The organism is Actinoallomurus soli (assembly GCF_024055715.1).
In the GTDB taxonomy this organism is placed as follows: Bacteria; Actinomycetota; Actinomycetes; order Streptosporangiales; family Streptosporangiaceae; genus Actinoallomurus; species Actinoallomurus soli.
Map to the genome: position 1 here is coordinate 1 of NZ_JAMXMV010000006.1, position 56,478 is coordinate 56,478.

At 71.7% G+C, this 56,478-nt stretch carries 58 protein-coding genes (1 of these 58 only partly in view); 23 read left to right on the forward strand and 35 right to left on the reverse strand.

The genetic code is table 11. The annotated features are described in order from the left end of the window. Together NDW01_RS16430 and NDW01_RS16435 are read right to left on the reverse strand one after the other, a co-directional pair. A partial coding sequence (locus NDW01_RS16430) for a hypothetical protein (RefSeq protein WP_252821479.1) occupies positions 1–356 on the reverse strand: 356 nt, incomplete at its 3' end. Positions 357–398: 42 nt separating this feature from the next. Further along, the gene (locus NDW01_RS16435) at positions 399–1,433 is read right to left on the reverse strand and encodes an SDR family oxidoreductase (protein ID WP_252821481.1); all 1,035 of its coding nucleotides are present in this window, start codon (positions 1,431–1,433) and stop codon (positions 399–401) included. Positions 1,434–1,558: 125 nt separating this feature from the next. On the opposite strand from NDW01_RS16435, the gene NDW01_RS16440 reads away from it, so the two are divergent. From NDW01_RS16440 to NDW01_RS16450, 3 genes are all read left to right on the forward strand, one after another. Next, positions 1,559–2,131, forward strand: a complete 573-nt coding sequence (locus tag NDW01_RS16440) for a TetR/AcrR family transcriptional regulator (protein ID WP_252821484.1) — start codon at positions 1,559–1,561, stop codon at positions 2,129–2,131. Between the two features lie 228 nt (positions 2,132–2,359). Further along, the gene (gene abc-f, locus NDW01_RS16445) at positions 2,360–3,997 is read left to right on the forward strand and encodes a ribosomal protection-like ABC-F family protein (RefSeq protein WP_252821486.1); all 1,638 of its coding nucleotides are present in this window, start codon (positions 2,360–2,362) and stop codon (positions 3,995–3,997) included. Between the two features lie 130 nt (positions 3,998–4,127). Beyond that, positions 4,128–4,706, forward strand: a complete 579-nt coding sequence (locus NDW01_RS16450; protein WP_252781098.1) for a biotin transporter BioY — start codon at positions 4,128–4,130, stop codon at positions 4,704–4,706. 190 nt (positions 4,707–4,896) lie between these two features. On the opposite strand, the gene NDW01_RS16455 is transcribed toward NDW01_RS16450, so the two are convergent. After that, positions 4,897–5,520, reverse strand: a complete 624-nt coding sequence (locus NDW01_RS16455) for a TetR/AcrR family transcriptional regulator (protein ID WP_252821488.1) — start codon at positions 5,518–5,520, stop codon at positions 4,897–4,899. Between the two features lie 79 nt (positions 5,521–5,599). Between NDW01_RS16455 and NDW01_RS16460 the strand changes: the two genes are divergently transcribed. Continuing rightward, positions 5,600–6,892 carry a GH1 family beta-glucosidase gene (locus tag NDW01_RS16460; RefSeq protein ID WP_252821489.1) on the forward strand — a complete coding sequence of 431 codons (1,293 nt, stop codon included), beginning with the start codon at positions 5,600–5,602 and terminating at the stop codon, positions 6,890–6,892. On the opposite strand, the gene NDW01_RS16465 is transcribed toward NDW01_RS16460, so the two are convergent. Further along, positions 6,893–7,951: a CapA family protein gene (locus NDW01_RS16465; RefSeq protein WP_252821491.1), complete on the reverse strand. Its 1,059-nt coding sequence runs from the start codon at positions 7,949–7,951 to the stop codon at positions 6,893–6,895. A 64-nt stretch (positions 7,952–8,015) separates the two neighbouring features. Here NDW01_RS16465 and NDW01_RS16470 point away from each other — a divergent pair, with 64 nt between their 5' ends. From NDW01_RS16470 to NDW01_RS16500, 7 genes are all read left to right on the forward strand, one after another. Then, on the forward strand, positions 8,016–9,176 hold the full coding sequence (locus NDW01_RS16470) for an aminotransferase class V-fold PLP-dependent enzyme (protein ID WP_308211717.1): 1,161 nt from the start codon (positions 8,016–8,018) through the stop codon (positions 9,174–9,176). A gap of 103 nt (positions 9,177–9,279) precedes the next feature. Next, complete coding sequence (locus NDW01_RS16475) at positions 9,280–9,729, forward strand: Fur family transcriptional regulator (protein WP_252822245.1); 450 nt, start codon at positions 9,280–9,282, stop codon at positions 9,727–9,729. 249 nt (positions 9,730–9,978) lie between these two features. Continuing rightward, complete coding sequence (locus NDW01_RS16480) at positions 9,979–10,233, forward strand: HAD hydrolase family protein (protein ID WP_252821493.1); 255 nt, start codon at positions 9,979–9,981, stop codon at positions 10,231–10,233. Positions 10,234–10,289: 56 nt separating this feature from the next. Beyond that, entirely contained in the window at positions 10,290–10,484 is a 195-nt protein-coding gene (locus NDW01_RS16485; protein WP_252821495.1) for a hypothetical protein, read from the forward strand. A gap of 135 nt (positions 10,485–10,619) precedes the next feature. Further along, positions 10,620–11,858, forward strand: a complete 1,239-nt coding sequence (locus NDW01_RS16490) for a lipase family protein (protein WP_252821497.1) — start codon at positions 10,620–10,622, stop codon at positions 11,856–11,858. A gap of 147 nt (positions 11,859–12,005) precedes the next feature. Beyond that, positions 12,006–12,443 carry a YjdF family protein gene (locus tag NDW01_RS16495; RefSeq protein WP_252821499.1) on the forward strand — a complete coding sequence of 146 codons (438 nt, stop codon included), beginning with the start codon at positions 12,006–12,008 and terminating at the stop codon, positions 12,441–12,443. 32 nt (positions 12,444–12,475) lie between these two features. After that, positions 12,476–12,988, forward strand: a complete 513-nt coding sequence (locus NDW01_RS16500) for an O-acetyl-ADP-ribose deacetylase (RefSeq protein WP_252821501.1) — start codon at positions 12,476–12,478, stop codon at positions 12,986–12,988. 4 nt (positions 12,989–12,992) lie between these two features. Here NDW01_RS16500 and NDW01_RS16505 read toward each other — a convergent pair whose 3' ends face one another. Continuing rightward, on the reverse strand, positions 12,993–14,057 hold the full coding sequence (locus tag NDW01_RS16505; RefSeq protein WP_252821504.1) for an SPFH domain-containing protein: 1,065 nt from the start codon (positions 14,055–14,057) through the stop codon (positions 12,993–12,995). Next, complete coding sequence (locus NDW01_RS16510; RefSeq protein ID WP_252821506.1) at positions 14,039–14,491, reverse strand: NfeD family protein; 453 nt, start codon at positions 14,489–14,491, stop codon at positions 14,039–14,041. Before NDW01_RS16510 ends, NDW01_RS16505 begins: the two co-directional genes overlap by 19 nt. Positions 14,492–14,692: 201 nt before the next feature. On the opposite strand from NDW01_RS16510, the gene NDW01_RS16515 reads away from it, so the two are divergent. Further along, complete coding sequence (locus NDW01_RS16515; RefSeq protein WP_252821508.1) at positions 14,693–15,601, forward strand: Rieske 2Fe-2S domain-containing protein; 909 nt, start codon at positions 14,693–14,695, stop codon at positions 15,599–15,601. Positions 15,602–15,712: 111 nt separating this feature from the next. Here NDW01_RS16515 and NDW01_RS16520 read toward each other — a convergent pair whose 3' ends face one another. After that, a complete protein-coding gene (locus tag NDW01_RS16520; protein ID WP_252781109.1) occupies positions 15,713–15,961 on the reverse strand; it encodes a hypothetical protein in 249 nt (82 codons plus the stop codon). Between the two features lie 131 nt (positions 15,962–16,092). Here NDW01_RS16520 and NDW01_RS16525 point away from each other — a divergent pair, with 131 nt between their 5' ends. Continuing rightward, positions 16,093–16,620: a hypothetical protein gene (locus NDW01_RS16525; RefSeq protein WP_252821510.1), complete on the forward strand. Its 528-nt coding sequence runs from the start codon at positions 16,093–16,095 to the stop codon at positions 16,618–16,620. Between the two features lie 134 nt (positions 16,621–16,754). Here the strand turns inward: NDW01_RS16525 and NDW01_RS16530 are convergent, their stop codons facing one another. Both NDW01_RS16530 and NDW01_RS16535 read right to left on the reverse strand, forming a co-directional pair. After that, positions 16,755–17,690, reverse strand: coding sequence for a PrsW family intramembrane metalloprotease (locus NDW01_RS16530; protein WP_252821512.1), 936 nt, complete (start codon positions 17,688–17,690; stop codon positions 16,755–16,757). 89 nt (positions 17,691–17,779) lie between these two features. Next, complete coding sequence (locus NDW01_RS16535; protein ID WP_252821514.1) at positions 17,780–18,577, reverse strand: ABC transporter ATP-binding protein; 798 nt, start codon at positions 18,575–18,577, stop codon at positions 17,780–17,782. Between the two features lie 103 nt (positions 18,578–18,680). Here NDW01_RS16535 and NDW01_RS16540 point away from each other — a divergent pair, with 103 nt between their 5' ends. Beyond that, positions 18,681–19,454 (forward strand): hypothetical protein, encoded by a 774-nt coding sequence (locus NDW01_RS16540; protein ID WP_252821517.1) that lies wholly within the window; start codon positions 18,681–18,683, stop codon positions 19,452–19,454. A gap of 89 nt (positions 19,455–19,543) precedes the next feature. On the opposite strand, the gene NDW01_RS43835 is transcribed toward NDW01_RS16540, so the two are convergent. From NDW01_RS43835 to NDW01_RS16575, 7 genes are all read right to left on the reverse strand, one after another. Then, positions 19,544–20,329 carry an RDD family protein gene (locus tag NDW01_RS43835; protein WP_252821519.1) on the reverse strand — a complete coding sequence of 262 codons (786 nt, stop codon included), beginning with the start codon at positions 20,327–20,329 and terminating at the stop codon, positions 19,544–19,546. Between the two features lie 72 nt (positions 20,330–20,401). Next, positions 20,402–20,728 (reverse strand): DUF2752 domain-containing protein, encoded by a 327-nt coding sequence (locus NDW01_RS42955; RefSeq protein WP_256512267.1) that lies wholly within the window; start codon positions 20,726–20,728, stop codon positions 20,402–20,404. 287 nt (positions 20,729–21,015) lie between these two features. Further along, a complete protein-coding gene (locus NDW01_RS16555) occupies positions 21,016–21,765 on the reverse strand; it encodes a PP2C family protein-serine/threonine phosphatase (RefSeq protein WP_252821520.1) in 750 nt (249 codons plus the stop codon). Between the two features lie 115 nt (positions 21,766–21,880). Then, positions 21,881–22,507 (reverse strand): response regulator transcription factor, encoded by a 627-nt coding sequence (locus NDW01_RS16560; RefSeq protein ID WP_308211718.1) that lies wholly within the window; start codon positions 22,505–22,507, stop codon positions 21,881–21,883. After that, a complete protein-coding gene (locus tag NDW01_RS16565; RefSeq protein ID WP_252821522.1) occupies positions 22,504–23,610 on the reverse strand; it encodes a GAF domain-containing sensor histidine kinase in 1,107 nt (368 codons plus the stop codon). Before NDW01_RS16565 ends, NDW01_RS16560 begins: the two co-directional genes overlap by 4 nt. A gap of 116 nt (positions 23,611–23,726) precedes the next feature. Then, on the reverse strand, positions 23,727–24,044 hold the full coding sequence (locus tag NDW01_RS16570) for a DUF4190 domain-containing protein (protein WP_252781118.1): 318 nt from the start codon (positions 24,042–24,044) through the stop codon (positions 23,727–23,729). Positions 24,045–24,055: 11 nt separating this feature from the next. Next, complete coding sequence (locus NDW01_RS16575; protein WP_252821524.1) at positions 24,056–24,406, reverse strand: DUF2752 domain-containing protein; 351 nt, start codon at positions 24,404–24,406, stop codon at positions 24,056–24,058. Between the two features lie 148 nt (positions 24,407–24,554). Between NDW01_RS16575 and NDW01_RS16580 the strand changes: the two genes are divergently transcribed. Genes NDW01_RS16580 through NDW01_RS16590 form a run of 3 tightly spaced genes read left to right on the forward strand, consistent with a single transcriptional unit; the run spans position 24,555 to position 27,554 of the window. Beyond that, on the forward strand, positions 24,555–25,223 hold the full coding sequence (locus NDW01_RS16580) for an SDR family NAD(P)-dependent oxidoreductase (RefSeq protein WP_252821526.1): 669 nt from the start codon (positions 24,555–24,557) through the stop codon (positions 25,221–25,223). Then, on the forward strand, positions 25,220–26,575 hold the full coding sequence (locus NDW01_RS16585) for an MFS transporter (RefSeq protein WP_252821528.1): 1,356 nt from the start codon (positions 25,220–25,222) through the stop codon (positions 26,573–26,575). Before NDW01_RS16580 ends, NDW01_RS16585 begins: the two co-directional genes overlap by 4 nt. Next, a complete protein-coding gene (locus tag NDW01_RS16590; RefSeq protein ID WP_252821529.1) occupies positions 26,544–27,554 on the forward strand; it encodes an S-adenosylmethionine:tRNA ribosyltransferase-isomerase in 1,011 nt (336 codons plus the stop codon). Before NDW01_RS16585 ends, NDW01_RS16590 begins: the two co-directional genes overlap by 32 nt. Positions 27,555–27,752: 198 nt before the next feature. Here the strand turns inward: NDW01_RS16590 and NDW01_RS16595 are convergent, their stop codons facing one another. From NDW01_RS16595 to NDW01_RS16600, 3 genes are all read right to left on the reverse strand, one after another. Further along, positions 27,753–28,130, reverse strand: coding sequence for a hypothetical protein (locus NDW01_RS16595; protein WP_252821530.1), 378 nt, complete (start codon positions 28,128–28,130; stop codon positions 27,753–27,755). 465 nt (positions 28,131–28,595) lie between these two features. Continuing rightward, entirely contained in the window at positions 28,596–28,718 is a 123-nt protein-coding gene (locus NDW01_RS42960) for a hypothetical protein (RefSeq protein WP_256512136.1), read from the reverse strand. Continuing rightward, positions 28,715–28,948: a hypothetical protein gene (locus NDW01_RS16600; protein WP_252821531.1), complete on the reverse strand. Its 234-nt coding sequence runs from the start codon at positions 28,946–28,948 to the stop codon at positions 28,715–28,717. The genes NDW01_RS42960 and NDW01_RS16600 overlap by 4 nt, the downstream gene beginning before the upstream one ends. A 161-nt stretch (positions 28,949–29,109) precedes the next feature. On the opposite strand from NDW01_RS16600, the gene NDW01_RS16605 reads away from it, so the two are divergent. Both NDW01_RS16605 and serB read left to right on the forward strand, forming a co-directional pair. Beyond that, a complete protein-coding gene (locus NDW01_RS16605) occupies positions 29,110–29,391 on the forward strand; it encodes a winged helix-turn-helix domain-containing protein (RefSeq protein WP_252781125.1) in 282 nt (93 codons plus the stop codon). A gap of 229 nt (positions 29,392–29,620) precedes the next feature. After that, on the forward strand, positions 29,621–30,826 hold the full coding sequence (serB, locus tag NDW01_RS16610; RefSeq protein ID WP_252821533.1) for a phosphoserine phosphatase SerB: 1,206 nt from the start codon (positions 29,621–29,623) through the stop codon (positions 30,824–30,826). 16 nt (positions 30,827–30,842) lie between these two features. On the opposite strand, the gene NDW01_RS16615 is transcribed toward serB, so the two are convergent. The 5 genes from NDW01_RS16615 to NDW01_RS16635 form a co-directional block, all read right to left on the reverse strand. Next, on the reverse strand, positions 30,843–32,999 hold the full coding sequence (locus tag NDW01_RS16615; RefSeq protein WP_252821535.1) for an FUSC family protein: 2,157 nt from the start codon (positions 32,997–32,999) through the stop codon (positions 30,843–30,845). A 143-nt stretch (positions 33,000–33,142) separates the two neighbouring features. Beyond that, positions 33,143–33,613, reverse strand: coding sequence for a SixA phosphatase family protein (locus NDW01_RS16620; protein WP_252821537.1), 471 nt, complete (start codon positions 33,611–33,613; stop codon positions 33,143–33,145). Between the two features lie 374 nt (positions 33,614–33,987). After that, a complete protein-coding gene (locus NDW01_RS16625; protein WP_252821539.1) occupies positions 33,988–36,375 on the reverse strand; it encodes a sodium-translocating pyrophosphatase in 2,388 nt (795 codons plus the stop codon). Positions 36,376–36,994: 619 nt separating this feature from the next. Further along, positions 36,995–37,426, reverse strand: a complete 432-nt coding sequence (locus tag NDW01_RS16630) for an ATP-binding protein (RefSeq protein ID WP_252821541.1) — start codon at positions 37,424–37,426, stop codon at positions 36,995–36,997. Positions 37,427–37,433: 7 nt separating this feature from the next. Then, on the reverse strand, positions 37,434–37,787 hold the full coding sequence (locus NDW01_RS16635; RefSeq protein ID WP_252781131.1) for an STAS domain-containing protein: 354 nt from the start codon (positions 37,785–37,787) through the stop codon (positions 37,434–37,436). Between the two features lie 368 nt (positions 37,788–38,155). Between NDW01_RS16635 and NDW01_RS16640 the strand changes: the two genes are divergently transcribed. Then, positions 38,156–40,381, forward strand: a complete 2,226-nt coding sequence (locus NDW01_RS16640) for a DEAD/DEAH box helicase (RefSeq protein WP_406567731.1) — start codon at positions 38,156–38,158, stop codon at positions 40,379–40,381. A gap of 34 nt (positions 40,382–40,415) precedes the next feature. On the opposite strand, the gene NDW01_RS16645 is transcribed toward NDW01_RS16640, so the two are convergent. Continuing rightward, positions 40,416–41,003, reverse strand: a complete 588-nt coding sequence (locus NDW01_RS16645; RefSeq protein ID WP_252821543.1) for a TetR/AcrR family transcriptional regulator — start codon at positions 41,001–41,003, stop codon at positions 40,416–40,418. A 91-nt stretch (positions 41,004–41,094) separates the two neighbouring features. Here NDW01_RS16645 and NDW01_RS16650 point away from each other — a divergent pair, with 91 nt between their 5' ends. Further along, positions 41,095–42,288 (forward strand): FAD-dependent monooxygenase, encoded by a 1,194-nt coding sequence (locus NDW01_RS16650; RefSeq protein WP_305883788.1) that lies wholly within the window; start codon positions 41,095–41,097, stop codon positions 42,286–42,288. 131 nt (positions 42,289–42,419) lie between these two features. Here the strand turns inward: NDW01_RS16650 and NDW01_RS16655 are convergent, their stop codons facing one another. Next, the gene (locus NDW01_RS16655; protein ID WP_252821545.1) at positions 42,420–43,676 is read right to left on the reverse strand and encodes an MFS transporter; all 1,257 of its coding nucleotides are present in this window, start codon (positions 43,674–43,676) and stop codon (positions 42,420–42,422) included. 116 nt (positions 43,677–43,792) lie between these two features. Between NDW01_RS16655 and NDW01_RS43525 the strand changes: the two genes are divergently transcribed. Continuing rightward, positions 43,793–44,689 carry a LysR family transcriptional regulator gene (locus tag NDW01_RS43525; RefSeq protein WP_308211719.1) on the forward strand — a complete coding sequence of 299 codons (897 nt, stop codon included), beginning with the start codon at positions 43,793–43,795 and terminating at the stop codon, positions 44,687–44,689. Between the two features lie 24 nt (positions 44,690–44,713). Here the strand turns inward: NDW01_RS43525 and NDW01_RS16670 are convergent, their stop codons facing one another. The 9 genes from NDW01_RS16670 to NDW01_RS16710 form a co-directional block, all read right to left on the reverse strand. Beyond that, the gene (locus tag NDW01_RS16670) at positions 44,714–45,493 is read right to left on the reverse strand and encodes a hypothetical protein (RefSeq protein WP_252821547.1); all 780 of its coding nucleotides are present in this window, start codon (positions 45,491–45,493) and stop codon (positions 44,714–44,716) included. 525 nt (positions 45,494–46,018) lie between these two features. Beyond that, positions 46,019–46,492, reverse strand: a complete 474-nt coding sequence (locus tag NDW01_RS16675) for an Rv3654c family TadE-like protein (RefSeq protein WP_406567732.1) — start codon at positions 46,490–46,492, stop codon at positions 46,019–46,021. Between the two features lie 143 nt (positions 46,493–46,635). Further along, positions 46,636–46,989, reverse strand: a complete 354-nt coding sequence (locus NDW01_RS16680) for a TadE family type IV pilus minor pilin (protein WP_252821551.1) — start codon at positions 46,987–46,989, stop codon at positions 46,636–46,638. Positions 46,990–47,108: 119 nt separating this feature from the next. Next, entirely contained in the window at positions 47,109–47,303 is a 195-nt protein-coding gene (locus NDW01_RS16685) for a DUF4244 domain-containing protein (protein ID WP_252781139.1), read from the reverse strand. Between the two features lie 324 nt (positions 47,304–47,627). Continuing rightward, the gene (locus NDW01_RS16690; protein WP_252821553.1) at positions 47,628–48,512 is read right to left on the reverse strand and encodes a type II secretion system F family protein; all 885 of its coding nucleotides are present in this window, start codon (positions 48,510–48,512) and stop codon (positions 47,628–47,630) included. A gap of 505 nt (positions 48,513–49,017) precedes the next feature. Further along, positions 49,018–49,755, reverse strand: coding sequence for a type II secretion system F family protein (locus tag NDW01_RS16695; RefSeq protein WP_252821555.1), 738 nt, complete (start codon positions 49,753–49,755; stop codon positions 49,018–49,020). Beyond that, positions 49,752–50,906 carry a TadA family conjugal transfer-associated ATPase gene (locus NDW01_RS16700; RefSeq protein ID WP_252821558.1) on the reverse strand — a complete coding sequence of 385 codons (1,155 nt, stop codon included), beginning with the start codon at positions 50,904–50,906 and terminating at the stop codon, positions 49,752–49,754. The genes NDW01_RS16695 and NDW01_RS16700 overlap by 4 nt, the downstream gene beginning before the upstream one ends. Positions 50,907–51,180: 274 nt before the next feature. Continuing rightward, positions 51,181–52,251 carry a septum site-determining protein Ssd gene (ssd, locus tag NDW01_RS16705; RefSeq protein WP_252821560.1) on the reverse strand — a complete coding sequence of 357 codons (1,071 nt, stop codon included), beginning with the start codon at positions 52,249–52,251 and terminating at the stop codon, positions 51,181–51,183. 1,232 nt (positions 52,252–53,483) lie between these two features. After that, positions 53,484–54,269 carry a Fic family protein gene (locus NDW01_RS16710; protein WP_252821562.1) on the reverse strand — a complete coding sequence of 262 codons (786 nt, stop codon included), beginning with the start codon at positions 54,267–54,269 and terminating at the stop codon, positions 53,484–53,486. A 241-nt stretch (positions 54,270–54,510) separates the two neighbouring features. On the opposite strand from NDW01_RS16710, the gene acs reads away from it, so the two are divergent. Continuing rightward, positions 54,511–56,478, forward strand: the 5' portion of a protein-coding gene (gene acs / locus NDW01_RS16715; RefSeq protein WP_252821564.1) for an acetate--CoA ligase. The gene runs 3 nt beyond the window's last position; only the first 1,968 of its 1,971 coding nucleotides appear in the window; it begins with the start codon at positions 54,511–54,513; the stop codon falls past the right edge of the window.

Sequence of the window (56,478 nt, forward strand, 5' to 3'; positions counted from 1 at the left end):
GCCTTCTCCTCGTCGGTCAGCGCATCCAGCACGGCCGGATTGATGTGCATGCCGATCAGGAACTTCATCGCGTACTCCTCGTGGTCCGCGAGCCCCGGTCCGGGCCCTTCGACCGGTTGGTCGAAGCGGTGAGCAGCGGAGCTTTTACCCGGGAACAGCTCATCTCCCTCGCCGCGGCACGTGACGCCGGTTTCGACCGCAGCGTCTTCGCCGAGATGCCCGCGTCCCTCGACATCTACCCCGACACCGAACTGACCGCCTACGGCCTCACTACAGAGGACGTGGCCGGGCTCCGGGAGCGCATCGCTGACTGGCGCCGAGAGCTGGCCGGTGCGACCGACGGCGGTCAGGGGCATGAACAACGACGCGCCGATGCAGGCGACCCCGCCAAGCGAACTTCAGTGATGTTTGAGCAGTCCGCGTTTCACGAGGCTCTCGCCGGTGGCGATCAAGGCGTCCTCGGCGGAGCGTGGCCGCCATCCCAGGACGTCGCGGGCCTTGTCGTTGCTGAGCGGCTTGAACACGCCGAGGTCGTGCACCATCGGCCGCGCCGACGAGCTCACCAGGGCGAGGGCGCGGACGGCGAAGTCGGGGAGGACCCGGGTGGGAACGCGCTTGCCGGCGGCGCCAAGGCCGTCCCGGAGGATGCGGGCGATCTCGGACACCCAGAGTGAATCGCCCGCCGTGGCGAGGAAGCGTTCTCCGCCGGCCGCGGGGTCGGTCATGGCCCGTAGCTGCAGGTCCGCCACGTCGCGTACATCGACGATCCCGAAGGAGAGGCGCGGCAGAGCGGGCATTTCCTTGTTGAGCAGGCTCTGGATCAGCAGGACCGAGGTGGTCGGGGGCCCGAGCAGGGGTCCCAGGATGCCGACGGGGTTGACGACCGCGAGCTCGACACCTTTGCCTTCGCGTTCGACGAAGTCCCACGCCGCACGCTCGGCCAGGGTCTTCGATCGCTGATATGCCCCGACGCCGGGGCCGTCGGGGTCCGTCCAGTCGAGTTCGGTGAACACGTGGTCCACGCGGGCGTGACCATAGCCGATCGCCGCGAACGACGAAGTGAGGACCACCCGCTGGACCCCCGCATCGCGCGCGGCGCGCAGGACCCGAAGTGTGCCGTCCCGCGCCGGGACGATCAGCTCGTTCTCGTCGCGCGGGACCTGCGCCGGGTACGGCGATGCCACGTGCAGCACATAGGCGCAGCCCGCGACGGCAGCGGACCACCCATCGTCGGCGGTCAGGTCGGCCTGGACGAACTCCACGGCGGCGGCGTCGCCGGCACCGCCGTTGCGCAGCATCTCGCGTACGTCCGGCGAGCGCCGGAGGTCACGGACGGTGGTTCGCACCTGATAACCGGCCTGGAGCAGCCGCAGGATGCAGTACGCGCCGAGGAACCCGGTGCCTCCGGTGACGAGCACGGTGTCGTCGCTCATGTGTCTCACCCTTTCCGGTGCGGCCCCCTCGTACGGGGCGTGGGCACCTTCCGGCGAGGACCGTAGCACAGAAAATGACCGCGCGGTCATTTTTTTATGACCGCACGGTCAGGTAGGCTGATCACATGCCAGCGACACGCCCCGACGACGTTCCGGTCACTCCGAAGGGACGAGAGACCAGGGACAGACTGCTCGACGCCGGCGAGGTGGTGGCGGCGCGTCACGGGCTCGCCGGTCTGAGCGTCGCCGCGGTGACGTCCCAGGCCGGAGTGGCCAAGGGCACCTTCTACGTCCACTTCACCGACCGCGCGGCGTTCATCGCGGCGATCGAGCGCCGCTTCTACGACCGCGTCGGAGAGCAGGTGCTCGCCGCCGTCGCATCGCTGGACCCGGGGCACGACTTCCTCGTGGCCGCCGTCGAGGCGTACCTCGACGCCTGTCTGGCCAACCACGCGGTCAAGGCGCTGATCCTCGAATCACGCGCGCACGCGGAACGCGGCGCGTTCTTCGCCGAGCTCCTCGACCGGTTCGAAGCGCTCGTGGCCCCCAGCATGGAGGCGATCGGCATGACGCCGGTGGGCGTCCACGTCCGCCTTCTCATCGCGCTCGCGTCGGAGACGGTGCTCATCGAGCTCGACAGCGGGAGCCGGGTCGACGAGGCACGCGACACCGTCCGGGCGATGCTGCGAAGCGCCTGAACGAGCGCCCAGCGCCAGACCGCGGCCCTGAGGCCGCTGGTAGGGTGAGGGCCGAGTAGCCCCCGAATCAGGGAGACAGACGTGATTGGTGACGACGACATCTCCGGCTGATACCCGGATGTGACGGCCACCGGCGTGCGCGCAGAGCGCCGCTGACGTGGCCATTCGGTCGTTCTCACCAATCCCTGCGGGTGTCGTGTCCCCGCGCCTGAACTTGAGGGCTCTGTCATGTCCGACGCTTTCATCGTCTGCTCGAACCTGTCCTTCTCCTGGCCCGACGACACCCCCGTCTTCCAGGACCTGTCCTTCACCGTCGGCGGCGGCCGTACGGGCCTCGTCGCGCCGAACGGCGCCGGGAAGAGCACCCTGCTCAAGCTGATCGCCGGTGAGCTCCGGCCAGGTGGCGGCACGGTGTCCGTCGAAGGCGTGCCGGGATACCTCCCCCAGACGCTGCCGCTGACCGGGGACCTGACCGTGGCGGAGGTCCTGGAGGTCGCGCCGGTGATCCGTGCGATCGACGCCATCGAGGCCGGGGACGCGAGCGAGGAGAACTTCGCGGTCGTCGGCGACGACTGGGACATCGAGGAACGCACCCAGGCCCAGCTCGACCGGCTCGGCCTCGGGGACGTCGGTCTCGACCGGTGCCTGCGCACGCTCAGCGGCGGCCAGATCGTCTCGCTCGGGCTCGCGGCGCAGCTGCTGAAGCGGCCGGACGTGCTGCTGCTCGACGAGCCGACCAACAACCTGGACCTCGACGCGCGCCGCAGGCTCTCCGCGGTCCTGGACGAGTGGCAGGGCTGCCTGCTGGTGGTCAGCCACGACCGCGCGCTGCTCGACCGCATGGACCGCATCGCCGAGCTCGACCGGGGCGAGGTCCGCTACTACGGCGGGAACTTCACCGCCTACGAGGAGGCCGTACGGGCCGAGCGCGAGGTCGCCGAGAAGAACGTTCGCAGCGCCGAGCAGGAGGTCAAACGGGAGAAGCGGGAGATGCAGCAGGCGCGGGAGCGCGCCGAGCGCCGGGCCTCCAACGCCGCGCGGAACATCCAGAACGCCGGTCTGCCCAAGATCCTCGCCGGGGCGCGGAAACGGCGTGCGCAGGAGTCGGCGGGCAGGGCGGACGAGACGCACGGCGCGCGGGTCGCCGGGGCCAGGGCCCGGCTCGACGAGGCGAGCCGGGCGCTGCGCGACGACCAGAAGATCACGCTGGAGCTGCCCGGGACGAACGTTCCGGCCGGGCGGACGGTGTTCGTGGGCGAGGGGATGCGGGTCCGCCACGGCGAACGCGCGATCTTCGCCGGAGACGGCGTCGACCTCATCATCCGGGGCCCTGAGCGGATCGCGCTCACCGGGCCGAACGGCGGCGGCAAGTCGACGCTGCTGCGCCTGATCGGCGGTGAGCTGGATCCGGACGGCGGCACGACCCGCCGGGCGGACGGCCGGGTCGCGTACCTGTCCCAGCGGCTCGACCTGCTGGATCCGGACCGTACGGTGGCGGAGAACCTCGCCGCGTACGCGCCCGCGATGCCGGAGTCGCAGCGGATGAACCTTCTCGCGCGGTTCCTCTTCCGGGGCGCGCGCAGCAACCTTCCGGTCGGGGTGCTGTCCGGGGGTGAACGGCTGCGCGCCACCCTGGCCTGTGTCCTGTTCGCCGAACCCGCCCCCCAGTTGCTGCTGCTGGACGAGCCGACCAACAACCTCGACCTGGTCAGCGTCGGCCGGTTGGAGAGCGCGCTGAACGCCTACGAGGGCGCGTTCGTCGTGGTCAGCCACGACGAACGGTTCCTCGCCGAGATCGGTGTGAGCCGCTGGCTGCGGTTGTCCGACGGCCGGCTGCTGGAGACGGGCGCGCCCGCCGAGGACTGAGCCCTCAAGCCAACGCCGAGGACGACCGGTTACAAAGCCGGGGGGCCATCTTTTGGCGGAGCCGTCGCGCGCTCATCATCGACCTTGGAAGGGACAATGAGCGCGATAACCCTCGAAAGGGAGGTTCTAGGTGTCCAACTCGCAGGCTGTGGCGACCCGTCCGGCCGTCCTCGGCGACCTCGTGCCGGGCCGGCTGGTCCGCGACGTCGCGCTGGTCGTCGGCGCGGCGGTCTTCGTCGGACTGGCCGCCCAGGTCAGCGTGCCGATCCCGGGCACGCCGGTGCCGGTGACCGGCCAGACCTTCGCGGTCCTGCTGTCGGGGGCGGCGCTCGGGTTCCGCCGTGGCGCCCTCTCGATGGCGCTGTACACCCTCGCCGGCATGGTCGGCGTGCCGTGGTTCTCCGACGGCACGTCGGGCTGGCGGATGGCGTCGTTCGGTTACATCCTCGGCTTCGTGCTGGCGGGCGCGGTCGTGGGCGCCCTGGCCGCCCGCGGCGGTGACCGGTCGCCGGTGCGGACCGTGGGCACGATGGCCCTCGGCCTCGCGGTGATCTACGCCGTCGGGGTGCCGTGGCTGATGGCCTGGACGCACAGCGGCCTGGGCCAGGCCCTCTCGATGGGCGTCCGGCCGTTCCTCGTCGGCGACGCGATCAAGATCGCGCTCGCCGCGGGCCTGCTGCCCGGCGCCTGGCGGCTCCTCCGCCGCTGACGCGCCCCGCAGGCGATGAGGGCCCGGTCTCCGTTTCCGGAGGCCGGGCCCTCGTCCGTTCGGGCCTGGTCCGTTCGGGCCTCGTCCGTTCGGGCCTCGTCCGTTCGGGCCTCGTCCGTTCGGGCCTCGTCCGTTCGGGCCTCGTCCGTTCGGGCCTCGTCCGTTCGGGCCTCGTCCGTTCGGTCCTCGGTCACCGGTCGCCGAGGTGGTCGGCCAGGTAGCCGTGGATCAGGCGCTCGACCTCGGCGAGCAGCGCCGGGTCCCCGTCGGGGTCGTTACGGAAGGCCAGCTTGAGCACCGCGTCGGCCGCCTCGACGGAGACGGCCAGCGCGCGGGTGAAGTCACCGTCGTCCGGCAGGTCGAACACCGAGACGAGGAGCGTCTTGAGCCGGTCCGCGACGACGGCGTTGTTCTCGGCCGCGACGTCGAGCAGGTGGACGTCCGCGATGTCGCCGAAGCGCAGCACCCGGAAGCCCGGGACCGTACGGTGCATTCCGACGAAGACCTCGATGACCGTGCCGACGGCGTCGTACCAGTGCGCGTACCTCCGCTCGGCGAGCGCCCGCCCCACCCGCTCGCCGAACATGTCGAGGTTGCGGAGCGCGAGCTGTTGGGCGATCGCCTTCTTGTCGGGGAAGAACTGGTAGACCGAGCCGATCGCGACCTCCGCCCGCTGGGCGATCTTGGTGGTGGACAGGCCGTCGTACCCGGACTCGTCGAGGATCTCCGCACACGCGTCGAGCATGCGCTGGACGCGTTCGGCGCTCCGTCGTTGCGCAGGTCGGCGGCGCAGCGCCGAGCTATCCGTCGTCACACGTCCAATCATGCCTTTTCCGGCCCGGATACCGGCGCGTAATATCCGAGGTCCATTCACGTTTGCGTGGAGGTGGGCCGTGTTCCCCCCTGACTTCCACTGGGGCGTCGCGACCTCGGCGTACCAGATCGAGGGCGCGACGGAGGAGGACGGCCGGGGCCCGTCCACGTGGGACACCTTCTGCCGGGAGCCCGGCCGCGTACGCGACGGGCACACCGCCGACGTCGCCTGCGACCACTACCACCGCTGGGCCGAGGACCTCGACCTGATCGCCGGCCTCGGCGCCCGCGCGTACCGCTTCTCCATCGCCTGGCCCCGTGTCCAGCCCACCGGCGGCGGGGCGGTCAACCACAAGGGCTTGGACTTCTACGACCGCCTCGTCGACGGCCTCGCCGAACGCGGGATCGCGGCCGTGCCCACGCTGTACCACTGGGACCTGCCGCAGCCCCTGGAGGACGCCGGCGGCTGGATGAACCGCGACACGGCCCACCGGTTCGCCGAGTACGCCGCGATCGTCGCCGACCGGCTCGCCGATCGCGTCGACCTGTGGATCACGCTGAACGAGCCGATGGTCGTCATGGCGTACGGCTACGCGTTCGGGATCTATGCTCCGGGCCGGACGCTCATGCTCGGCGCGCTGCCCACCGCGCACCACCAGCTCCTCGGGCACGGGCTCGCCACCGGCGCCCTGCGCGCCGCCGGCGCGCGGCGGATCGGGATCGCCAACCACTACACCCCGGCCTGGCCGGCCGGTGACACCGCCGAGGACGCCACGGCCGCCGCCGCGTTCGACGACCTGCTGGCCTGGCAGTTCACCGACCCGATCCTGCGCGGCCGCTACCCGGACCTCGGCCTGGACCTGTCCCATGTCCGGGACGGCGACCTCGAGCTGATCCGCGCGCCGATCGACGTCCTCGGCGTGAACTACTACCACCCGACCGGGGTCGCCGCCCCGACCGACGACTCCCTGCCCTTCGCGATGCGCGACCTGACCGGGTTCCCGACGACGGGGATGGGCTGGCCGGTCGTCCCGGACGGGCTGCACCGGCTCCTCGTCGACCTGCGGGATAGGTACGGCGCCGCGCTGCCGCCGGTGTACATCACCGAGAGCGGCTGCTCCTACGACGAGTCGCTGAACGACTCCGCCCGCATCGGCTTCCTGACCGCGCACGTCGGGGCGGTGCAGGCGGCGATGAACGACGGCGTCGACGTGCGCGGGTACTACGTCTGGTCGCTGCTCGACAATTTCGAGTGGGCCGAGGGGTACGGCCCGCGCTTCGGGCTCGTCCACGTCGACTACGCCACCCAGCGGCGCACGCCGCGCGCGTCGTACGCGTGGTACCGCGACCTCATCGCGGCGGCCTCGTCCTGATCAGGGCGCGGCGGCGAGGCCGGTGCAGCGGCGCAGCCGCTCCCACTTGGCGTGCGCCCGGGTCGCCGCGGTGCCGCTGAGGAGCCGCGGCACCCCCTTGGTGATGTAGACCGGCTTCCACTCGGCCCCCAGCACCTTCCGCTTGCGCAGGGTGACCTCGAGGATGCCGGAGTCGGGGTCGTTGCGGCCCGGCGCGGTGAAGAAGTAGTTGCCGAGGCCGTAGTCGACGTACCGGCCCTTCACGTACCCGCCGCCGAGGGGGATGTGGGCGTGCCCGCCGACGATCACGTCGGCGCCGGCCTGGATGAGCGCGCGGGCCAGCGTCTTCTGGCGGGGCAGCGGGCAGGGGTTCTTCTCCTGCCCCCAGTGCAGGTAGACGATGACGGTGTCGGCGTGGCGCCGCGCCGCGCGCACCTCCGCGACGAGGCGCGGAACGTTCTTGGCCGAGGCCAGGCCGCCCTTCTTGGCGGTCGCCGTCCAGGCGGTGATCAGGTTGTCGTCCAGGACCTGCGTCGCCCCGAGGATCGCGAGGCGGTTCCCCTTCACGGTCACGTAGTACGGCCGGAAGGCCTGGGCGATGTTCGCGCCGATGCCGACGGTGGGGAAGCCCGACCTCTTGATGGCGGCGAGCGAGTCGCGCAGGCCGACGGTGCCGTAGTCCATGGCGTGGTTGTTGGCCATGGTCACGACGTCGACCCCGGCGGCCCGCAGCGCGCCGAACGCGCTCGGCGGTGCCCGGAACGTGAACTGCTTCGGCGCCTTCGTCCCGCGTGTGGTGACGGCCGTCTCCAGGTTGACCATCGCGAGGTCGGCGCGCTTCAGCTCGGGGATGGTCGGGCCGAGGGCGGTGGCGGGATCGGCCAGGCGCGCGGCGAGCCGCCCGTTGAAGTGGACGTCCCCGGCGAACGCCACCGTGATCGGCCCGTTCTCGGTGCCGTCCGGCGCCCGGCCGGACGGCGCGGTGGCGCGCGGCGGGTGCTTCGTCGCACCGCCTCCGCCGCAGGCCGCCGCCGCTGCCGCGACACCGGCCAGCGCGGCCATCAGCACCGTCCGCCGCATCACACCCACCATCTCCGGGAAAGATCCCCAGGATGGCATGTTCTCCGCATTACGGATAATTGGAGTGATCTTGCTCGACATCGCGGCCATCCGCGCCGAGACCCCCGGCTGCCGGGAGGTCGTGCACCTGAACGCCGCCGGGTCGGCGCTGCCCCCGCAGGTCGTCCTCGACGTGATGCACGAGCACCTCGACCTCGAGGCACGCGTCGGCGGGTACGAGGCGGCCGACGCCGTCGAGGAACGGCTCTCCGGGACGTACGACTCCCTCGCCCGCCTCATCGGCGCGCACCCCGACGAGATCGCCTGCACGGAGAACGCCACGCGCGCCTGGGACATGGCCTTCTACGGCATCCCGTTCCGTCCCGGCGACCGCATCCTCACCACCGCCAGCGAGTACTCCAGCAACGCGATCGCCTTCCTCCACGCCGCGCGCCGGAAGGGCGTGACGATCGAGGTCGTGCCCGACGACGAGTACGGCCAGATCTCACTCGACGCCCTCGATGCCGCGCTCGACGACGACGTACGACTCGTGGCGATCAACCACGTCCCCACCCACGACGGCCTCATCAACCCGGTCGCCGAGGTCGGCCGCCTGGCCCGGGCCGCCGGCGCCCTGTACCTCCTCGACGCCTGCCAGTCCGTGGGCCAGCTCGTCGTGGACGTCGAGAAGATCGGCTGCGACCTGCTGTCGGCCACGGGCCGCAAGTTCCTGCGCGGCCCGCGCGGCACCGGCTTCCTCTACGTCCGGCGGTCGGCGCTCGACCTCCTCGAACCGCCGTTCCTCGACCTGCGGGCCGCGGACTGGACGGGACCGGAGTCGTACGAGCTGCGCGGCGACGCCCGCCGGTTCGAGTCGTGGGAACGCTCCGTCGCCGCGCACCTCGGCCTGGGCGCCGCCGCGGACTACGCCCTGGAGGTCGGCCTCGCCGCCATCGAGGCGCGCGTCCTGGAACTCGGCGCGCTGCTGCGCACGGCCCTCGCCGAGCTCCCGGCCGTGACCGTACGGGACCGGGGCCTGCACCGGTCGGGCATCGTGACGTTCACGCACCGGGACCGGTCGGCCGCCGAGATCGTGGCGTCGCTCGCCGAACAGCGGATCAACGTCCGGGTCTCCGAGCAGACCTACCGCTACGACGAGGGTGCCCGGCCCGAGCCCCGGGTGCGCGCCTCCGTGCACTACTACACCACCGAGGACGAGATCCGCCGGCTCATCACCGCCCTGTGAAACGTTGTTCCAGGTAGATCTATATTTCGGAACCCACCACCCAGGCAAACCTGCGTCTATCATTGTCCTGAATGCATCAAGCCAGGGAGATGGCGTGGGCGACGTGAAGGACCGGGGGCACCTCCACGACCCGGCTGCCGAGTTGCGCGCGGCCGGGTTCCGTGTGACCGCCGCACGGATCGCGATCCTCGACACCGTACGCTCCGGCGACCACCTCGACGTCGAGACGGTCACCAACCGGGTGCGCGAGCGGCTCGGCCAGGTGTCCGTGCAGGCGGTCTACGAAGCCCTGCACGCCTTCACCGGCGCCGGTCTCGTACGGCGGATCGAGCCGGCCGGCAGCCCGGCGCGGTTCGAGGGGCGGGTCGGCGACAACCACCACCATCTCGTCTGCCGCGACTGCGGCCGGGTCACGGACGTCGACTGCGCCGTCGGCGAGGCGCCGTGCCTCGAGCCCGCCCGCGACGCCGGCTACCTCGTCGACGAGGCCGACGTCACGTTCTGGGGCTACTGCCCCGACTGCCGCCCGAAGCCGGAGCAGACCCTCACCTGACCGGGGCCCCCGGTCACCCGAAGACGCCCCTTCCCCCCCATTTTCCGAGGGTGCGGCCCCTCCCCCGGGGCCGCCCCTCGGAAGACCACCGCCCTGTGCCGAGGGGTTTTCGTCGTATCAGCCCGCAGAATTCTCGGCAGTGAATCGACGTGATTCACCGGCCCTGCTGCAGGGCCTCTCACTCAATCGGCATGAGCCGCCTACTGCGGACCTGAACTGGAAATCCTCAATGGGTCCTTCACCGGCCGAGTGCGGGCCACCCTCGATGAGTTCGGCAAACGCGACTTCGCGCTGCGCTACGCGGAGAACCTCGGCTTCGGCCCGTCCCAGTGCGCCGCCATCGGCGACAGCCGGTCGGACCTGCCGCTGTTCGACGAGGTCGGCCTCAGTGTCGCCTTCAACGCGGACCAGCAGGCGCGTGACAGGGCCTCGACGACGGTGGACGGCGGGGACCTACGGGCCGTGACACCGCTTCTGGCGGATTGGCATCAGCGCATTCGTTGAAGCGCCCAGCCGGGTACGCGCATGCCAGCCCGCGTCTGGTCAGGCGGGGGCCGCGGATGCGTGATCAGGTCGGGGGTACTCCGGTGGTCACCTGGCGGATGGGACTCGCCCTACGGATCTTCATGGCGCTGGTCATGCTGTTCTTCATCCTGAGGGGACTCGGAGGGGCCGCAGATCCGATCGAGTCTCGGAGTGCGGCGTTCTTCCTCCCGCTCCTGTGGTCGCTCGGCATCGACGTCTCCTGCGAGTAAGTGATCGTTTATCATCTTGGTCGCAAAGCGCGGGCCGCCGTTTGGCGGTGCTCGCCTATCGTCCCGGCGGCGTACGGGAGATAGTCCAGGCCCCGCACCGATGAGGTCCGGTGCCCGCCTCCGCTGGAGTGACCGATGACCACGGCCGTCCCCCGCCTTCGGCTCGCCGCCAGAACCGTCCGTGCGCTGCCGATCGCCGCCGCGCTGACCCTCGCGGCCGGCGCCGCGTACGCCGCCGATCCGCCCCCGGCCGGTTCGGTGCCGCCCGACCAGGACCCCTTCTACAGCGCCCCGGCCGACATCGGCTCCTACCGGCCGGGCCAGGTCGTCGCCGACCGGACGATTCTTCCGAAGGTGGGCGACCTGGGAACGACGACCGACGCCTGGCAGATCTCCTACCGGACGAACGACTCGCACGGTCAACCCGAACTGGCGGTCACCACGCTGCTCGTCCCGAAGAAGGCGTGGACGGGCAGCGGTCCGCGTCCCGTGGTCTCGGTGCAGGCGGCCGAGGACTCCACCGGGACGCAGTGCGCGCCGTCGTACGGGGTCTCCTCGGGCCAGGGGTACGCGGCCTCGTCCGCGATCTACCCGGCCGCCGTGCTGGCCGAGGGCTGGGCCGTGGCGATGCCCGACTTCGAGGGCCCCAAGTCGGTGTTCATGGGCGGCCCGCAGGCCGGGCACGCCGTGCTCGACGGCATCCGGGCCGTACGGAACCTCGGCGCGGGCGGCGTCGGCACGACCAATCCCTGGGCCCTGAACGGCTACTCCGGCGGCGCGCAGGCGACCGGCTGGGCCGCCGAGCTGCAGCCCTCGTACGCTCCGGACGTCAGCCTCGTCGGGGCGGCCATGGGCGGCACTCCCGCCGACCCGGCCGCGGTGGCGCGGTCGCTGGACGGCGGGGTCTTCTCCGGGTTCGAGGCCGCGGCCACCGTCAGCCTCGCCGCGGAGTATCCCGAGGCCGGCATCGACGCCCTGACCAACGCCCAGGGCAAGGTGGCGCTGCAGCAGGCGCGCGGCAAGTGCCTGACCGACCTGCTCACCGGCTTCGCGTTCAAGAGGCTCGCGGACTACACCACCGTCCCCGACCCGCTCTCGGTCCCCTCCGTGGCGGCGATGCTCACGAAGAACACCATGGGCGCGGCGGCGCCGACCACGCCGATCTACGACTACCACGCGAAGACCGACGAGATCGTGCCCGTCGGCCAGGACGACGCCCTGACGCGCACCTGGTGCGCCAAGGGTGCCACCGTGCAGGTCGTCCGCGACCTCATCGGGGAGCACGCCCTCGAGATGGTCGTCCGCCAGAACGACGTGCTGTCCTTCCTCACCGACCGCTTCGCGGGCAGGACGCCGGGCGACACGTGCCCGTAGAATGCGGACCGCACACGAAAACGCGGCCCGGTAGGTAGCCCGGGCGCCGTCGACTCCGACGGTCTGTATCCGCCCTTCCCAGGGATGTCCGGTGTGCCGGAATCCGGCCTCGTCAGGCCGGTGTTCGGCATGGACACTGGAGGGACCATGAGCGCCGTGGCGCTGACCGTGTGCTTCGAAGACCCGTTCTGGGTCGGCATCCTGGAGATCACCGAGGGCGGCGAGACGCGGGCCACCCGGATCGTCTTCGGCGGCGAGCCCACCGACGCGGAGCTCCACGAGTTCCTGCTGCGGCACGGCTCGGCGCTCCTGGCGAAGGCCGCCGCCAACCCGCCCGTACCGGCGGACGCCCGTCCGTCCCGGCCCCGGGTCAACCCCAAGCGCGCCGCCAAACTGGCGGCGCGCGAGGCCGCCCGCGCCGCCGAGGGACGACGCGGCACCGCCTCCCAGGAGGCCGTACGCCTCGAATACGAGCAGCGGAAGGCGCAGGGGACCGCCGACGCCCGGGCGCGGAAGGCCGACCGTGCCGAACGGCGCCGGGCGGCCGCCCTCGCGAAGAAAAAGGCCCGCCACCGCGGCCACTGACTCCAGCAGGTCGTTCGCTGTAGGAAGGGACGATGACGTCGATCAGGCTGGTGCAGGGCGATATCACCGAGCAGGAGGTCGACGCGGTCGTCAACGCCGCGAACTCCTCGCTTCTCGGCGGAGGCGGCGTGGACGGCGCCATTCATCGCCGGGGCGGCCCGGAGATCCTGGCCGAGTGCCGGAAGCTGCGCGCGTCCCGGTACGGGAAGGGGCTGCCGACCGGGCAGGCCGTGGCGACGACCGCCGGACGGCTGCCCGCGCGCTGGGTCATCCACACGGTCGGCCCGGTGTACTCCCGCTCCGAGGACCGGTCCGAGCTGCTCGCCTCCTGTTACCGGGAGTCGCTGCGGGTCGCCGACGAGCTGGGCGCCGCGACGGTCGCCTTCCCCGCCGTGTCCGCCGGCATCTACGGCTGGCCGCTGGACGACGCCGCGCGCATCGCGGTCGGCACCGTACGGGCGACGCCGAGCCGGGTGGAGGAGGTGCGGTTCGTGCTGTTCAGCGCGGACGTCCACGAGGCGTTCGCGCGGGCGCTGGCGGGCTGAGCGCTCACTCGGTGGCGGCGTCCACCCGGCCCGGGGCGAGTTCGAAGGGCGGCGTGTGGTCCGGCAGGGCGGCCTGCTCCTCCGGGCCGCCGACGGCCCCCGGCCGTGGTTCCGGCACGTGCGCGGCGGGTTCCTCCCGCCGTGCCGCCGTACGGCCGTTCTCGCCCTCGGCGTGGCCCGCCTGCTCGGCCTGTCCGCCGAACGCCGCGCTGACCGCCCGCAGCGCGGAGGTGAGCTCGCCGGGGATGACCCAGAACGTGTTCCCCTCTCCGGCGGCGAGCTTCGGCAGCGTCTGGAGGTACTGGTAGGCGAGCAGCTTGGGATCCGGGTCGTTCTGGTGGATCGAGGTGAAGACCTGCTCGATGGCCTTCGCCTCGCCCTCGGCCTTGAGGATCGCGGCCTGCCGGGCGCCCTCCGCCTGCAGGATCGCGCCCTGCTTCTCCCCCTCGGCCGTCAGGATGCGGGACTGCCGCACGCCTTCGGCCTGCAGGATCGTGGCGCGCTTCTCGCGCTCGGCCCGCATCTGCTTCTCCATCGCGTCCTTGATGGACTGCGGCGGCTCGATCGCCTTGATCTCCACACGGGTCACCCGGATGCCCCACTTGCCGGACGCGTCGTCCAGCACGCCGCGCAGCGCGGTGTTGATCCGGTCACGGGAGGACAGGGTCGCCTCCAGGTCCAGCGTGCCGATCACGTTGCGCAACTGGGTGGCGGTGAGCTGCTCGATCGCCTTGATGTAGTCGACGATCTCGTAGTCCGCCGCTCGCGGATCGGTGACCTGGAAGAACAGCACGGTGTCGATGTGCACGACCACGTTGTCCTCGGTGATGACCGGCTGCCCCTGGAACGCCACCACCTGCTCCCGCAGGTCGATCAGCGGCTTGACCCGGTCGACGAACGGGACGATGAAGTTCAGGCCCGGCTGGAGGGTCTTGCGGTAGCGGCCGAAGCGTTCGACGTTCCGGGCGCGGGCCTGGGGCACGATCCACACGGTCCGCACCACTACGGTCGCCACCAGGAGCAGCGCGATGATCAGTGCGACGATGCCTGCTATGGCGAGATCGGCCATGGGTCCTCCCGGGGATGCACGAGGGCGGTGACGCCTTCGATGGCGAGGACGTCCACGGCCGCCCCCTCAGGAATGACGACTCCGGGGTCGTACGGGCGCGCGCTCCATTCCTCGCCGCCGATGCGCACCCGGCCCGAGTAGCGGGAGACCTCGGTGAGGGCCAGCGCCTCACGTCCCACGAGCGCCGCGGTGCCGCTCCGCAGAAGCGGCGGCTGCCGGACGTGCCGGAGGGCGATCGGCCGTACGGCGGCCAGCCCGGCGGCGGAGGTCGCCCCGAACACGATCACCTGGAGCGGCAGGGGAAGCCCGGCCGACGCGGTCACGGCGGCGACGAGCGCTCCGACCGCCATCAGCCCGAGCGCGAACGTCAGCGTGGTCACCTCGGCGATTCCGAGAACTGCGGCCACGACCAGCCAGACGACCCACGCCGGCATCGGGACTCCTTCGGTGACGCACGGCCCTGAGTCCACGGTAACTCCGTACGCGCCGGTTGCCGCCGTCCGACGAGGCGATAGTTCCGGCGCGAAGGGCGGGTCCGATGTGCCGGGGGAAATCGAGACGGGTAGGACCCCCGGTGATGGGGACGTAGGACGGCAGACTAATGTCCGAAAAGCGAAGCCATCCGAGGAGGTGCGGTGAACCGCCAACGGGTGAGCAGGATCTCCCGGTCGCTGGTGCGGCCCCGTCCCTTGAAGGTCGCCGAGGATCTCGAACACGCCGATACCCTCGACGGATCCGCGCGGTTGATGACCAAGGTCGTACGGCGGCTGCTGCCCCCGGGCCCCGTCAAGGATCTGCTGCACGGAGTTCCCCTGGGCCATCCGGCCCATCCGCCCCTGACCGATGTCCCGATCGGCTGTTTCGTCTCGACCGCCGTACTCGATCTGCTGCCCGGCACCGAACGGGCGTCCCAGGCGCTCATGGCGACCGGGCTGGTGGCCTCGGTGCCGACCGTGCTCACGGGCGTGGCCGACTGGTCGGCCCTGCACAGTGAACAGCAGCGCGTCGGCCTGGTCCACGCGTTGAGCAACGCGGCGGGCAGCACGCTCTACACCGCCTCGCTCCTCGCCCGCAGGAGCGGTTTCACCGGTGCCGGCAAGGTGTTGTCCTACGCGGGCCTGACCGCCCTGCTCGCCGGGGCGTACCTCGGCGGGCACCTGGCGTTCCGGCAGGCCGCCGGGCCGAGCCACGCCGAATCGATCACACACCTCGGCCCGCTGGGCTGGCACGACCTGTGCTCCATCGACGAGCTGCCCGACGGGTGGCCGGTCCACCGGAACCTCGGGTACATCAGCCTGTTCGTGCTGCGGGAGGGCGATGACGTCCACGTCCTCGCCGACCGGTGCTCCCACCTGGACGGGCCCCTGCACCAGGGCCGCGTGACCGAGGTCAACGAGGAGACCTGCATCATCTGCCCGTGGCACGGCAGTACGTTCCGGGTCAGCGACGGCACCGTCGTCCACGGCCCCGCCACCGGCCGGCAGCCGGCGTTCGAGACGCGAATCGGCGACAACGGCATGATCCAGGTGCGCCCGGCCCGATAGACCCCAGAAAGGACCGTTCCACTCCCGCCCGCCGTACGGCGCCTTCCCCCGCCCCGTCCGAAGGCCCGTCACGGCGGTCCGGCGGGGCCGGCGGCTCCTCCGAGAGGGGGCCTACTCCTCGTCGGCCTCGGCCCGTGGCTCCCCGCGGTCGTTCACCGGGTACTCCACCAGCGCGAGGATGCGGCTCGCCATGAACCGGGCCGTCCGTACGGGGGTGCCGTTCCTCGTGACCTCGACGACCTCGACCACGCCCCGGCGCGTGACGACCTCGACCCGCCGCCCGGCGCGCGTCGCCACCACCTCATAGGTGCGGGTCGCCCCTCCGGCATCGATGACGACCTCAACCCGGTCACCCTTCACGCCCCACCCCTTTCGAACACCTATTCGATAGTTACCCGTTCCGCAAACCTCCCAACCGGACCGCCAGGGAGGTATCACCAATTAAAGCGATCACACTACGTACTCAATCGAACACCAATACGATTCACTGGGTGACCGCCCATGTCTTCGTCGACGAATCAACGCGCCGGGATCGGTACCTCCTGTGTGCGGCAACCGTGGAGGCCGCGAATTTGGATGAGGTGCGCCGGTTGCTGCGCGGCCTGTGCCTCCCCGGCCAGCGACGCTGGCATTTCAAGCACGAATCGCGCCCGCGGCAACGGCAGATCCTTGACGCGATCGTCCGCTCCGATGCCGTGCGCGGGCTCATCTACGAGGGCTACGGCAAGGAACTACCGGTCAGACGGGAGTGCCTCGCTGCGCTCGTGTTCGCTGACCGTCGAGCCCGGCGATTGGTCATCGAGAGCCGAGAGACCATGGATCACTTCGACCGAAGCTGCATCGCGCAGACGCTTCGGAAAAGCTCGGAGAGCCTCAGCTACGCTCACCTTCGTCCGCACGAAGAGCCCGCGTTGTGGCTTCCAGATGCTCTCGCTTGGACTTACGGTGCAGGCGGTGACTGGAGACGGCGAGTCCAGCCGATCATCGAACTGACGAGAAACGTTGGCGTAATCGCCTAAAACGCGAAACCCGACTGCTGACCGTCCGGACAGGAGTCGGGCTCACTTCCTCCAGCTAGTGCCAGAGGCTGGGACCATTGTGCAACACGGGCGCTGTGTAATCAAGCGAATACGGACGTCGTACGGCTCCTGACTCAGCGGGGGACGTACGCGGTGGGGATGTGCCAGCCCGGGGGTGGGGTGTACGGGCGGCGGGTCGAACGCCACAGGCCCATCAGCCAGGCGACGCCGATCACGGAGATGACGGCGAGGCCCGCCCAGGACAGGACCGTGAACAGGTGCACCTGCTCCTCGGTGGGCCTCGGCATCCAGCCCATCTCGATGAGGCGGTACTGCGCGGGCGTCCCGGTGAGCAGCAGGGTGATGACCAGGGCGATCGAGTGCATCGAGTCCCACAGGGCGTGCAGGAGCGAGACGCCGACGTAGGCGAGGAGCAGCCGGTAGGTGACCAGGAAGTGGTGCCGGGTGCTGGCCCGGAACAGCACCCCGCCGAGGATCGCCGTCCACAGGCCGTGGCCCACGGGGGCGAGCAGGCCGCGGAGGAGTTCGGTCTGCACCACCTGCATCAATGACAGGCCGTTCTCGGTGAACAGCGCGGTGAAGGCGTAGCCGGCCGACTCGAAGGCGGCGAAGCCGAACCCGACGGCCGCGCCGAGGATCATCCCGTCGCGCACCGTCTTGGAGGCCAGGTGCCGGGTGAGGAACGCCAGCGCGCCCAGCTTGACGGCCTCTTCGATCAGGCCGACGCCGATGAACAGCCAGGGTGACGGGTGCAGCAGGTACGTCTCCAGCAGCGAGGCGGCCAGCACGCCGAGCACGCCACCGGTGAGGAAGGTGCTGAACACCAGCGTCGGCGTCAACTCGCCCGTGTCACGGCGTTCGAACGCCCAGACGACGAACGTCACCGGCACCAGGAAACTCCCCAGCAGCACCAGGGTCGGGATCAGATTGGGGTTCTGGGTGAGCAGGATGACGAGAACGGTCAGCACCCACAGCACCAGTCCGGTGACGAAGACGCGCAACCACGGCCGCGCGGCCCGTCGCGGAGCCTGAAAGGTGGGTGTGCCCATCGCCCTGCTCCCGTCGCCTCGACCGTACGAAAGCCCGATCGGTCGGCGTCTACCCGGGCGAACGCGCCGAAAACGCTGCGATCACCGGCTCAGGGGCGGGGGGCGACGGCGTGGGCGTGCCAGCGGCCGTCCTGGCGCTCGATCTTCAGGGGCAGGCCGAAGCACTCCGACAGCAGCTCCTCGGTGAAGACCTCGTCGACCTTCCCCGTCGCGACGACCGAGCCACGGCGCAGCAGCAGGGCGTGCGTGAATCCCTCGGGCACCTCCTCCACGTGGTGGGTGACGAGGGCCATCGTGGGCGCGAGACGGTCGGTGGCCAGGGCCGTGAGGCGGGCCACCAGGTCCTCACGGCCGCCGAGGTCGAGGCCGGCGGCCGGTTCGTCCAGGAGCAGCAGCTCGGGGTCGGGCATGAGCGCGCGGGCGATCGAGACCCGCTTGCGCTCACCCTCGGACAGGGTGGAGAACCGGCGGCGGATCAGGTGCGCGCAGCCCAGCGCGTCGAGGAGTTCGACCGCACGGGTGACGTCCGTGGAGTCGTACTCCTCCTTCCACCGGCCGATGATGGCGTATGACGCCGTCAGGACGATGTCGATGACCTTCTCGTCGCCCGGGATCTTGTCGGAGATCGCCGCGCTGGCCAGGCCGATGCGGGGGCGCAGCTCGAAGACGTCGGTCTTGCCGAGCGTCTCGCCCAGCAGCTCGACCTCGCCCTCGGTGGGGAACAGCATGGCGGCCGCGACCTGCAGCAACGTCGTCTTGCCGGCGCCGTTGGGGCCGACGATGACCCATCGCTCGTCTTCTGCGACCGTCCAGTCGACGTCGCGCAGGAGCGACGCGCCTTCGCGTCGGACCTCGACGCCCTTGAGTTGTAGTACCTCGCCGGCCATCGCATCCTTCCCCTAGAGCGCGCAGCGGCCGGCGGGGTGCCGCCGTCGCTGTCCAAGTCTCGGAATGAACCTACGGCATTATGAAACGCTTATGGTGGTCGGCATGCGCCTCACTCACCCATCCACCGGGCTTGTCGCCTGGGGCAACGCCTGGCTGACCGGCCATGTGGGGCTCGACGAGGCCGCCGATGCCGTCGAGCGCCAGGGCGGCCCGCACGTGGTCGTCGGCGTCCCCGGCGAGAGCGGGGAGCTTCCGCTGCGGCGGGGTCTCGGCGCCCTCCGGGTCGCGGGGCTCACCGCGCTGCGCCTCGCGCTGCCCGCCCCGGGCGATCCGCTCGGGCTGACCGGACCGCCCGACTTCAACACGGCGGCCATCGACGCCGGTGAGGCCGTCCTCGCCACGGTGGGCGAGCGACCGCTCGGCCTGATCCCGGCGGAGGACCGCCGGGGTTCGTCGTACGTCGGCACCCGCTGGGAGGTCCACGAGGTCCGCTACGGCACTCCGGACACTCCGTCGTTGTCGGAGGCCGACCATCGGCTGACGCTGGCGGTCCGGGACGCCACCGAGGCGCTCCTCACCGTGGACGGCGGGCAGGAATGGCGGCCGGAGATCGCCGAGGCGCTGGGCGCGCTGCGCGAGTCGCACCGGCACGAGCAGGTGGGCGGCCTCGCCCCCGGGTACCCGGCGCGCGCGCACCGAGTGGCGGCGCTCGCGAGCCGGCTGGCCATCGTGGTCGATCTGGCACGTTCCACGGAGAGCGTGGGCCTGTCCGCCGCCCACGTCCAGCGCCGCTCCGAGGCGCTCCGTACGCTCGACCACGCGGTGCGCCGGGCCCGGGTGGCCGCCTGCAACAGCGTTCTCGACCCCGTCCGCTGATTCCCCGGGAACGCGGAATCGCGAGACCCCGTACGCGAAACGCCCCGGAGACCGCTGCTCGCGGTCACCGGGGCGCCGTGTCGAAGACGTCAGGCCTGAACGACGATGGTCGAGCACACCTTGTCGGCGAACGTCTGGCTCTTGTCGTCCCAGAGCGGCCAGAGGTAGCCGATGTAGCAGGCGGCACCGTCCAGGAAGTGGGCGAGACGGCGCACGAACGCCATGCCGAACCCGATCGGCTGCCCGGTGGTCTCGCCGATGAGTTTGATTCCGAGGGCCTTCTTGCCGGGCGTCTGACCGGTGGTCCCCTCCTGGTGGCACAGCCACAGGCCGGCGCCGAAGCCGACGAGCAGCCCGAGGAGGATGAGGATGGCGCCACCGCTCCCGCCGATCGCTCCCCCGATGGCGTAGAGCAGGCCGTACGGCACACCGACGATCAGCCCGTCGACGAGCGTGGCGCCGACCCGCGAGATCCAGCTGGCGTACTGGCCCTGGTTGTACCCGGCGCCGTAGCCCTGCTGCCCGTACCCCTGACCGTACGCCGCGGGCTGCTGGCCGTACCCCTGGCCGTAGTCCTGCTGGCCGTATCCGGGCTGCTGACCGTACCCCTGCTGCTGGCCGTAGTCCTGCCCGTACCCGGGCTGCTGGCCATAGCCCGGCTGCTGCTGGCCATATCCGGGCTGCTGGCCGTAACCCGGCTGCTGCTGACCGTAGCCCGGCTGCTGCTGCCCGTATCCGGGCTGCTGGCCGTAACCCGGCTGCTGCCCGTACCCGGGCTGCTGGCCATAGCCCGGCTGCTGCTGACCGTAACCCGGCTGCTGACCGTACCCGGGTTGCTGCTGACCCTGGCCGTACGGGTCGTAGGGGGTGCTCACGCTCTTACTCCTTCATCGAATGACGCCCGTCTGCCAAGTCGGGCTCGCTGTCGCCGTGACGAGATAGGGAATTCACCACTGCAGGAGCCCGAACCGGGCAAGCTGCCATAGCCAGGACAGGACAACCACGACGCCGAGCAGCGCGGTTCGGGCGCGCGGCTCGATCGCCCACCACCGGCGCCCGATCCCCAGGGGCGCCACGGCCAGACCGAGCGCTCCCGCGAGAGCGAAGGGGTTCGCGAGGATGGCTCTGACCGGGTGGGCGGCTCCCAGCTCCATGAAGACGGTGGTACCGCCGCAGAGAGGGCAGGGAACCCCGGTGAATCGCCGAAGCGGACACAGTATGCCGGGATCGTGGGCACGGTGCACGAGCGCCGCGAGTACGGCCGCGACGGCCATGCTCCCCGTGCGGATCGCCACACCCCGTACCCCGTCCCCTGCGGCGGCGGTGAAGGAGGCGAGAAGCCGCGCCGGCGCGGTCGGCGCACCAGGGGTGACCCTCGTCCCCCGTGCGACGTCCAAACTCCGCCCTCCAACCCCGTGCCGTTGTACGCCTGTGCGACCTATATCGCAGCAAGGCGGGCAACGGTCAAGTCAGAATGCGGCACAGAGCTCAGAACGTGATCGCACGGAGACCTTCCCGTGCGGACCTCACGCCCGGGCGAGCCTCTGCCCGGGTACGGACCTCAGCCCCGGGCGGCGCCCACGACGACCGGAGGGATCGCCTCCGCGCCCTCCGCGATGACGTCCACCACGATCACGGTGATGTTGTCCGGTCCGCCGGCCTGGTTGGCCAGGTCGATGAGCGTGCCGACGACCGCTTCGGGCTCCGGCCGGCTCGTCAGGACCTGGTGCAGCGTCTCGGCGCCGACCGGGCCGCTCAGGCCGTCGGAGCACAGCAGGTAGCGGTCGCCCGGCAGGGCCTCGCGCAGAGACATGTCCGGCTTGCGGTCCGGCTTGCCGTCGAGGACCCGGACGAGGCGGTTCGCCAGGTGGGGCGCCGCGCCGTCCTCGCCGGTGAGCATCTTCTCCAGCGTGTGGTCCTCGGTGATCTGGTAGAGGATGCTGTCCCGCAGCATGTACGCGCGGGAGTCCCCGATGTGCGCGAGGGCGAGCTGGGTGCCGGACCACAGCATGGCCGTGCAGGTGGTGCCCATGGACTGCAGCACGGGCTCCTGCTCGACCCGCTGTGCGATCGCCTGGTTGGCGGCCAGCACGGCACGTTCGAGAGTCTCCACGAGCGCGGGCTGCGGGACCTCGGCGTCGGTCGGCGCGAGGGTCTGGACGGCGAGGGAGCTTGCGATCTCCCCGCCGACGTGACCCCCCATTCCGTCGGCGACAGCGAGCAGCCATGGGCCCGCATACGCCGAGTCTTCGTTGTTCTCGCGGGTACGGCCGACGTCCGACCCCGCGGCGTAGCGAATGGCGACTCTCATGTGAATTCCGATGACGTCCTCGGCGATGCGGTTCACTCAGCCGACTACTGAGGTTCATCAAGATATTCGACCGGCGCGCCTTACGCCTCCTGGATCTCACGCGAATGCTCGCGAGTCACCGATCGGCGAGGCCGTGACGGACGGCGTACAGGGCCGCCTGGGTGCGATCCTGCAGCCCTAGCTTAAGCAGGATGTTCGAAACGTGCGTCTTGACCGTCTTCTCGGAAACAACGAGCGCCCGGGCGATCTCCCGGTTGGACCGGCCCCGGGCGATCTGGACGAGGACCTCGCGTTCGCGCTCGGTGAGCGCGCCGGCGCTCGGGTCCGCCCGCTCGGGGGCCAGCATCGCCTCGGTCGCCTCCGGCGCGAAGAGCATGTGCCCGTCGTGGACCGCGCGGATCGCCTGCACCAGGGCGTGCGGGTCGACGTCCTTGTAGAGGTACCCGGAGGCGCCGGCGCGGACCGCCGGCAGGACGTGCTCCCGCTCGCCGACGCTGGTGAGCACGATGACGCGGGACTCGATGCCGCGCGCCCGGAGCTCGCGCAGCGCGGTCGTCCCGTCGACGCCGGGCATCTTCAGGTCGAGGAGGAGGACGTCGGGCCGCAGCGCCTCCGCGCGCGCGACCGCCTCGGCCCCGTCGGCCGCCTCGCCGACGACCTCGATGTCCTCCTGGACGCCGAGGAACGTGCGCAGGCCCTGGCGCACGACCGGATGGTCGTCGGCGATCAGCACGCGGATCACGCGGGCACCTCCAGGCGTACGACCGTGCCGGCGGGGGACGAGTCGACGGTCAGGCACCCGCCGATCGACTCGGCGCGTTCGCGCATGGACGCCAGCCCGAGACCATCGCGCGCGCCGGCCCCGGTGTCGAAGCCGGTCCCGTCGTCGCGGACCTCCAGCACTCCGGCCGTGAGCCGCACCGTCACCTCCGAAGGGTCACCGTGGCGCAGGGCGTTGTAGAGGGCCTCCTGGGCGACGCGGTACGCCACCTCCTCGGCCTCGGGCGGCAGCGCGACGTCCTCGCCCTCGAAGCGCACGCGCGGCCGGCGGCCGCGTCCCGAGCCCCAGGCGCGGTCCAGGACCCGCACGTGCTTACGCAGCGACGCCGCCAGGCCGTCGCCCTCCAGTTCGGCGGGCCGCAGCTCGAAGATGACCTCACGCAGCTCCGCGAGGGCCTCCTTGGCGAGCGTCTGGACCCGTTCGAGCTCGACACGCGGGTCCGCCGCCGACAGGGCCGCAGCGGCGGTCAGGCGAAGGGAGAAGAGCTTCTGCGCCACCGCGTCGTGCAACTCGCGCGCCAGCCGGGCGCGCTCCTCGATCACCGTGAGCTCGCGGTTGCGCTCGTACAGCCGTGCGTTGGTCATCGCGATCGCGGCGTGCGCCGCGAAGAGGGTGAGCAGCTCCTCGTCGGCGGCGGTGAAGCCACCCGGCGTGCGCCGGTTGGCGAGGAAGATGATGCCGAGGGTCTCGGTTCCGTCCTTGATCGGGACACCGAGGAAGTCCTTGAGGACCGGGTGCGCGGCCGGCCAGCCCTCGAACGCCGGGGCCCTGCGCACGTCCGGCAGCCGCTGCGCGCGGTCGTCGCGGAGCATCAGCGCGAGCAGCCCGTGCTGCCGGGGCAGCGGCCCGATCCGCTCCCACTGCTCGTCCGAGACGCCCTCGACGACGAACTCGGCGAACGACCCCTCGTCGTCGGGCACGCCGAGCGCGGCGTAGCGGGCGTCGAGGAGCTGGGCCGCGGCGCGGACGATCACCTGCAGGACCTCGTGCACGGACAGGTGCCGCGTGACCGCGAGCACCGCCGTGCTGACGGCGTGCAGCGTGGCGTCCCGATCGGTGTCCACGGCTCAGACCGTACCGCCGCGAAAAGCTCGCGGGATCCCGCCGTAACGCCGCAGGACCGCGGTCGTACCGCCGCGGGGTTCCCGCCCGGGCCGGGCGGGAACCGCACGGAAGGACGTCAGGTGCCGGTCTGCATCCGGACGATCGTGCCGAGGATTCCGAGGACCAGTGAGACGATGCCGCCGATCCAGGCGACCTTCGCGATCGTGTCGGGGCGTCCCTGCGCGCGGAACTGATTCTGAGCGACGAAACCGAGCACGATCGCCGCGATAGGGCAGCAGAACCAGCAGACGATGCCGACGATCGACAGCACCTGAGGAGTGCTCGACTGCGGCTGTGCCGGCTGTCCATAGCCGCCGCCGTAACCGGGCGGCGGAGGTGGCGCGGACGGCGGGCCGTCGCCGTAGCCGGGCGGCCCCTGAGGCGGGTATCCCACGGTTCCTCCAGTCAGATGATGCCGAAGCGGGCCAGCTGCCAGACCTCGGAAACGATCAGAGGTGCGACGATAACGACGATCGGGATGATCTGTCGCGTCCTGCGGGACGATCGTTGCCAGAGCGTGCCCAACCGGGAACGTCGCGCGATCGGAACGACCACGAACCCGGCGCATACCGCGACCGCCAACGGCGATGCGGCCAAGGCGCCGAGGAGATCGGCATGACCGAGATGGACCGCCGCCGTCGTGAACCCGCACAGCGGACAGGGGACGCCGGTGTACTGACGCAGAATGCACAGGGTCGGCGGGCGCGGGATGCGCAGCGCGGCCAAGCCGACGACGACCGCGACGAGGAACGCCACCCGCGCGGGCACCCCCCAGGGCCGCCCCATCACCATCCGCCCGTATCGCACAGGACAAGTGTGCCCGAAGGACCTACGACCATCCGCCGGGTCGACCCAGGTCCCTCGGCCGATGTCGGTCACGCGCCGCCTGCCTAGTGTCGAGGTCATGAAGGCACTGATCACCGGGGCGTCCCGCGGGCTCGGCCTGGCACTGGCCCGCGCGCTCGCCCAGGACGGCTGGACCCTGATCCTCGACGCCCGGGGAGCGGCCGACCTGGAGAAGGCCGCCGCCGACCTGGCCGCCGCGGGGGCGGACGTCACCGCGGTCCCCGGCGACGTCGCCGACCCGGCCCACCGGGACGCGCTCGTACGGGCGTCGGGCGGGCTCGACCTGCTCGTCAACAACGCGAGCACGCTCGGCGCGACGCCGCTGCCCCACCTGGCCGACCATCCGTTGCCCGACCTGGAGCGCGCGTTCGCGATCAACGTGCTCGCGCCGCTCGCACTCGTCCAGGGCGTGCTGCCCGCCCTCCGCGCGCGCCGTGGCGCGATCGTCAACGTCACCTCCGACGCCGCGCGGGAGGCGTACGAGGGCTGGGGCGGGTACGGCGCGACGAAGGCCGCCCTCGACCAGCTGTCCGGCGTCCTGGCCGTGGAGGAGCCCGAGATCGCCGTGTGGTGGGTCGACCCCGGCGAGATGCGCACGCGGATGCTCGCCGACGCGGGAGAGGACGCCGACGCCGCGCCCCTCCCCGAGGACGTCGCCGTCCCCGCGCTGCGCAGGCTGATCGCCGAACGCCCCGCGAGCGGCCGGTACGCGGTGGGCGACCTGTGAGCGCGCCGGCCGGGACGGCGGAGGCGGCCTCGGGCGCGTCGCGTCCCGGGCTGCTGACCGGCCCGTACCGCACGACCACGATCGGCATCCTGGTCGTCGTCACGCTGCTGGCGTTCGAGCAGATGGCGGTCGGCACGACCATGCCGGTGGCGGCGCGCGACCTGGGCGGCCTGTCGATGTACGCGTGGGGCTTCAGCGCGGTGTTCATCAGCGGGCTGGTCGGCAACGTGCTGGCGGGCGGCTGGGCGGACGCGCGCGGCCCCGCCCTGCCCCTGCTCACCGGCCTGGCGATCTTCGTGGCCGGACTGGTCGTCGTGGGGACCGCCCCGGCGATGGCGTGGTTCGTGGCGGGCCGCGCGGTCCAGGGCCTCGGCTCCGGCCTGGCGAGCGTCCCGCTGTACGTGATCGTGGCGGCCGTGTACCCGGAGGCGTCCCGGCCGAGGGTGTTCGCCGCGATGTCGGCCGCCTGGGTCGTGCCGTCGCTGGTCGGGCCGTCCGTCGGCGGGTTCGTCGCCCAGCACCTCGGCTGGCGCTGGGTCTTCCTCGGCCTGGTCCCCCTGGTCGTGCCCGCCGCGGCCATGCTGGCCCCCGCGCTGCGCGGCTCGCGGACGCGCGGCGCGCTCCCCCGCGGCCGTACGCTCGCCGCCGTCGCGCTCGCGGTCGGCGCCGCGCTCGTGTTGTGGGGCATCGATCACCGGTCGCCGCTCGGGCTGCCCGGCCTGGCGGGCCTCGCGTACGGGCTGCGGGTGCTGCTGCCGCGCGGAACGCTCCGCCTCGGCCGGGGGCTGCCGACCGCCATCGCCATGCGCGGCCTGCTCATGGGCGCGATGTCCGGCACCGAGGCGTTCATCCCGCTCGCGCTGATCACGCGGCACGGCTTCAGCCCGACGGCCGCCGGCGTCGTGCTCACCGTGGGCGCCCTGGGCTGGAGCGGCGGCTCGTGGTTCCAGGGGCGGTTCACGGGCGGCTCGCGAGCGCGGTTCGCGGTGCTGGGCGCCGCCCTCCTGACCACCGGGGTCGCCGGAATCGCCGTGGCCCTGTACACCTCCGGCTGGGCCGCCGTCCCCGCCTGGATCGTCGCCGGCCTCGGGATGGGCATGGCCTTCCCGACCCTCAGCGTCACCGTGCTCGCCCTGTCCGCGCCGTCCGAACAGGGCGCCAACTCCTCGGCGCTGCAGATCGCCGACACCCTCGGCTCGTCTCTCGGCGTCGGCGTGGCCGGCGCACTGGTCAACGCCGCGGGCCTGGGCGCCGGGCTCGCCTGGACCCTCGCCATCGTCCTCGTCGCGGCCGCGGCCGCGCATCGTGTGGAGGCCCCCCGTGCTCGACTTCGCCCTTCCCCCCGCCCTTGAGGCGCACGAACCCCCTCCGCGCCGCGACGGCGTCCGCCTGCTCGCGGCCACGCGGAACGGCGTCACGCACCACGCGTTCACCGACCTGCCGGACCTGCTGCGGCCCGGCGACCTGCTCGTCGTGAACACCTCGGCCACCCTGCCCGCCGCCGTACGCCTCGACCGCCTGTCCGTCCACTTCTCCGGTCCCGTCCCGTCGGAGCCGGACTGCTGGCTCGTCGAGTTGCGGCGGCGGACCGGGAGGGCGTCCGAGCCGTACGCGGGAGGGTGCCCGGGCGAGTGGTTCCCGCTGCCCGGCGGCGCGACGCTGACCCTCGTCGACCGGTACACGCCCCGCCTCTGGCGGGCACGCCTCGACACCGACGTCGAGCCGTACCTGCGACGCCGCGGCGTGCCGATCCGGTACGGCTACGTCCCCCGCGATCAGCCGGCGGCGGCGTACCAGACCGTCTTCGCGGAGGCGGTGGCCCGGGAGGACGGCTCCGGCAGCGCCGAGATGCCGAGCGCGGGGCGTCCCTTCACCGCCGACCTGGTGACCCGGCTCGTCGCGCGCGGCGTGCTGATCGCGCCGCTGACCCTGCACACCGGGGTGGCGTCGCCGGAGAAGGACGAGCCGCCCTACCCGGAGCGGTACGAGGTCCCGGCCGCGACGGCCGCTTTGGTCAACCACGTCAGGTGGGAGGGCGGGCGGGTGATCGCCGTGGGCACGACCGTCGTACGCGCGCTGGAGAGCGCCGTCAACGACAAGCGGTTCGTCCGGGCCGCCGCCGGCTGGACCTCCCACGTCGTCACCCCGGAAGAGGGCGTACGGGTGGTGGACGGGCTGCTCACCGGACTCCACGAGCCGCGCTCCTCGCACCTGCGGATGCTGACCGCGATCGCCGGCGAGGACCTGCTCGAACGCGTCTACACCGAGGCCCTGGCGCATGCTTACCGCTGGCACGAGTTCGGCGACGTGAACCTGCTCCTGCCCCATTGACGGCACCCACGGCGGCCCCTGGCCGGTTGGTCGTGCTGCTCATGGCCGGGGGTGGCCGTACTTGGACCACCACGCCCCCTTCCCAGGCATTCTTTGCTCTGCTCACCCTCGGTGAGCAGAGCAAAGGTCCTGCGGAAAGCACAGGGGCCTGGACGACCGCCACCGGGCGGCCGACGGAACACACCGGCCTGAAGCCGCTCACTCCAGCTGTTTCCAGCCCTGGCGTTCGCCGCCGACCTGCAAGGCGAGGCACAGACCGACGAGTACCGCGAACGTGAACACGAGGTCCCGCCTGGAGTAGCCGACGATGGTCCACTCGAAGCCGAGTTCTGCCGTGCAGAGCAGCACGTACCCGTAAAAACCCCACTTCTTCCCCCGACACAGCGCGAGGAGACACACGACACCAATAACGTCGAACGCTAGCGCCGCGACGTCTATCCACCCGCTATGAAGCAAGGTCTTCCCGGTCCACAGGAGCATCATCACGACGTCATAGGCGACCCAGACGATGCTGAAAGTTAGCAACGCCCCCAGATACACCACGAGGAATCCATGGGGAGGTTTCCGCTGATTCACGCGCAGAATGGTCCCACGGCGTACCGTGCGCTCCGGTGGGGTCTGTAGGGGAAGGCCGACGCTGACGGGTCTCAAGCGGGATAGGCGACGCGACGAAGAGCGCGCTAGCGGGACGTCTCAACGCTCGCCCTGGCGCTTCCGCCCCCAGGTCAGGGCCTCCAGGCGCGCCGCGCGCGTACTGAGTTTCCCATTGGGCCGCTAACGGCCGGTCAGACGCGAATTCTTGCGCCCCGTTCCCCTGCCACTTCCCGGACCTGCTCCGCGTCCGGGGAGTAAAGCCACTCATCGGCCGTTGCGGCGTCGTACGCGTCAATCACCGCCAGCCAGCCCGAATTCGTGATCCGCATCCGATGGCCGCAGGAACCTTGCCGTCAGTGGCGACCGGACAGAACGGCTCAGATGAGACCGAGCCTGGTGCACCGCGACGGCAAGGTGGCCTCAGCGACGGCGAAGCGGCGGGGCGCGTCACCACAGGGCGCGGTGCCGTCCGCGGTACGCCGGACGGCGGCGGCCGATCGTGAGCGCCGCTAGCACCGTGCCCAGCGCCGTGATGCCGGTGACGATCGCCGCAGCACTGAGCACGATCATTCGCCGGCCCCCTTCACGTCCCCTTCCGAGAGCCGGCGGCGCGCCGCCCACACGTGGTCCTGCCGCACCGTCTCGCGGACGCACGCGGCCTCCGTCGGGCCGTACGCGTCGCAGTCCAGCGCCCCCGCGTCCTCCGGCCGGACCAGTCGCGCATGCCAATAGGTCCCGTCTTCGCTCTGTTCGGGTCGCGTCCACCGCGGGGACACAGTGGCCGTACGCTCGTTGCCCATCGGATCGGCCTCCTAGCCAGGTTGATCCGTAGCCCCGCCCGGCCGGTCCCACGGTTGAGCGGGGCGTTCTGTTTCTGGACCTCCAAGCTTAGGCAACCTACGCACGTTACGCAGCCTAAGCAAGCTAAGAAGCATACGCATGCTGGGCATAAGTTCGGATCATGGTCGAGCTGGACGGCGACGCCCCGCTACGCACGCAACTCGCGGATTTGATAGCGGCGCGCATCGCGGACGGGACTTACCCGCCCAAGACGGCCATTCCATCCGGGGCCGAACTCGCGGCAGAGTGCGACGTATCCCCACGAACAGCAACGGAAGCGGTGAAGATCCTCAAGGCGCGCGGCCTGGTCCGAGGCGTCCCCGGGAAAGCCGTGATCGTTAAGGCTGACGCTCTGGAAACCCTCGCGGCGGAAACCGGCGACGCCCCACGCGCCGCGAACTGACACAGGACCTGGCCCCATAGATCACCGCATGCGTGGTCCCGTACTCCGGGAGCACGCGTACGCTCATGCAGCCGCCTGCCGCAGCGGACGTGTCCGGAAACGATGTGACCTGCGGAAACGCGAGGTGGGCGGGAGCGGTCCGGACGGCGAAGCCTCGTCGAACCCTCGGTGTCCGGATCGTGGACCGGTCAGCGGCGCACGATGAGCGCCAAGTACCGTGGTGAACAGCATGAATGCCAAGACGCGCACGTTGCTGATCACGCTGACCGGCCGTGACCGCCCCGGAGTCACGTCCCGCCTGTTCAGCGCACTCGCCGCCTTTCCCGTCACCGTCTCCGACGTCGAGCAGGTCGTGATCCGCGGCCGTCTGGTGCTCGGCGTGCTCGTCTCGTACGGTGCCGACACCGACATCGGCCGGGTCTGGGCCGCCGCCGAGAAGATCGCCGCCGACCTGGGCATGGAGATCGAGCTGGCCACCGGCACCGGGAACGGCGACCCGCGCCGCCGCCGGGGCCGGCTGCACGTCACGATCCTCGGCAACCCGCTGACGCCCGCCGCGCTGGCCGGGATGGCGGGGCGCGTGGCGGCGCACGGCGCCAACATCGACCGCATCGAGCGGCTCGCCCACGACCCGGTGACCTGCATCGAGATGGACGTCTCCGGCGCCGACCCCGACGGCCTGCGCGCCGCGCTCGCCGCCGAGGCGGCCGAGCAGCACGTCGACGTGGCCGTCCAGCGCGGCGGCCTCGCCCGGCGGGCGAAGCGGCTGATCGTGATGGACGTCGACTCGACCCTCATCCAGGGCGAGGTCATCGAGTTCATCGCCGCGCACGCCGGGCTGGAGGCCAAGGTCGCTGAGATCACCGAGGCGGCGATGCGCGGTGAGCTCGACTTCGAGGGCGCGCTGCGGGAGCGGGTTGCGATGCTCGCCGGGCTCGACGAGAGCGTCCTGGCGGAGGTGCGCGACCGGATCGAGTTCTCGCCGGGCGTCCGTACCCTCGTGCGGACGCTGAAGCGCCTCGACTACAAGTTCGCGATCGTCAGCGGCGGGTTCACGCAGATCACCGACGCGCTCGCCGCGGACCTCGGCATCGACTACACCGCCGCCAATGTCCTCGAGGTCGAGAACGGCAAGCTCACCGGCAGCCTCGTCGGCCCCATCGTCGACCGGGCGGGCAAGGCGGAGGCGCTGCGCCGGTTCGCGGCCGACGCCGGCGTGCCGATCAGCCAGACCGTCGCGATCGGGGACGGCGCGAACGACCTCGACATGCTCGCCGCCGCCGGGCTCGGCATCGCCTACAACGCCAAGCCCGTCGTACGCGAGGCGGCCGACACGGCCCTCAACGTGCCCTACATGGACAGCATCGCCTTCCTGCTGGGCATCTCCCGCGAGGAGATCGACGCCGCCGACGCCGAGGACGCCGGTCTGCTCTGAGGCCTCGGGCCCCGGGTCACGGGGTCGCGTCGGTCAGGACGGTCCGGCGGAGGCGTTCGGCGTCGGACGCGAGTCCGCGCAGCGCGTGCCGGGCGGCCGCGACCTGGACGAGTGAGCGGCGCAGCGTCGTGACCGCGTCCGTGCCCACGCCGTCGTCCAGTTCGGCGCGGCGGCGGCGCGTCAGCCCGGCCAGGTGCCGGTCGAACTCCTCCAGCAGGTCGTCCAGGCGCAGCTCGGCGGCCTCGCCGTCGGCGGACAGGAGGGCGTCCGCGCTCTCCTCGAGCTGGTCGGCGACCCGTTCGAGGATGGCGGGCAGCGGGCCGGCGTCCGTCCGGTCCTCCCACAGCGCGCCGACGGCCTGCACGTCGTCGCGCAGCCGCCGTGCGATCGACGTCGCGTCGAGCAACCGCCGTACGAGGTCATCGGGGGGCGCCGGTTCCTGCCCGAGCCGGGTCGCCGACTCCTCGACGTCGGCGGCCGCGGCGGCGGCCTCCTCCATCCGCCTGCGGATCGACGCCTCGGCCTCGCCGTCGAAGCGCGCCGCGACCGCCCGTGCCAGCGCGGCATGCGTCCGCATCAGGCGGGCCAGTCGTCCGGGCAGGAGGCCGATCGTGCCGGCCGGCCAGAGCACACGGGCCGCGGCCAGCGCGAACAGCCCGCCGGCGGCGGTGAGGCCGATCCGCCACGCGGCGGCGTGCCAGCTCAGCGGGGCGGAGTAGTCGATCAGCAGCATGATCATCGGGGTGGCGACGGCCATCCAGTGCGCAAAGTTGACCGGGCGCACCGTGAACCCCAGGGCCGCTCCGACGAAGACGAGCGCGATGAGGGTGCCCTGCTGCGGGACGAGGGCGAGCGCCAGCGCGGCGACGGTCGCGCCGATCGCCGTGCCGCCGATCCGCTTCACGACCCGCGTCACCGTGTCGCCGTACGAGTCGCGCAGGCTGGCGACGACCGTGATCGTCAGCCAGTGGCCGTGCGGGAGCCGCAGCCAGGTCGAGAGGGCCATGGCGACGGCGATCGCCACTCCCATGCGGGTCGAGTGCCGGAAGCCGGGCGAGCGGGTGCGGATGCCCTCGACGAAGCGGCTCCAGCCGCCCGTCGGGCGTTCGGGGAGCCGCGGTGAGTCGATCCCGATCTTCAGGCCGGGAGCGATGATCTCGCGGGCGCCGTCGACGGTCGCGGCCATCCGGGAGATCGACTGCCGGACCTGGACGATGAGCGCCGTCCGTACCAGGTCGTCCGCGAGCCAGGCCTGACGGACGTCCTCGCTGACCCGGGCGAACCGGTGGAGGGCGACCGGCTGGTCCGCGCCCAGCGGGGTGCCGCCGCCCGCCTCGATCCCGCCGACGACCAGCCGCAGCCGGGCCGCCATCGCGGCCACGGCGACCCGGCGCTCGCGCTCCCACTCCTCGGGCGGCGACGCCTGCCGCGCCGCGTCGAGGAGCGAGCGCAGGGCGACGGCCTCGTCCATGACGCGGTTGAACGCCTCGATCAGCCGCCTCGGGCGCTGCTCGTCGTCCCGGCCGCCCGACAGGTACAGCCCGTAGGTCGTCCGGGCCTTGTTGATGTCGTCGTACGCCTGGCGCCGCCGCCGCTCCCACTCGTCGGTCCGTGGTTCCGGCTCGGCCAGGAGGTCCAGCGCGAACGCCACCGATCCGCCCGCCTCCGCGAGTGCCGTCCGCAACGGCTGCAGGCGCCGGGTGAGCAGGGGGACGACCATGAGCAGGGAGACGTACAGCCCGCCGATCATCTCCAGGAACCCGTCGAAGAACACGGGACTGCCCGCCGGCCGTACCGTCGCGGCGATCATGACCAGGGTCGCCGTCACGCCCAGCCACGGAACGGCCGCCGCCACCGCCGCGACGACGGGTACGACGGCCACCGCGAGCGTGGGGTGGCCGGCCAGCAGGCCGCCGAGCATCGAGAACCCCGTCACGACCAGGACCGCCGCGAGCAGCGCACGCGCGCGGGCGCCGTACGGGCCCTGGGGCGTGGTGTTGACCACGAAGAAGGCGCCGAGGGCCGCGACACCGCCCTGGGCCGGATGCCCGGTCACCGTGCCGATCACCAGGGGGGTGGCGATGCCGACGGACGCCACGGCCCCGTACATCGGCGACGCGCGCCCCTCGGACTCCGCGTACGTCTCCCGCAGCCAGGCAAGCGACGACCGCAAAATGTACCCCTTCGTCCGGAACCTCCCGCCGTAAGCGTACGAAAGGCCCGGTAATCGGGGTCGCGGCGAGGAGGAAGCCCGGTCGAACGGGGACGGACCGCCCGCCGATCCGGGGCTTCACCGAGCGTTCCGCCCGGCGGGCGTCACCGGGCGCGCGGAGTCCAGTACGCGGTGAGGCGGCCGGCGCCCGGCCACAGGTCGGACCAGTCCCCCGCGAACTCGATGACCGCCGTGGCGGACGTGGGGAAGACCTCATCCGCGGCGCCGCCGAGGTCGAGCACCAGCCGGTGCATCGAGGGGTTGTGGCCGACGAGGAGGAGGGTTCCCGGCTCGTCCGGCCGGGCGCGCAGCACGTCGAGGATCGCTTCCGGATCGTTGTCGTACACCCGGTCGTCGAACTCGACGGGAGCGTCGAACCGAAGCTCCTCCAGGGTCTGCCGGGTGCGCAGGGCGGGCGAGCAGATCACGTGGTCGGGCGCGCGGCCGGCCGCACGCAACTCGTCACCGGCCGCGCGGGCGTCGCGCCGGCCACGAGGGGAGAGCGGACGTTCGAAGTCCGGCGTGCCCAGGGGCGACTCGGCCTTGGCGTGCCGCAGCACGATCAGCGTGGGCATCAGACGCGATGGTGCGGCGAGAAGATCACGGCGATCAACATGATCACCAGAACGATCGCGAACATCACGCCGACGAGGATCGCGAACCCCTTCGCGCCGGACTGAGACTTCTGCATGCCCCCAGTCTGCCGCCTCCCGGCGATGCCCCGTACCGGGGTGCGGCCGAGCCGCCTTCCCCAGTACCCGGACAGGACCCTCCGGTGCCCGGGCAGGACCCTTCCGTACGCGGACAGGACCCTTCCGTACGCGGACAGGACCCTTCCGTACGCGGACAGGACCCTTCCGTACGCGGACAGGACCCTTCGGTACGCGGAGAGGGCCGGACGGTGATCCGTCCGGCCCCCTCTGCCTTCTCCACAAGGTGGCTGATGCGGTCAGGACGCCTTGGCCGCCGCGGTCTCCTCGTCCGTGGCCTCCGTGCCGCCGGGCGCCGTCTCGCCGCTCTCGATGGCCGGCTCGGTCTCCCCGCCGATGGAGGAGGCCCGCCGCTTCGAGACGACGATCGCGCCGACGATGACGGCGACCGCGATGATCGTGACGATGATCCGCAGAGCGGTGTTCGCGGCGTACGTCACGACGGCCTGCGCGATCAGCAGCGACACGAGGTTCATCACCTTGATGAGCGGGTTAATCGCCGGGCCCGCGGTGTCCTTGAACGGGTCGCCGACCGTGTCACCGATGACCGTGGCCGCGTGCGCCTCCGAGCCCTTGCCGCCGAGGTTGCCCTCTTCGACGAGCTTCTTGGCGTTGTCCCAGGCACCACCGGAGTTCGCCAGGAACACCGCCATCAGCGCGCCTGCCGCGATCGCGCCCGCGAGGTACGCGCCGAGCGGCGCGTACCCGAGCGCGAAGCCGACGGCGATCGGCGTCATGATCGCCAGCAGGCCGGGCGTCGCCAGCTCGCGCTGCGCGTCGGCGGTGCAGATGCTGACCACCCGGTCGTAGTCGGGCTTCTCGGTGTAGTCCATGATTCCGGGCTTGGTGCGGAACTGCTCGCGCACCTCGACCACGACGCGTCCGGCCGCGCGGCCGACCGCCATGATCGCCAAGCCGGAGAACAGGAACACCACCGAGGCGCCGATGATCAGGCCGATCAGGACGTTCGGGTTGTCGACGCCCAGGTTGAAGTGCTGGAATGTCGGGCCGAGCGCCTTCTTGACGCTGTCGTTCGCCCCGCCCAGCTCGTTGACCACCGTCGTGCGGAACGAGCCGAACAGCGCGGTCGCCGCGAGCACGGCGGTGGCGATCGCGATGCCCTTGGTGATCGCCTTCGTCGTGTTCCCGACCGCGTCCAGGCTCTCCAGGACGCTCGCCGCCTCGCCCTCGACGTCGCCGGACATCTCCGCGATGCCCTGGGCGTTGTCGGAGACCGGGCCGAACGTGTCCATCGAGACGATCACGCCGACCGTGGTCAGCAGACCCGTACCGGCCAGCGCCACCGCGAACAGCGCGACGGTGGTGTTGTCGAACCCGAGCAGGAACGCGGCGTACACCGCGGCGGCGATCACCAGCGCGGTGTAGACGGCCGACTCCAGGCCGAGCGAGATGCCCGACAGGATGACGGTCGCCGGGCCCGTACGGGCGCTCTCGGTGGTCTCCCTGACCGGGCGGCGGTTGGTCTCGGTGAAGTAGCCGGTGAGCAGCTGGATGGCGCTGGCCAGCACGATGCCGACCAGCACGGCGCCGAGCGCGACCCAGCGCGGGTCGACGTCGGCGAGGTTCGGGTCGCCGCTGATCGCGGCGTTCACGCCGTGCAGCTTGGCGAACGAGTCGGGCAGGTACCAGAACGTCGCCACGGCGACGACGATCGCGGAGATGATCGCCGAGATGAAGAAGCCGCGGTTGATCGCGCTCATGCCCGACCGGTCCTTGGCCCGCGGCGCCACCGCGAAGATGCCGATCACCGCGGTGATCACGCCGATCATCGGCACGATCAGCGGGAACACCAGGCCCTCGGTGCCGAACGCGACCCGGCCGAGGATGAGGCTCGCGACGAGCGTCACGGCGTACGACTCGAACAGGTCGGCGGCCATGCCGGCGCAGTCGCCGACGTTGTCGCCCACGTTGTCGGCGATGGTCGCCGCGTTGCGCGGGTCGTCCTCCGGGATGCCCTGCTCGACCTTGCCGACGAGGTCCGCGCCGACGTCGGCCGCCTTGGTGAAGATGCCGCCCCCGACCCGCATGAACATGGCGAGCAGCGCGGCGCCGAATCCGAAGCCCTCGAGCACACCCGGGGCCTTGCCCTTGAAGATGAGCACGACGACGGCGGCACCCAGCAGGCCCAGGCCGACGGTGAACATTCCGGCGACGCCGCCGGTGCGGAAGGCGATCCGCATCGCGAGCTTCTCACCGCTCTCGCGCGCCGCCGCCGCGACCCGGACATTGCCCCGCACGGCAAGCCACATCCCGGTGAAGCCGGTGATACCGGAGAACACCGCGCCGACCACGAAGAAGAACGATCTGCCGATCTTCACCCCGGTCGACTCCGCCGGAAGCAGGAGCAGCAGGAACGGAATGATGATCACGAAGATGAGCACCGTGAGGAACTGGCGTTTGAGGTACGCCAATGCGCCCTCTTGCACCGCCCTTGCGATGTTCTGCATCTTCTCGGTGCCCTGGCTCGCGGCGAGTACCTCGCGGACCAAGACGCCTGCGACAGCCAGTGCCAACAAGGCGATCACGCCGACAACGACCACCAGACTCAGGTCGCTGCCGCCGAGACTCACCTCCGCACCGGCCTGGGCGGGCGGGTGAAGCGACATGCATCCTCCTCGACAGCCGCGTTCGATCCGGTCGCCCCTCGGGGTGACCGGCCACCGCCACGCGTCGGGCGGGGCAATGGTGCCGGGAGTCTACGCAGGCGTAGCCGGAATTAGAAGCCTGCTCGGTTGCTTAACGGTAATGCGACCGAGACGTGACACTCGCTGCACCGGAAATTAATACTACGCGGCTAGCTGGACGCATCTTCGCTGGTCAAAGCGGACTTAGGCGGCGACCTACTTCTTGACCAAAAAGCCGCCCATAAGCGGTGAACACAGGATTAGGGCCGCGAAAACCGGGAAAAGTGTAGTGCCTGTATAAAGCAGCACCCCCGAAGGGTGGCGCATCGTGCGCCCCCTCGGGGGTGAGAATCTGTGGCCGGCCGACGTCGTCTCCGACCGTGTCGGCATCGGCCCCCGCCCGGCCTGCGGGGGCGGGACCGGCCCGCGCGGGGAGGGTGTTCCCGGCGAGGCGTCTCAGGGCCAAGCGTGTCAGGCCGGGCGTGTCAGGCCGGGCGTGTCAGGCCGGGCGCATGCGGCCGAGGGCCTGGGCCCGTGCGTGCCGGTCGAGGAGACCTCGACCGGCAGACGCGTGCGTAGGGTCTTCGGTGACTCGGGCCGATCAGTCCTTCTTGACCGGCCAGCTCATTGTGATCTCGACACCGGACGGTGTCGAAGCGATGTTCACGTCGTCGGCCAACCCCGCGATGACGGCGAACCCCAGATTGAGTTCGCCGTTCAACTCCGTGAGGTCGACCGGCTCCGGGCCGCCGCTCCGCGTCGGATCGTCGTCGGGCACGCGGTCGGTGACCACGACCACGAATCGATCTCCGCCGTCCCGTAGTTCGACCCGGACGGGCTCTTCCGGGCACTGTTTCCGGTGGGCCTCCACCGCGCGGGAGCAGGCCTCACCGACCGCCAACCGCACCTCGTCGAGCAACGACTCCTCGACCCCGCCCCGCCGGGCGACGGCGGTCGCGATCAACCGGGCGGTGCGGACATGGGCCGGGAGGGGACTGAACGCGAGCTCGACGGTGGCTGTCTCGGGCGCCATCCCGGTCCTACTTCTGCTTCTGGCGGTGCTCTCGCGCGTCGTCGACCGAGTCGAAGATGCCGAAGACCTTGGTCAGACCGGTGATCCGGAAGATCTTCAAAATGCGCTCCTGCGTGCAGACGAGCTCGAGCGAGCCGTCGTGCGCCCGAACCCGCTTGAGCCCGCCGACCAGGACCCCGAGGCCGGTGGAGTCGAGGAACTCGACCTTCTCCATGTCGACGAGAAGGTGGTACTTGCCCTTGTTCACAAGGTCGATGAGCTTCTCGCGGAGTTTCGGCGCGGTGTAGACGTCGATCTCTCCCTCCACGTTGATGACGGTGAGGTCATCGTCGGTGGTGTAGTCGTTCACCTTCAGGTCCACAGATCCTCCTGCGCCGTGCCGCGTATGGAAGTCGGGGCCATGGAACCCCGCCGTGATTCAACCACGCTCCGCCATCGTGTCTACACGAAATCACCACACAGGGCGACCCCGCCCAGCGTGGCGCACGCCTCGTGCGAGCAGGGGGTAGCACGGATGACGGTCCAAGCGTTGTGCCCAGGATGCCAGACTGGAAACCTCCGCATGGCGAACCACTTTGAACCGAAGGGGTGACGCAGGCCATAGAGACGGACTCCGGCTTCCCCTCCGACCACGGCGCCCCGTCGGCCGCGGACGGCCGTACGGGCCCGCGCGGGCGCGCCCCGCTGATCCTGCGCCGCCTGCTCGACGATCCCCGGCGCCGCGGCCGTATCACCCATGTGCAGAGCGTCCCCGCAGGTGACGGCCGTACCGCCGACTGGCCCGTGTGGGCGCCGCCGCTCCTGGTGGACCGGCTGCGCCTGGCCGGCGTCGACCGCCCCTGGGAACACCAGGTCAAGGCGGCCGAGCTCGCCCACGAGGGCAGGTCTGTGATCATCGCCACGGGCACCGCCTCGGGCAAGTCGCTGGCGTACCTCCTGCCCGCCCTCCGGGCCGTGTTCGACGGCGGCTCGGTGCTCTACCTGGCGCCGACCAAGGCGCTGGCCGCCGACCAGCTCCGCTCGCTGCGCGGCCTGAAGCTCGCCCGGCTGCGGGCGGCGACGTTCGACGGCGACACCCCGGCCGACGAGCGGACCTGGGTCCGGCAGTACGCCGACTACGTCCTCACCAACCCCGACATGCTGCACCGCACGGTGCTGCCCGGCCACGCGCGCTGGGCGCCGTACCTGCGGCGGCTCCGCTACGTCATCGTGGACGAGGCGCACGGCTACCGCGGGGTGTTCGGCTCCCACGTCGCGCAGATCCTGCGCCGGCTGCGGCGCGTCTGCGCCCGCTACGGCGCCGAGCCGGTGTTCATCCTGGCGTCGGCGACCGCGTCGGATCCCGGCGTGTCGGCGTCCCGGCTGACCGGCGTGAACGTCGCGGAGGTGGCGGAGGACACCTCGCCGCGCGGCGCGACGTCGTTCGCGCTGTGGGAGCCGCCGCTGACCGACCTGCGCGGCGAGCAGGGCGCCCCCGTACGCCGCACGGCCACCGCCGAGGCGGCGGACCTCCTCGCCGACCTGGTGGTCGAGGACGTGCAGACCCTGGCGTTCGTACGCTCGCGGCGCGGTGCGGAGGCCGTCGCACTCGGCGCCAAGCGGGCCCTTGAGGAGGTCGCTCCGGACCTGCCCGCCCGCGTCGCGGCCTACCGCGCGGGGTACCTGCCGGAGGAGCGGCGCGCCCTGGAGAAGGCGCTGCGCGCCCGTGACCTCGTCGGGCTCGCCTCGACCAACGCCCTCGAACTCGGCGTCGACGTCTCCGGCCTCGACTCGGTCATCATCTGCGGCTGGCCGGGCACGCGCGCCTCGCTGTGGCAGCAGGCCGGCCGCGCGGGCCGCTCCGGCCAGGACGCCCTCGCCGTCCTCATCGCCCGCGACGACCCGCTCGACACCTACCTCGTCCACCACCCATCGGCGATCTTCGGTACGCCCGTCGAGGCGACCGTCCTCGACCCGGACAACCCCTACGTCCTCGCCCCGCACCTGTGCGCCGCGGCCGCCGAGCTCCCGCTGACCGAGAAGGACCTGCCGCTGTTCGGCCCGTCGGCGAAGGAGATCCTGCCCGATCTCGTACGCCGGGGGATGCTCCGCCACCGGCCCACCGGGTGGTACTGGACCAAGCGCGAGCGTGCCACCGACCTCGCCGACATCCGCGGCGCCGGCGGCCCTCCCGTCCAGGTCGTCGAGGCCTCGACCGGGCGCCTGCTCGGCACGGTCGACGAGCCGTCCGCGCACACCACCGTGCACCAGGGCGCCGTCTACCTCCACCAGGGCGAGTCGTACGTCGTCCAGACCCTCGACCTGGACGACTCGGTGGCGCTCGTGGAGGCCGCCGACCCCGACTACACGACGACGGCCCGCGACGTCACCGACATCTCGATCCTGGAGACCCTCCGATCGACGTCCTGGGGCGAGGCGACCCTCTGCTTCGGCACCGTGGAGGTGACCCAGCAGGTCGTCTCGTACCAGATGCGCCGTCTGGCCAGCGGGGAGGTCCTCGGCGAACGCCGGCTCGAACTGCCGCCCCGTACGCTCCGCACCCGGGCCGTCTGGTGGACCCTGCCGGACGAGGCCCTGCGCGTCCTGGGCGACGCCGACGTCGGCGGGTCCGCGCACGCAGCCGAGCACGCCTCGATCGGCCTGCTGCCGCTGTTCGCGACCTGCGACCGCTGGGACATCGGCGGCGTCTCCACCGCGCTGCACCCCGACACCGGCCGCATGACCGTCTTCGTGTACGACGGCCACGACGGCGGCGCGGGCTTCGCCGAACGCGGTTACGAACAGGCCGGGCGCTGGCTCCGCTCGACCCGTGAGGCCATCGCCGACTGCGAGTGCGAGCACGGCTGCCCCTCCTGCATCCAGTCCCCCAAGTGCGGGAACGGGAACGATCCGCTGGACAAGCGGGGAGCGCTCGACCTCCTCGACGCCCTGCTGAAGCAGGCTCCGCCCCGCTGATCCACGCCGTCCCTCGATGGACCGGGGCGAAGGCTCACGGAGAGGGCGGCCGGGCGAAGGAGTGCAGCAGGTCGCGGAGGCGGGCGCGCAGCTCCTCGGGATCGGACCGGTGTGCTCCCGCTCCTGCCAGCCGGTCGAAGACGATGCCGTCGAGGAAGGCCACGAACATCGGAGCCCGCGAGGCGGCGTCCGGCACTCCCACCGACGTCAACGCCTTCTCGGCCACGGCCCGGTGGCGGCCGCCCGCAGCCACCAGAGCGGCTTGCAGCTCGGGCCTTCGGGTCGCTTCCAGGGAGAGCTCGTAGCGGGCGAGCATCCGTTCCCGGCCGGCGGTGGTCCACTGTTCGATCAGGTCGGCGACGGCCTCGGCGAGTCGCACGGGATCACCGGTCCCGGTGATCGCCGGCCGACCGGCGAGGTCGGCGATGTCCACCTCGGCCAGCCGCTCCACCGTCGCCTGCAAGAGGGCCTGCCGGGTGCGGAAGTAGTACGAGCAGGTACCCGTCGGCACACCGGCGGTGCCGTCGACCGCGCGGTGGGTGAGACCCCGCATTCCGGCACGGGCCAGGGTGGTGATCGCGGCATCGGCCAAACGCTGCCGCCGCGTCGTCGCCTCGGTCACTGTCTCCTCCGCCGCATCGGTCCCAGGAGCCGACTCATCCTCTACTAATGTAGAGTACGACGCATCCACTACGGATGTAGAGGGAGGCGGGATGTCCGAGAGGACGGCCGGGAGCACGACGGGCGGGCGCACGGCCATCGTGATCGGCGGAGGCGTCGGCGGCCTGGCCACCGCCATCGCGCTGGACCGATGCGGCTGGCAGGTGGAGATCCTCGAGCGGGCTGCGGCGTTCGGAGAGATCGGCGCCGGGCTGTCGCTGTGGCCCAATGGCGTGCGCGCGCTGGACGAGCTCGGTCTGGGCGACCAGGTTCGCGAGCGCGCCCTCACCGAGACGGAGGGCGGCATCCGCGACGTGACCGGCCGGTGGCTGTCACGAACGGACGTCGAGGAGCTGGGACGCCGCTACGGGCCGGTGGTCGCGGTCCACCGCGCCCACCTTCTGGAGATCCTGCGCCAGGCCGTCCCGGCCCAGGCGCTGCGCACGGGCACCGAGGTCACCGCGATCGAAGCCGACGGTCCGCATTTCGAGGTACGCCACAGCGCGGGAACGTCACAGGGCGATCTCCTGGTGGGCGCCGACGGCATCCGCAGCCTCGTCCGGCGCTCCCTGTGGCCCGGTCACCCGGCACCCCGCTATGCCGGATACACGGCGTGGCGCGTGATCGTCGACGCGGGGCGCCGTCCCGCGTCCGGCGGTGAGACCTGGGGACGCGGCGAACGCGTCGGGATCGTCCCCCTCGCCGACGGTACGACCTATCTGTTCGGTGCCGCGAACGCCCCCGAAGGCCAACGCAGCCCCGACGGCGAACTGGCGGAGATGCGACGGCGCTTCAGCGGCTGGCATGCGCCGATCCCCGAGCTCCTGGCCGCGGCGTCCGAGGACGCGGTCATGCGGCATGACATCTACGCCCTGCCGCCACTGCGCAGTTTCGTACGCGGCACGGCGGCCCTGCTCGGTGACGCCGCACACGCGATGACTCCGGACATGGGACAGGGCGCCAACCTGGCCCTGGAGGACGCCGTCACCCTCGCCGCGACGCTGTCCGCGCACTCGGCCGTGGAGTCGGCCCTGGTCGCCTACGACCGTGACCGGCGCGCCCGCACGCAGATGATCGCCCGTCGTTCCCGCCTGATCGGAACGGTCGCGCAGTGGAGCCGGCCTCCGGCCGCAGGGGTCCGGGACCTGGTCCTCCGCCTCAGCCCTTCGGCGGCCATGCTGAAGGCGCTCGACCCGGCCCTGACCTGGACACCGCCGACTCTGAATCCCCCGCCCCGGCCGTCGTGAGGACCTGGAGCCCCTGGACGGCCGTGCGTGCCGTCTTCGGTCCCGTTCGGCGGTGGGGCCCCCCCCCCCGGGGGCCCCGCCGGGGGGGGGCCCCCACGGCCGGTCGGGGAGCACGCCCTTGGACGTGGTGGTCAGCGGCTGCGGCGGGAGCGGCCGAGGGCGGCCACGCCGGCGAGGACGACGAGGAGCACTGCGGTGAACCAGGTCATGGCGGTGGTGGCGGTGACGCTGCGGGTGGCGATGCCGATACCGACGGCCGGGATGATCAGTCCCAGGTAGGAGATGAGGAACAGTCCGGCCAGGGCCTCACCGCGCTTGGCCGGCGCGGCCATCCCGACGACGGTTCCGACGGCCGCCTTGAACAGCACGCCGGCGCCGACGCCGGCCACGACGCCGCCGATCAGGAACGCCGCCAGGTCGGTGGCGTACATGCCGGCGACGAGCGTGATGACTCCGCCGGCCTGGGCGACCAGGCCCAGGACCATCTTCGCCCGGGCGGGCAGCCGACTGGCCAGCGTCTGCGCGAGGGCGGCGCCGCCGAAGACCGCGAACACCGTCGCGCCGGCCAGCGCGCGGGAGGGGTGGTGCAGTGCACTCGCGACGAAGCCTGGGGCGATCGAGGTGAACAATCCGAACACCGCGAAAGAGGCGAAACCGGCTGCGGTCGCGGCGATGTAGCCGGACCGGTCGCCGTGGTCGGTGCTGATGCGCTGCGGCCGGTACGCGGGCCTGACCAACCGCTCCTCGACGGTCTCGGGCGTGCGGGCGAGCGCGACGATGCTCACCAGCAGCAGAGCGACGAAGACGAGGTACGGCGTGCGCAACGGCGCGTGCACGTACTGGGCCAGGAAGCCGGCGATCAGCGGGCCGACGCCCAGGCCTCCGATGTTGGCCGCGGTGGAGACCATCTCGAAGCGCTGTCCCGAGGCGCCGGGCCGGTGCGCGACGTGCAGGTCATGCAGGTGAGCGGTGGCGGTCGCAGTGATCATCCCGACGCCGAGACCGGTCACCAGCCGGGCGACCAGCAGCACGGGCAGTGATGAGCCGGTGAGGAACAGCACGGCGGCGAACAGTTCGAGGACCAGCGCCGGCAGGAGGATCTTCTTGCGGCCCACCCAGTCCGAGACGTGCCCGGCCAGCAGCAGGCTGATCACCACACCGACGGCGTAGACGGCGAACACGATCGTGACCGTGAAGGTGGAGAACCCGTCCCGCGCCATGTACAGCGGGTACAGCGGGGTGGGCACGGTGGAGAACGCCATGGCGATCAGGAAGGCGAAGGCGATCATCCAGAAGCCGACGCCGTGCCGGCGCGAGCCGGCCGCGGTCCGCAGGCGGTCGGGCCGAGCGTCTGAGGGTGTCGTCGATGAGGGCGCCGAGGTGGTCATGGCGCTGCTCCGATCTCATTGAGCGGTGGTCTACGCGTCCCAGCGTCCCTCCGTCCAGCCATCGCGTCCAACGAATCTTTGCGCTAGCCACTATCGCGATCTGCGATAGTTGGTCCGTGGAGCTCCGTCATCTCGAGTACTTCGTCGCCGTCGCCGAGGAGCAGAACTTCACCCGCGCCGCGGCCCGCCTGCACATCGTCCAGTCCGCCGTCTCCGCCGCCGTCAAGGCGCTCGAGCGCGAACTGGGCGCGCGACTGCTGGACCGCAATTCCAAGCGGGTGCTGCTCACCGACGCCGGCGTGGCGTTCCTACCCCGGGCACGGATCACCCTCGATGCCGCCCGCGACGCCGCCGACGCCGTCGCCGAGGTGCACGGCGGCCTGCGCGGGACGTTGCGTCTCGGCACCTTGACCTCGGTCGGCCTGATCGACGTGGCCGCACTGCTCGGCGAGTTCCACCGCCGTCACCCTGGCGTGCTTCTGCAGGCCACCCCCGACCCCTCCGGCTCACAGGGGCACCTCGACGCGCTGCGCGAACGACGATTGGACCTGGCGTTCGTGTCACTGCCCGGTCCACAGCCGGCCGGCATCGAGCTCACCAAGCTGGCCACCTCGATGATCGACCTCGTCGTCCCGGACGACCACCCCTTCGCCGGACGCGGCTCAGTGCCCATCGACGAACTCGCGGGCCTGCACTTCATCGACTTCCCGATCGGCTACGGCAACCGCGCCGTCGTCGACCGCGCGTTCGCCGCGGCCGGCATTCCTCGCTATGTCACCATTCAGATCGCCGACATCGCCACCGGCACCGACTATGTGCGCCACGGCCTGGGCATCGCGCTGCTGCCTCGGTTCGTCCTCGGCGAGGCCGACGGAATCACCAGCCTTCCGGTGACCGGCGCGAACCTTGAGTGGCCGCTGTGCCTGGCGGCCCTGGCCGACCGCACCCCAAGTGCCGCCGCCCGCGCACTCATCGCCCTCATCGAGGGGACGGTGAATGCGCCGGCTCACTGATCACGCGGCTTCCTCCGTACGGCCTCAGCCGCGACGGCGACGCCCACGGTAGCCACCGCGCCCGGAGGTGGATTCCTCCCTCTCGGCGGCGGATTCCGCACCCGCCCCCGTCGAAGGAGACACCTTGTCCGCGTCGGCGGCGGGCTCCTCGGCGCCCGTCGCAGTACCGGTCTTGGCGGCGCCGGACGTTGCCGTTCCCGCGGTGGAGAGCTCGGTGACCGGTGTCCTCCGACGACGCCGTACGGACGCCGGCCCACGACCGCCTGTCGGCTTGCCCGCGGGGCCGCCCTGCGCCGCGCGGGCCTCCGCCGCGAGACGCTGACGGCGGGACCACATGCCGAAGTGGGCCGACAGGAGCAAGAGCACCAGCGCGGCCGCGATGCTCTGCCCCCACTTGATCGGACTGGTGGCGGAGGCGTCGTCGGCCCGGACCTGCTTGGCGGCCGGCTCGGCGATCTGCGGATCCGGAGTGGGGTACTGGAACCCGATCCCGGAGCCGTTCGGAGCCAACGACGGCAGGCTGAACGGTGAGTTCGGGTTGTTCAGCGACTGCGTCCCCGGGACGCCCGCGTCGCTCCCATAATCAGTACCGCCGCCGGTGCCGGTGGGCAGGGGCGGTGCCGATCCCGGAGCGGTCGGGTCACTGCCGACCGTCGGGCTCTTGCTCGGTGTCCTGGAGTGCGTCGGCTTCGGCTTCGCCCCCGTCGTCTGCGCGCTCACCGAGAATGAAGCACAGGCGTACGTGCGACCTGTGATGTTCCCGATGACGGTCAGGCTGACCTTTCCGGCTTCGGAGACGGTCACGTCATCCTCGATCGTGCTGCTGAGGAAGCGTTGATCAACTCGTTCGTCGACGCCGCCTCCGGAAATCTGCAGACGGGTCGAAAGCAGTCCTTTGACCGAGGCGCTCAGGTGAACGCGCGACCCGACCGTCACAGGCCCGGAAGGCCGTGTGATCGTAGCCTCTGGCTTGGACGGGCACGTGGAGGCGGCTTCGGCACTCGCGGAGCCGCTGGTGCCGAGAGCGAGTCCGGCGGCGGTCATTGGAGTCATCAGGGCGACTGCGGCGGCCTTGCCGACCTTCCTCACGACGCCGTCCCTTCCTCGATAACTCTTCCGTCGGCCCGACCTGTCGAACATCGGGGCGACGAATCCTTGCGCACGAACGACCCGGCGGAAGCGCGTCTAGGCCGTTCCGAGTGAATGTAGGGCCTTCTGAGGCTGGCGGGGGTAATTGTTCGCGGCAGCTTATCGGACACTAGCTCCAATAGGGTCATCGATCAATACCAAAACGCGCAGCGTAGGGGAACCGGGCATCCTTGCGAGGGTTCAACGAGCAGTTGCCCGACCGGTGACGGTCGGGGACGAAAAGTCGGGGGCGGGCACCGGCGTGTCGTCGACCGGCCCGGCCCGCGCCCGCGCGGTGGCGATCAATCGGCCGGTCCTCGCGACAGCGCCGACGCGGGACGAGACGATGACGTCGACGACCCGACCGCGAATGACGCATCGCCGAAGCGACCCGCCAGAGTCGCGGGCGACCCGTGCGGCCAATCCGCAGGCGCGCTCGGCGCCCTCAGCGGTGTGGGCCGCCGCGGCGAGGGCCGCCAGATCGGCGGCGGCGTGTGCACGGTGCCGTGCGACGCGCGCTCCCCCCACCACCATGGCCATCACGGCGACCGCCCAGACGGCTCCGATCAGTGCGACCATCCACACGGTCCCCGAGCCCTCATCGCGAGGACGCGCCCCCAGAACACGTCGACCGGCCCAGCACGGACAGGCGCATTCGTCATTCCCGCCCGGCACTGCCATGGTCCCCCTTGAACTGCCGTTCTCCTCGACGCCTTCGAATGGCCCTCGGCACCCCTGGCACCGCACGCGGTCGGACGCGGTGACCTCTTTCCGCCGTCCTGGGCCGCGTGCGGCCGTAGGCGGTGGCCAGGGAGCGATCACCACTGAGCGGGCATCGACTCACCCCCTCCCTCCGGCTCGGTGGCGGCCACGGCCTGCGCTCGCAGCCGCAGCGGCGGGAACAGGCGCCGAGCCGGAGGGGCGACGGTGGCCCTCACGAGCACGCGGGTGAAATGCGGGTCACGAGTGACCGAGACCTGCGCTCCCGGAGGTGCGGCGCGCCGTGCGGCCACGCGGACCTCGTCCAGTGGCTCTCCCCTGGCGGCGGCGCGGGCGCCCGCGCGAGCGGCGTCCACGCACGCCACCTGCGCCGCCGCGGAGCTCACGCCCCACAGCGCCACCGCGAGAAGCAGGACGAGCGCGGGGAAGGCGACCGCCGTCTCGACGGTCACCGATCCTCGCTCCCCGGCCTGCCCGGTGCCCTCCGGTCGCCTCCGGACCCCGCCCCGCCCGATGCCCACTGATCGCCTCCACGCCCGGGACGCCGGTGATCGCTTCGCGGCGTTCCCGGTCACCCGGCGAGGTTGAGCGCCTTGTGGATAATCGTTAAAAGCATCTGCCGGACCTCTGGGCTAGTCACGATCTTGAACAGCAGGCCGGCGAACGCGGCGGCCGCCACGGTGCCCACGGCGTACTCGGCGGTGGACATGCCGTCGTCGGCCTTACGCGCGCGCCAGCGACGCCTCAGCGCGGAAACGATGTGCATGGGAATCCCTCCTGTTCGGACGACGGACGCGAGCACGTCCAGGACCAAGCGTTACGGACCGTGGGGGCGCCCACCACAACCGAACGAGATTCTGTGGATAACCGATTCGTTCATGGCAGGAGTCGGCTGACCAGTTCGCCGCCGGGACTGTTGTCCCGCGCTTGCGCCCCGGCGACTGGTGGGGCAGGCCACAGGCCGGCCTCCGTCAGGCAGGAGCACGGTGGCGACAGGGGGTCGGCTGCCCTCAGGGCAAGAGCACGGTGGCGACGGAGGGTCGGCTCCCGTCAGGGCAGGAGCACGGTGGCGACAGGGGACTGGCTCCCCTCAGGGCAAGAGCACGGTGGCGGCGATACCGGCGACCGCGGGCACGATGCCCAGCAGGATGAACGCCGGGAGGAAGCACAGGCCGAGCGGCGCGACCGCCCGCACACCGGCGGATCTCGCTCGCGTCGCCGCGGCGACCCGGGCCACACGCCGTTGATCTCTCGCGAGGCGGGTGAGCGTCGCGGCGAGCGGGGCGCCGCCGGACGCTGCCCGTGCCGCCGCCCGACCCAGAGGGGCCAGGACGGGGTCGCGGGCGAGAGCGAGCCACTCGGCGGCGGGATCCGCCCCCAGCCGGATGCGGGCCGCCACGTGGGCCAGTTCGGCACCGAGCGGGCCGCCGACCGCGCCGGCCACGGCCTCGACGGACTCGTGCCACGCGCCACCGCCCCGAAGACACGCCGCCAGGAGGTCGATCGCAACGGGTAGTTCGGCGACCATACGCGCCCGGCGGGCGCGGACGGCACGTGGCTCGAGTCGCGCGAGGAAACGCGACAAGCCGACCGCCAGCAGTGCGCCGGCCGACCAGCCCACCGGGCCGCCGAGCACCAGGGCGCAGGCCAGGCCGGCGACGACACTCACCACGGGCCGGAGCCGGTCACTGGACATGCCCTCTGCCGTCTCCGAACCGTCCTCCACGGCCGCCGTCGAACGGCCGTCCGCCGCACCCGGAGGTCCCGCGGCCGCCGTCGAACTGCCCGGACCCGCGCCGGGAAGGCCGGTGAGCGGATGTCTGCCGCTCGCGGTGCTCCGCGCGCCGGTCGGAGCCCGGACGGAGCCGTTCCTCGCAGGGAACAGCCCGCCGAGTCGCTTACGCACGTCGTCACCCGGGACGGCGATGAGAGCGGCGAGAGCAGCGCATCCGACGGCGGTCAGCTCCAGGAACACCGACCACGCCTCCGAATGACCCGGTGGTCTGGACGATCAGCCTCGGCCGATGGGACGGTCTCCGCCGAAGCTCCACACTCGGCAGGCGGCTCGGCCCCCGCCGAAAGACCAGCCTCGCCCGAAGGCTCAGCCTCGGCCGAAGGGCCAGCCTCCCCCGGCGGCTCAGCCCCTACCGACGACTCAGCCTCGCCCGAAGGAACAACCCCTTCCGAAGGAACAACCTCGTCCGAAGGAACAGCCGCGGCTAGCGGATCAACTCTGGCCGGCGGGTCGGACCTTCGGCGGTCGTACCGTCGGCCGGTCGGAGGTGGGAGGACGGCGCGACGGGGCATCGGGGGCCGGCCGGGCGGAGCGGTCGGCGGAGCGGCGCAGCGGCTCGACGCCGGTGTTCCCACCACGATGGTCTGGAGACGGCACCGGCCTGGGACGGTACCCGGATCGCCGCAGCGGTACCAGGAGCCGGCCCGGTCGGGGAGCGCGGCGGGGCGGCGTCGACTCGGGGGGCTCACCGGAGCTCCTCGGCGGCGGTGGCGAGGCGTCTGGTCCACCACAGTCCGAGGGCGTCGAGGCCGGTCCCGAGTGCCAGACACAGTCCTCCCGGAAGCGTGCCGAACAGGAAGGCGAAGGGCCGAGCGCCGAGCGCGACCGCCATGCCCATGCCGAGCAGGGGCAGCCCGGCGAGCAGCCGCGCGGTCGTGCGGGGACCGGCGAGTTGCATGGCGACCTCCTCCCGGTGGGTCTGCTCGTCGCGGAGCGCCTCGGCCAGCCCCTCGACGACGGAGGCGAGCATGCCGCCGCGGTCGGTCCCGATCCGCCAGCATCCGGCGAGCAGGCGGAGCCCTTCACAGCCGGGCGCGACGGCCGCCCGTTCGAGGGAGGCGGCGACGTCGTCGCCCGACCGGGCGGCGGCCAGGACCGGCTCGAGCCGGGGAATGGACGCGAGTCCCTCGGCCGCACCGGTCAGAGCGGTGCCGGGTGGGCGTCCGGCGGTGAGCTCGGCCGCGATCCCGTCGCACAGCTCGATGACCGCCGCACGCCGCGCCGTGACGCCTCGTCGTCCGCCGGACAGCAGGTCCCGTACGCGGCTCAGCCGGTCGGCGAGGCGAGGCGTCGACGCCCGCCCGGTGGCGTCGTCGACCGACCCGGTCCGCATGATCGAGGTCAACCGCAGCGTGGTCGGCGGGGGCAGGAACAGCGCCCATACGCCTGCGAACACGCAGGCCACGGCCAGCGCGGCGATCACGAGAGCGGTCCTCCGAGCCGAACGGCCAGCGCTGCGGCTCCCGGCCCCTCCCGGATCGCGCCCTCGGGCCCGTAGGACACGGCGGGGACCACCTCCACCAGGCCGTCCGAGCGCCGCTCGAAGACGCAGATCTCGGCCACCCTGCGTCGGCCTCCGGGTGCCTCGCGGACGAGGTGCACGACCACGTCGAGGGCCGCGGCCAGCTGGCTGTGGACGGCCCCCCGGCTCAGTCCGGCCGCACACGCGAGGGCCTCCAGACGGGCGGGCACGTCGGCGGGTGCGTTGGCGTGCAGGGTGGCACAGCCGCCCTCGTGTCCGGTGTTGAGCGCGGCCAGCAGGTCCACGACCTCGCGGCCGCGTACCTCGCCGACCACCAGGCGATCCGGCCGCATCCGGAGCGCCTGGCGAACGAGGTCGTGCAGGGTCACGCCGCCCATGCCCTCGATGTTCGGCGGGCGGGTCTCCAGGCCGATGACGTGTGGATGCGCGGGTCTGAGCTCGGCCGAGTCCTCGACGAGAAGGATGCGCTCGCCCGGGTCGGCCAGCGACAACAACGCCGAGAGCACGGTGGTCTTGCCCGTCCCGGTGCCTCCGGTGACGAGGAAGGCCAGGCGTGTGGCGACCAGGGCGTCCAGCAGGTCCGCTCCCTCCGGGGGCACGGCGCCGGCCGCGACCAGCTCGTCGAGCGTGAAGGCCCGGCGTCTCGGCAGGCGCAGCGACAGGGCGGTGCCTCCGGAAGCGATCGGCGGCAGGACCGCGTGCAGCCGGGCACCTCCTGGGAGCCGCGCGTCGGCGTAGGGCGCGGTGTCGTCGAGCCGGCGCCCGGCCGCGGCGGCGAGCCGCTGGGCCAGCCGCCGTACGGCGGACTCGTCCGGGAACCGTACGCGCGTGAGCCGCAGGCCGGCGCCGGTGTCGACCCAGACCTCTCCGGGGCCGTTCACCAGGACGTCGGTGACGCCGGGATCCCGCAGGAGGGGCTCGAGCGGCCCTGCTCCCACCAGGTCGGCCCGGACCTCATCGGCCAGGGACAGCACCTCGGTGTCGCCGAGCACGGGCTCCTCGGCCCGCAGCGCGGCCGCCACCTGGGCCGCGGTCGGGACCGTGCCCGTCCCGACGAGCCGCCCGCGCACCGCTTCGGTGAGGTCGCTCATGGCCGCCTGCCCTCCTGACCGGGTGAGATGATCTCTGCGGAACGACGACTCGGCCGGACGTCTGGGACCGGCTCTGCACCACGATGGCCCGCTGCGAAGCCTCCGAGGTGATCGGTGGCCCTCTTCCCGCCCTGGGCGGACCCCGCCACGGGCCCTGCGAGGGCCGTCGCCGCGGGCCCCGCGAGGGCCCTCGCGACGGACGTCGTGGAGGCGCTCGCGACGGACGCGAGGGACCGCGTGGCGGACCACGCCACGGATTTCACGACGGACGCCGTCATCGCGGTTCTCCGCTCATCGGGCGCATCCGCTGGAGGTCGGTGATGAAGCGACGGCAGAAGCCGTCGAGCGCCCCGCTCCGGCCGGGACGGTGACCGCGCTCGATCGCGGCGGCCAGACGCCGGTCGGTGGCGACGACACCTGCCAGCGGAAGGCGAAGCGACTCCGCGATGACCGCCGGTTTGAGGCCGCCGGGGGCCGGGCCGCGTACGACGACCCGCAGGTCGCGGGCGTAGCTGCGGACCAGGTCGGCGACGCGGTCCGCCGCCACGGTGGCGCGCACCTCGGCGGGGACGACGAGCAACGTGGTGTCGGCGGCCGCCAGCACCTCGGCACCGGCGTCGGCCGGCTGACGGGGCAGATCGGCCACGACGAGGTCGTAGCCGCGGACGGCCGCGTCGAGCACCGACCGCATCGTCTCCGCCGAGACGGGCTCGGCCGCCCCGCGGTGCCACGACAGCACGGCGAGACCGTCCCGCACCGGCAGCGAGTCGTGGAGCACGGCGGTGCTGAGCCGCCCGTGCCGGTCCGCGTAGTCGGACCACCTGGCCCCGGGCGTCCCCTCCGCGCCCAGGACCAGGTCGATCCCCCCGCCGAGCGGGTCGCCGTCGAGCAGGAGCGTGCGCAGCCGGTGCCGGGCGGCGACGCCGGCCAGCACCGCTGCCAGGACGCTCGCGCCCGCGCCGCCGCGCCCTCCCATGACGGCGACCACGGCCGCGCGCCGGCCGGCCGGCTCGGTCGCCGCCGCCATCCGATCGACGAGCCAGGTCTCCCCCTCCGGCAACGCGATCACGTGCTGCGCGCCGACCTCGACGGCGAGGCGGTAGACCTCGTCACCGTCCGGCTCTCCCACGGCGAGGACGACCCCCGGCCGTCGTTCCGGAGACGACCGGGCGAGCTCACCGGCTAAGTCGGCACCGACGACGATCAGCGCGGCGTCGCGCCAGGCGGCCCGCGCGCTCGTCGGATCGGTGGCGAGTCGGGTTTCGACATCCGCGGCCGTGGCCAGGCGCAGCAGGTCGTCGATGAGCAGTGAGTCGGCAGAGACGATCAGCACGGTCGCGGACATGGCATCTCCTCGCTTTCGCGAGGTCAACGATGCGCCCCGGCCGGCTCACGCCGAAAGAACCCGGCGCAAGCCTGTGGATAACTCTGCCGGGAGGCCGGGCGCGGGAGTGAACGGCCCCGGACACGAGACGACCCCCGCCGGGGGGGGAGAGCGGGGGTCGCCGGACGGTCCGGCTCCGGGGGGGTAGAGCCGGTCCCGTTTCCCGGAAGGGTCTCGAAGGCCAAGCCAAGGCCGGGCGTTCGTCACCGCACCGTAAACCCGGCTCCCCCAGTGTATGCAGGTTCAACATAAACGCGCCCGATCACTCGGAGTTCCGTCGAGTGGCGACCATTTCGTGATCATTGGTCGACCACCCAGAACGGGAGTATTCGGGCGTCCGCCACTCGGGGGGTGCGGCGAGAACGCCTGTCCTAAGTGGCTGCAGCGTAGCGGAAGGAAGCGTGATCGTTCTGCTCTCGGCCATGGTTGATTGATTCAGAGGTAGATCACGCTCTGTGATCACACGGCCGAGAAGCCCGACGATCGCCATCGTCCCGGCACCGCCTTCCGCGAGTCGATCATGCACGCGGGCGCGTCACCGCTCGACCGGAAGAAGATCCTTCCTTTGACGTTCGTTAACCTCGCCAAGGGGCTTGCCATCTGGGCCGATTCGGCGTAGACAGAATGCACGGACCAAGTGTCCGAGCACGGCAGCCGGGCACCCACGCGCGACCAGCCGCGGGAGGCGCGTCGAGACGGGCTTGACCCGATCCGACGATTTTGAGGTGCACGCTTGGTAACCCGGTGTGACGTGTCGGCGACGGCGTTCCTCCGGGAGCGCCGTTCGCTTTGTCGCAGGCCGCTACCTGTTATGGGCCGACCGATATCAAGATTGATGAAATGATCTTCTGGCGTTCGACGCCGCACCCAGGACCTCAAGATCGGCTCGTACGCGACATGACACCACGCCTCGACGGCGGCTCCGCAAGGCGGACAAAGCGCACATCTACGGCGATTCTATGGATTAAGGGTGCCATTCTCGCGGATCGCTCACGGTGAACAACCGTGCTGCGGGCCGGCCCGGACGGCCCATGCCGCCGCCCGGATGCCGACACCCGGTGCCCGCTCCCCCAACCCGGACGCCCGGCGCTCGCTCCCCCAACCCGGACGAGCCGGCCGCCCGGCACCGGCCGGCCCGCCGTACGGACGGTGGGGCGGCGCGACGCCGGCCGCTCGCGCCGGCGGCAGGAGGATCAGCCGCGCTGGAACGCCTCGCAGACGGCGAGTGTCTCGCGGGCGCCGAGTTCGATGGCCTCGGCGCAGTGGCGCACCCATCGGGCCACGCCCTCGGGCGTGCCGGTCGCGTAGCCGCGCAGCGCGTCGCCGTACTCCGCCCGCAGTTCGAGATGCCCGACCTCCGGGGCGGTCAGCGACTTCGGATCGAGGCCACGGTCGACGAGGGTCAGCCGTGCCGCCGCACGAGCCACGATGCCGTCGCCCCACCCGAACGGCCGCAGGGCGAGCAGTTCCCCCTGGGCGATGGCCGCCACGACCATCGCCGGCGCCTTCGTCGGAGCGGTCAGCAGATCGCTGAGCACGTCGAGCCGCGTGGCGACGTCCGCCGGCGGCGGAGGGGCGCCGAGGCCGAGCGGGTCGGCCGCCTCGTCGCCCGGACGCGGCCGACCGAGCGCGTCGGGGTCGACGGCGTCCGCGGCCGCCAGCGTGTGGAGCCGGGCGAGCGCCTGCCGCGGCGCCCTGTGCCAGGTGTCCGCCAGCGCGCCGAGCTCGGCGGACACGCGCAGCGTCCCCTGCACGACCGGGTCGTTCGACAGGCCGCCGCGTACCTCCTCCAGAGGAATCGCGACGCCCTCCAGGGCCGCCGACGCGCGGGCGCCCCGCAGCGCGGACTCGGCGGAGACCTCGGCGCTGCGCCGTCGCAGGATCCGGTGACCGAGCAGCCGGTCGACGGCCTCCCGCGCCCGGTCGACCGCCTCGGGAACTTCGGGCAGGCCTGCGACGTTGGCAAATGGGTCGCTCATCGAACGCGCGGCGTCCGGTCACCGTCCCGGCGGCGGGCCGGTCCGGGGACGCCGCTTCCTCCTTGGATGTCGTGGCCGAACGGGGCACGGCGCGGGCGGATGCGGGCGCGGATCCCCGTCGCGGGACGAGGACGGCGCCACCGCATGACCCTACGCGGCGTGCGCCCCTTGTAACGACACATGCGAAGCTGCTGAAGTTGGCTTGGACCGTCCTGACCTCCCGACCCCGAAGGAGCGCGCCGTGACGCAGGAAACCCCACACGAGACCCTCTCCAACCTCCTCCAGGAGAGTCGGCGGTTCGCTCCCCCGGAAAACCTCGCCGCAGCGGCCAACGTCACCTCCGCGGCGTACGACGAGGCGGCGGCCGACCGGCTGGCGTTCTGGGAGAAACAGGCCCGGCGCCTGCACTGGAACGCCGAGTGGGACACCGTCCTCGACTGGTCGAACCCGCCGTTCGCCAAGTGGTTCGTCGGCGGAAAGCTGAACGCCGCGTACAACTGCGTCGACCGGCACGTCGAGGCCGGTAACGGCGACCGGGTGGCGTACCACTGGGAGGGCGAGCCCGGCGACACGCGCACGATCACGTACGCCGACCTGAAGCGCGAGGTCTCCAAGGCCGCGAACGCCCTCATCGAGCTCGGCGTCCAGAAGGGCGACCGCGTCGCGATCTACATGCCGATGATCCCCGAGACGGTGTTCGCGATGCTGGCCTGCGCCCGCATCGGCGCCCCGCACACGGTGGTCTTCGGCGGGTTCTCGGCGGACGCGCTCCGCGGGCGCATCGAGGACTGCGACGCGCACGTCGTCATCACCGCGGACGGCGGCTACCGCCGCGGCGCGCCGAGCGCGCTCAAGCCGAACGTCGACGAGGCCATCGAGGGCATCGACCACGTGCGCAACGTGCTCGTCGTGCGCCGTACCGGCCAGGACGTCGCCTGGACCGACGGCCGCGACATCTGGTGGCACGACCTCGTCGACCGGCAGAGCGAGGAGCACGAGGCGGAGCCGCACGACGCGGAGCACCCGCTGTACGTGATGTACACCTCGGGCACGACGGCCAAGCCCAAGGGCATCCTGCACACCACCGGCGGCTACCTGACGCAGGTGTCCTGGACGCACCACGCGGTGTTCGACCTCAAGCCGGAGACCGACGTCTTCTGGACCGCGGCCGACATCGGCTGGGTGACCGGCCACTCGTACATCGTGTACGGGCCGCTGTCCAACGGCGCGACGAGCGTCATGTACGAGGGCACGCCCGACACCCCGCACAAGGGCCGCTGGTGGGAGACCGTCGCCAAGTACAAGGTCTCGATCCTGTACTGCGCGCCGACCGCGATCCGGACGTTCATGAAGTGGGGCGAGGACATCCCCGCCCAGCACGACCTGTCGTCGCTGCGGCTGCTGGGCTCGGTCGGTGAGCCGATCAACCCGGAGGCGTACGTCTGGTACCGCAAGAACATCGGCGCCGACCGCACGCCGGTGGTCGACACCTGGTGGCAGACCGAGACCGGCTCCATCATGATCAGCCCGCTGCCGGGCGTCACGCACGGCAAGCCCGGCGCGGCGATGCGGCCGCTGCCCGGCATCGAGGCCGACGTGGTCGACGACCAGGGCACGCCGGTGCCGAACGGCGGCGGCGGCTTCCTCGTCGTCAAGGAGCCGTGGCCGTCGATGCTGCGCACGATCTGGGGCGACGACGAGCGGTTCATCAAGACCTACTGGTCACGCTTCGACGGGCTGTACTTCGCGGGCGACGGCGCGAAGAAGGACGACGACGGCGACTTCTGGCTGCTCGGCCGGGTCGACGACGTCATGCTGGTCTCCGGTCACAACATCTCGACCACGGAGGTCGAGTCGGCGCTCGTGTCGAACCCCAAGGTCGCCGAGGCCGCCGTGGTCGGCTCCACCGACCCGGTCACCGGGCAGGCCATCGTCGCGTTCGTCATCCTGCGCGGTGAGGTGGCCGACGACGGCGAGAAACTCGTCGCCGAGTTGCGCGACCACGTCGCCAAGCACCTCGGCCCGATCGCCAAGCCCCGGCAGATCATGATCGTGCCGGAGCTGCCGAAGACCCGGTCCGGGAAGATCATGCGGCGGCTGCTGCGCGACGTGGCGGAGAACCGCTCGCTCGGTGACGTCACCACGCTGACGGACAGCACGGTGATGGACCTCATCAAGGACAAGATGCCCGCCTCGTCCGGCGACGAG

What these genes read in the sequence shown, in the direction of transcription:
- NDW01_RS16505 (WP_252821504.1), bottom strand. Translation starts at nt 14,057, where the DNA reads ATGGCCGATCTCGCCATAGCAGGCATCGTCGCACTGATCATCGCGCTG.
- NDW01_RS16580 (WP_252821526.1), top strand. Translation starts at nt 24,555, where the DNA reads ATGAAGGCACTGATCACCGGGGCGTCCCGCGGGCTCGGCCTGGCACTG.
- NDW01_RS16490 (WP_252821497.1), top strand. Translation starts at nt 10,620, where the DNA reads ATGACCACGGCCGTCCCCCGCCTTCGGCTCGCCGCCAGAACCGTCCGT.
- NDW01_RS16485 (WP_252821495.1), top strand. Translation starts at nt 10,290, where the DNA reads ATGCGTGATCAGGTCGGGGGTACTCCGGTGGTCACCTGGCGGATGGGA.
- NDW01_RS16440 (WP_252821484.1), top strand. Translation starts at nt 1,559, where the DNA reads ATGCCAGCGACACGCCCCGACGACGTTCCGGTCACTCCGAAGGGACGA.
- NDW01_RS16650 (WP_305883788.1), top strand. Translation starts at nt 41,095, where the DNA reads ATGTCCGAGAGGACGGCCGGGAGCACGACGGGCGGGCGCACGGCCATC.
- NDW01_RS16605 (WP_252781125.1), top strand. Translation starts at nt 29,110, where the DNA reads ATGGTCGAGCTGGACGGCGACGCCCCGCTACGCACGCAACTCGCGGAT.
- ssd (WP_252821560.1), bottom strand. Translation starts at nt 52,251, where the DNA reads ATGTCCGCGACCGTGCTGATCGTCTCTGCCGACTCACTGCTCATCGAC.
- NDW01_RS16625 (WP_252821539.1), bottom strand. Translation starts at nt 36,375, where the DNA reads ATGTCGCTTCACCCGCCCGCCCAGGCCGGTGCGGAGGTGAGTCTCGGC.
- NDW01_RS42960 (WP_256512136.1), bottom strand. Translation starts at nt 28,718, where the DNA reads ATGATCGTGCTCAGTGCTGCGGCGATCGTCACCGGCATCACGGCGCTG.
- NDW01_RS16700 (WP_252821558.1), bottom strand. Translation starts at nt 50,906, where the DNA reads ATGAGCGACCTCACCGAAGCGGTGCGCGGGCGGCTCGTCGGGACGGGC.
- NDW01_RS16465 (WP_252821491.1), bottom strand. Translation starts at nt 7,951, where the DNA reads ATGCGGCGGACGGTGCTGATGGCCGCGCTGGCCGGTGTCGCGGCAGCG.
- NDW01_RS16710 (WP_252821562.1), bottom strand. Translation starts at nt 54,269, where the DNA reads ATGAGCGACCCATTTGCCAACGTCGCAGGCCTGCCCGAAGTTCCCGAG.
- abc-f (WP_252821486.1), top strand. Translation starts at nt 2,360, where the DNA reads ATGTCCGACGCTTTCATCGTCTGCTCGAACCTGTCCTTCTCCTGGCCC.
- serB (WP_252821533.1), top strand. Translation starts at nt 29,621, where the DNA reads ATGAATGCCAAGACGCGCACGTTGCTGATCACGCTGACCGGCCGTGAC.
- NDW01_RS16620 (WP_252821537.1), bottom strand. Translation starts at nt 33,613, where the DNA reads ATGCCCACGCTGATCGTGCTGCGGCACGCCAAGGCCGAGTCGCCCCTG.
- NDW01_RS16685 (WP_252781139.1), bottom strand. Translation starts at nt 47,303, where the DNA reads ATGCACATCGTTTCCGCGCTGAGGCGTCGCTGGCGCGCGCGTAAGGCC.
- NDW01_RS16500 (WP_252821501.1), top strand. Translation starts at nt 12,476, where the DNA reads ATGACGTCGATCAGGCTGGTGCAGGGCGATATCACCGAGCAGGAGGTC.
- NDW01_RS16495 (WP_252821499.1), top strand. Translation starts at nt 12,006, where the DNA reads ATGAGCGCCGTGGCGCTGACCGTGTGCTTCGAAGACCCGTTCTGGGTC.
- NDW01_RS16540 (WP_252821517.1), top strand. Translation starts at nt 18,681, where the DNA reads ATGCGCCTCACTCACCCATCCACCGGGCTTGTCGCCTGGGGCAACGCC.
- NDW01_RS16630 (WP_252821541.1), bottom strand. Translation starts at nt 37,426, where the DNA reads ATGGCGCCCGAGACAGCCACCGTCGAGCTCGCGTTCAGTCCCCTCCCG.
- NDW01_RS16655 (WP_252821545.1), bottom strand. Translation starts at nt 43,676, where the DNA reads ATGACCACCTCGGCGCCCTCATCGACGACACCCTCAGACGCTCGGCCC.
- NDW01_RS16510 (WP_252821506.1), bottom strand. Translation starts at nt 14,491, where the DNA reads ATGCCGGCGTGGGTCGTCTGGCTGGTCGTGGCCGCAGTTCTCGGAATC.
- NDW01_RS16600 (WP_252821531.1), bottom strand. Translation starts at nt 28,948, where the DNA reads ATGGGCAACGAGCGTACGGCCACTGTGTCCCCGCGGTGGACGCGACCC.
- NDW01_RS16530 (WP_252821512.1), bottom strand. Translation starts at nt 17,690, where the DNA reads ATGGGCACACCCACCTTTCAGGCTCCGCGACGGGCCGCGCGGCCGTGG.
- NDW01_RS16555 (WP_252821520.1), bottom strand. Translation starts at nt 21,765, where the DNA reads ATGAGAGTCGCCATTCGCTACGCCGCGGGGTCGGACGTCGGCCGTACC.
- NDW01_RS16435 (WP_252821481.1), bottom strand. Translation starts at nt 1,433, where the DNA reads ATGAGCGACGACACCGTGCTCGTCACCGGAGGCACCGGGTTCCTCGGC.
- NDW01_RS42955 (WP_256512267.1), bottom strand. Translation starts at nt 20,728, where the DNA reads ATGGCCGTCGCGGCCGTACTCGCGGCGCTCGTGCACCGTGCCCACGAT.
- NDW01_RS16535 (WP_252821514.1), bottom strand. Translation starts at nt 18,577, where the DNA reads ATGGCCGGCGAGGTACTACAACTCAAGGGCGTCGAGGTCCGACGCGAA.